This window comes from Arthrobacter sp. 2RAF6, assembly GCF_052115205.1.
Taxonomy (GTDB): domain Bacteria; phylum Actinomycetota; class Actinomycetes; order Actinomycetales; family Micrococcaceae; genus Arthrobacter.
Genome location: NZ_JBFRGF010000014.1, coordinates 1 through 57264, shown reverse-complemented (window position 1 = coordinate 57264; position 57264 = coordinate 1). Strand labels below are relative to the sequence as shown.

Genomic DNA, 57264 nt, shown 5'->3' with positions numbered 1-57264 from the left:
CAGCTGCTTCCCGGCATCCTTACGGCCCGGCAGCATGAACCGCCACATACCAAGCGACATGACAGCAAGCAAATCCTCATGCAGCGGCTCCCGAAGGTGCGTCGGTTGCAGGTGCGTTGACCTCCCCGCCCGTGACCTGGCATCGGGAATATCCCTGCCCACGATCCGCTCTATCAACACAGAGGGATCCAGAAGCCAGTCCGAAGAGTGGAGCTGTCCTGTTTTCGGGTTGGTCTGGGTGGCGCTCCAAAGACACAATTTCTCATCGAGGGCATTACGAAGCACGAGGGTTCTCCATCAAGCCTAGGGGTACTGTGGAGCAGTGTCTTAGATGTAGCTGCGAGGAGTTGAGCCGCTGATGCTTGCAGGGCTGCCAGCTCCTCAATCTGCCGGGTCCAGGTCAGCCCTGCCACAACCAGGAGGGCAACGGGACGAGGGGCGTCGGAGGAGACCTTCTTTCCTCCGACCCATCGCCATGAAGTACGCAAGTCCTGCCGTGAGGAGCGCGAGCACCTATCCGGAAGGGGTGCTCCTGCTCTGCGGGCTCGCCGCGGCTTCGAGGCAGCGGTCGGCATCGGCCTGGCTGCCGGCGCGGGTGTACTCCTGGGCCGCTTCGCGGAACATTGCCCGCGACTGTTCGTCCGCTCCCTCGGCCTGACGGAGGACGCCACGGGCTTCCCACACGGCGCCGCTCCACAGGCCTCCTTGCCACATGCCTGCGATTCCTTCTGCTCTGCTGACGAAGGAGCGTGCTCGATCAAGTTCGCCGGCTCGCGCGCAGGCCGCCGCAGCACTGGTCAGGTAGCCCATCGAGCAGGGCTCGCAGGAACGCATCCCGCTCAGCTCCCGCTCGGCGACCCGCACGACGGCGAGGGCCTTCTTCGAATCGGCAGCTGCCTGGATCATGGTGCCGAAGACACGCACCAAAAGGTGGGTAGCAAGTTCGGAGCGGACGGCGAATGAGCGCGCCCGGCTAAGCAGCCGGTTCGCGTCGAACTTCCGGCCGCCGATGAGTGCGACTTCTGCGAGCCTCTGTCGCGAAAGGGCAGATCCGGAAAGACAGCCTTCGCGGTCATTTGCCTCCGCCGCCTGTGCGAGGTTCTTCTGGGCCTCGATGAGGTGCCCGGCAAGTAGCTCAGCCTCGCCAAGCATGAGTTGGCCGAGGGCGGTGCCGGTCCCGGAGCCGGCCTCCTCGGCGATCCCCATCATCTGCCGTGCGAAGTCGGCAGCGATGGCATAGCCCTCAGGCCCTGTGAGGTGGTACTCGGCGAGGCAGAGGTGGGCGTCGTAGACGATGGGCTCCATGTTGGCCCGCATGCGCATGGACTCAGCGAGCTCTTCCGCGAACCGCTCGCGCCAGCGGCCTTGCGCCATGGCGACCTTGGCGAGGATGACAGCGGCTTCTCCGAGCTCTCGGCCCAATCTGGAGTCGAGGGCGATGGAGCGTGCCTCCTCCGCTGCGCGCTCCGCCTCCTTGAGGTCGTTGCGGTTCAGATGCACCAAGGCCCAGGCGAGCAGGGCGTGGGCACGTTCGGCCTGGGTGGGCTGGAGCGCACCTTCGACGGTCAGGACGTCTTCGTAGAGGGCGATAGTGGCCCGGTCCGGCCCGATGCCTAGGTGGTCATGGAGTGCCTCACGCAGCCGCTCGAACCGCCGGATCGCCTCTCTGCGTTCGCCGGCGCCCAGATGGGCCCGCATGAGTGCGCGTGCTGCCTGCTCGTCGGTGGGGTCTTCGTCGGAGAGCCGCTGCCACAGCTCCCCTGCGCGCAGAAGATCCAAATACAGCTGGCGCAGACGCTGGCGTGGCTCGGCCAGCCAGGACTCGTAGCGGTCGTCGGGAAGGAGTTCGCCGTGGTGAAGATTCGCGGCAGCTCGGCAGGCCGAAGGATCGCTCGCAGCCAGCGCTTGGCGCGCTGCACTCTCGAAGCGCTCGACGTCGGTGTGGACCTCGGCGGCGGGCCAGAGCACGAGCACCCCTTGGTGGTTCACGACGGTCTGCTCATCTGCTGTGGCGCGCCGGGCGAAATACAGGGCTTTGCGGAGGTTTGTGCCGGAGGCCTGAGGGTCGCTCTCGGGCCAGAGCGCCTCCATGACCTGCGACCTGTGCAGGCGATGGTCAGGGGAGAGCGCGAGCAGCTTGAGAACGTCTGCTGCTCGACGGCTTCGCCAAGCGTCACCGGGCGTCAGATTGCCATTGACTGAGACGGCAAACCGCCCGAGGAGTTGGAATTCCACTTCCTTCACTACTGGGATCGTAACCGACGCCCCCGGCTCCGTACAGCGTTTGCAGCGGAACGTTCGCGGAACGGTGTCCTCCGTAGCGTGAGTGGAAAGAAGCGGAATCGAGAACGAACCGAGTTGAGGAGGAGCCATGCTCTCCAAAGATACGCACAACAGCCTGCCGGGCGTCCCCGCTGCGGCTGGACCGCGCGACGTCGCGGCCGCTTTTCTGAACGCCCTGGCCGCCCGCGAGTTCACGAGAGCCCACTCGCTGCTGGCCCCGGAGATCCAGTTCAGGATGCTGGTCCCAGGCAGGCTCATGACAGATCAGGGCGCGAACGCCACCATCCGCCGGTTCGCTAGCTGGTTCGCGGGGGCCGACCAGTTCCAGGTGGAGGCCTCCAGCGCCCAGGAGATCGAAGGCCGTGCGGTGCTGACGTACCGCTTCCGGCTCCACGACGCGAGGGGATGGCAGCTGCTCGAGCAGCACCTGATGCTCGACGTCGGCAGCGACGGTCGCGTGGAAGCGATTGATCTGCTGTGCTCAGGCTTCCGCCCGAGCACAGTGGACGAGCCGGGTCACGTGCACCCCTACGACGCGGGAGACCTCGGGTGCGCCGACGGTCTCGCCCGAGACTTCCGCGAACAGATCCAGCGCATCCCGATCGGCGACGTGCTCCTGGTGAGCACCCGCGATCCGGCTGCCAAAGATGATCTGCCTTCCATGGCCCGTCTAATGGGCCATGTTGTTCATTCGATCAACGCACCGGGAGACGGACGTCTGCTGGTAAGCGTGGAAAGGGGACGATGAGATGAGCGAGAAGCTGATCTTCAACTGCACCCATGGAAAAGAAGAACCCGAGCGCGCCACGCTCCCGTTTGTCGCGGCGAACGTCGCCGCGGGATCGGGCCAGGATGCGATCGTGCTGTGCACGATCGAAGCCGTGTGGCTGGGGACCAAGGGTGGAACCGACGGAGTGGCCCAGCCGGGGCTGCCGGAGCTCGGCCACTTGTACACCGAGTTCATCGAGAACGGCGGCCAGGTGTGGCTGTGCGGCGCGTGCGCCAAGCCCCGAGGCATCATCGAGGAGCAACTCGAGAAGGGCTCCACCATCGTGGGAGCCGCCAAGGTCGTCGAGGAGGTTCTGGCCGGAGCCAAGACGGTCGCGTTCGCCTGACCCTTGCACCAGCTGTGAATGATGCCTGACACCGAGGGCATCACCGGCCCCACCTGTGTCGCGCCGCAGTTGCTGGATGCGGCGTTGTGTTGCTTGGTGACGTTCGACTTCGCGTTCGTGGAGCCGACCGCAATCCTGGACACCTGACGGGTTCTGAGCGACCTGGGTCAGACGCCCTCCAGCGAGAAGACGATGCGCCGCACGCTGAGCCGATGTGTCGGCCGTGGCTATCGAGGCCTCATCGCGCCCGCTTGCTTCAACCATGCGGTGACCCACGGGGATGTGTCGTTGTGTCTCTACGACGTCACGACCTCTGGCGGACCACAGACTTCAGCAATGGGGTGAGCCGCCGCAACATCGACGACAGGGTCGACGCCAGCAGAGGAACCCCGGAAGATTGCTTGATCTCGGCACTGACCTTGGCGGCCGGTCAGCCACCGCGTTCGCGGACGATGGTGACGATCTTCAGGCGGCGTATGGCGCGCAGGCCGGGCCATTGGGATAGCGCGGCGAGGGCGAGGATCGCGGCCGCGGACAGCAGCAGGGGTCCCGGGTTCACGACGAGGTCGAGGCGGAACAGGTAGTTCGAGTAGGTCGACAGGAACGCGCTGGGACCGATCACGCCGACGGGCAGGCCGGGTAGCACGCCGAGCAGGGCGACGAGCAGATTCTCGGCCGCGACCAACCGGGCGACCGTTCGGTGCCGGACCCCGCCGGCACGTAGGGTGGCCGGCTCGCGCGCGTTCGAGGATGTTGACCGACATGGTAGTGAACACGACAGTGAAGGCCATCAGCCCGCCTAAAACGAGCATGCCGCCGACGAATGCGTAGAACAGGCCGACGTACTGGTGGTAGAGGCCGGCCAAGGCCTTGCTGTCCTATAGGCGGCAACGCCGAGGAGCGCTGTCAGGGTGCGGCGCAGTGCGGAACGGTCGGCTTCGGGTGCGTACCGCAGCAGTGCGGACGTGGCCGTGACGGGCCCGACGGCGCGGTTGAGCCAGGTGAGCGAGCCGTAGGCGAAGGTGCCCAGCGGCTCGTCCCGGAACCCGGCGATTTGTGCCTGCACTGTGTGTCCGAGAAGCGGCAGAGTCAGTGTCACCTGATCACCCGCGTGCACAACACCCAAGGAATCCTGTACGCCCCGGTCGACCAGCACGCCGTCGTCCGGCAGGGTGGTCATCCCGCCGCCGGGCGGCCGAAAGCCGTGCAGGTCGGTGCTGGACGGCATTGCCTGCAGCGCGGTGGCGTACCCGCGTCCGGCGTCGGCGTGACGCGACAACAGAAGCGGAGTCTCACGGGAAAGAAAGCCCGGAACCGCGCCTCCGCTGATGTATTTGCGGCTGCTGCGGATCACCCGGTCCGGGTCACACGCCGCGACGGCGAATCCCTGGTGCTGATGTCGGAGAGCGCCGATGAGGCGCGTGCCGCGCTGCTGGAACTGGCGGCCCAGCTTGTGGCTGTCACAACGAGCACGGAGGGAACCCTCGCCGATCGCATGAGCGATCGCTTTCCCTGGATGCTCGCCCTGAGCCCGGCAGACCGGTCGACCTGTGCGCGCGAGATCGTCGCGGCGGCGCGTGCATCCTTCGCCACCAAGCAGCCCCACCTGGCCATTGCAGAACTCACCGCCTGGCGTGAGAAGGCAACGGCCATCGCCGCCGGCCTCGGCAACGAGCCCGTCGAATGGCTTGATGACCTCTCCGAAGCCATCGAGCGTCCCTGAGCGATGGCGAAAGGGGAAAAGGTAGAGCGTCCGACGAAGAAGGCTGAATACGAGCTTCGGTTCGCATCTGTCCAGGCGAAGCGAGGCTGGACGGACCTGAAAGCCACGATCAGGAATCCGCTGGTCGATGCGTGGGGTTTTCTGACCAGGACGCCTGAAATCGAAACACCCACCAACTACCGCCTGCGTGGCGAACTCGGTGTTGTGACACATGGAGGCTCCACCCATGACCGCTGGCAGGGTGTGCATAATGTGCACGCCCCTCTTTGAAGGAATTGACTGAGACGGCAAGTGAAACCCAGTCCGAGAAACCGGGGAATCGTCCCAGTCGTCCTGTCCTCCCCCTTGCGGCATCCAGTAATCGTTGATCGCCTGAACGGCCTGCTCTTTCGTCATCCGGGCAGCATCTCGTTCATTCATTCCAACGGTGTGGTGAGTTGCCAGACCAGCGCCAGGGGAATAGCCGAAGTGGGAGGGGCTGCCATTCCGCGGGCAGGCAAGGCTCCGTCATCAACGCATGCCCAAAACTCATCCTCACTGACCTCGAGCTGGTCTTGGAGAATATGGTTCCAGATCGAACTCGAATACGTGGTGCGATCCACCGGGCGGGAAATCCGGGTCCGCAAGATCCGTCCATCTTGCAGACTCAACCGGTAGGTCCCGTGATGGCGCACTGGTTTCCCTCGGGCATTCGTCACCAGGTCCCCGCGCTCGGTTAGACAGAACTTCTCATGGTCGTCCCGTCCGCCCATGCGTCGGACGCTCATGCCACCGAGCCGGTGAGCCAGTCGGTCAATTGCTGATCGGTGGACAGGTCAATGAGCTGAACCAAGGCCCAGTTCTCGCGGTGATTGGGCGCCGCGTGCAGATCGTCCTCCCAATCCTCCGCGTAGTCCCGCAAAGCATCGACGAAGTCCGCCAAGGCTTCAGCCAGTTCCGTGGCCTCAGCGGCAAAAGGATGCCCCGGCATGAAGACAGTCCATGCTCCGTCCTCATTCACGACCTGGACATTGGAGACGACCGTCAATTCCAGATACCGGCGCAAACTTTCTCCATTGACAACGGCGGCCGTGGCCCGGTCGGGCCGCCGTATCGTGGACAGCCCTCCCCGCTCGCTGAAATCCAGGATCGTCTTCAACGAATCCCGTGCTTGCGTGAACCCGTAGACGTGTCCACCGACCGTGTCCTGTATGGGGGTGCTCATCCATCAATCATGCGCACGTACGTCAAGTACGTCCGTCGTTTTCCGTTCCGTGGTGGTCACTAGACCATTTGGTGGCTAATGCCGTAGCAAAATCACCGAAGACTGTTCCCGCGGGGATGACGACGTCACGCGCTTGGCAGCTTCCGCGGATCGGGGAACCCGAGCGAGACGTACCCCGGCGCCCGCTTGTTCAGTGAAGCTGCCAGCACCGGAGTGGACTCGTCATGGTAGTCGTGAACGGTCGCCACCGTTTTCCCTAGGTACGGTCGGATGATTCGGCCAGCGTATTGGACCAACCTGCCCTTGAAGGAAATGGGTGCCGCAAGGAACAAGGTGTCCAGCTTCGGACAATCAAAGCCTTCGCCAATGTATGAGCCGGTTCCCAACACGAGCAGCGGCTCTGAGTCATCGGAGTTGGAAAGACGCTCGACGGCGGCCTGTCGTTCTTTCGCCCTCATTGCCCCGGTGAAGACCACCGGCTTCAGACCATCCGCCTCGAACCGGGACCTGAAGGAATTAAGATGGGTTTTCCAGGTCGTCAGCAAAAGAATTCGCGAGTTCTGTTCGTAAGCCGCCATAACGTCGTCGTATATTTGCTGCAGGCGAACCTCGTTGGTGATCAAGTCCTTGTAAATGGTGGAAATCCCGCCAGGCTCGCTGGGATCAGCACCGCCACCGTAACTGTAGGACGTCCGGTGCAGCTTCAAAGCCAGTGTCGGATCGGCAACCTCCTGTGCGTCGCGTGGCAGCTGCTCCGGAGCAGGGGGTGAAATGGTGTGCGTGATCTTGCCGAGCTGGTGGTAGATCAGCGAGTCCAGTTTGTCCCGCCGGTACGGTGTAGCCGTCAACCCCAACCAGTACCGTGCCGGGATCTGGTTCATGACGTGGCTGAATGCCGCGGCCGGGACATGGTGGCACTCATCCACGATGACAAATCCGTACCCGGCGGTCAGCTCGGCGACGTTGTCGCGCCGCGCGAGCGTGGGCAAAAGCGCGACGTCGATGCGTCCGGTTGTCTTTGCACGCCCTCTCGAAACTTTGAGCGGTGCCGGATGCGCGCTGATCATCAATGCGCAGTGTGCTGCCACTCGATTCGACGAGTTGATGCAATAGGGACAACAACCCGCGAGGCAAAATAAGGTCCCCCTCAAGGGTTTCGTCATAGTTGCGGAGAAAACGCGGGATGTCCCAGGTCGACCGGCGCTGGCGTTGACGATCGTAAAATTCGGGGTTAGGCATTGACGCGGCATGTTTGACTGCCGAAATCATGGCCGGCCCCAGATCCGCTGCTTTGATGGTTATGCGTGAATCGAAGGCAGCGCGAATGATGAGCGCCGGGCGAGGAACGATCTTGGACGACTGGGGCAGTTCGAGCCGGCGAACTTCTTGTCCCAACTTCACGGCAGGCAGCCTGCGGATGTGGGAGTTGACTTCTGCGTCTGATAGCCGGTCGAGGCTGGACAGGTACGCCCATTGGTCCTCATACGGTTCGAGAGTAGTGGTGTCGAGGAACAACGTTGTGCCGTGCTGGCGGCGCTTGCCGTTCAGCGGTGCGGCAATCAGATTGCCCATGCCCTTGCCCGAATGCACGTCTTGGGACGGAAAAAGCCTGTCATAACTCGCCAAGCTCATGCTTCCGCGCAATCCCATTGCTTCGTGAATTAGACCGGTGCCGAGCTGGCGCGCGGCCGACGCCGGTACGGCCGTGCCGAAAAAGATCCACGCATGAGCTCCGCGTCCAGATTGGGAGACTTCAAGCGCAACTGGGATCCCGCGAAAGCGCGCAGCCTTGACGTACGCCAACGCATCCAACATTGCCGCACCGCCGTCGAAATCTGCCGCTACCCACCAGCACGTTTCCTGCTCAGTCAGGGGATACAGGCCAATGTGCTGCCGCCCGCGCAGATGTTCAGCCACAACGGTCGGAGTAAGCGGCAAGAAACGATCATCAGCCATGTTCGCGCCTTTGCGCCAACCGCCGGCGACGGCGGGTATCCAGCCGGATCGACCGTCCCGTGAATTCTCCCATCGGAGTGCATAGACATCGCTGCGCGCTCGGAACAAGTCCTGGAACAGACGCACTTTTGCCTCAGACGGCGATTCCATGGTCACGAGGCCACGGTTCACAACTGCAGGAATTGCCGGCTGGTCTTGGCGGGGAGCTCGTGATTCGGACTCGGTGAGTTCCAACAGTTTCCGCAGCCGGGCGTTCTCAAGGCGCAGTTCCTCGAGTTCGCGGTTCACGGCGTTGCCTGCCGCATCGGGAAACCAGGGCAGGGCACTTTGCCCGACGACATCCGGCGTGTCTTCATTCACAATTTCCATTGTGACCGGAGAAACGCCTGAACTCCGAAATCTCTCGTGAAATCCTGGTCGGAAGCGCTGGCCAAGTCCTCCTGGCAATCATGCCTATGCGTCAGCCGTCATCCCATACAGATCAAGGGCTTACCGACCCGTTCGGGACCCGCCTGCCTTTGCCTGCCGGCGGTATTCGTCCAGCAGAAGAACCGGCACCGGAGTGATGCCGGGGAGGTCGGCGTCCCTGTAATATTCGGCCTTGTGCTGGCTGAGCAAGTCCTCGCAGTCGCGATGCCATTCGAAGTCTGGGATGGAGAGGGCTGCCCGGTAAACTTCATCGACCGTGTCCGGGAAACGGCCGGCGAGATCCTCCAGAACATAGGGCGGGATCGTGGAGTCCTCCAGATATTGCCGGATCAGGACCGAAGCCGGGTCGGCCGATGGGGTGCCGTGAGCGTCCTCGACCTCCCCATAGCGCACGAGGAAAGACACGGACTTCACCGGGTGGTGGTAGAGCGCCACGTCGTCGGATTCCGCGAGCTCCGGCGGGAAGGAACCGTCCGGCGCCAGCTGCTCGCCGGAGAGGACCAGCCCGGCCACGGCAGAATCGCCGGCGGCGAGCTCTGCGCTGCAGGCATCAAGGAAACCGCGGTATGCCGCGATGGCTCCAGGCCCGGTCCCGCGGATCACATGCGAGCCGAAACGCTTCACGAAGATGGCATGGTGCTTCTGCACCGTGTTTCGTGCGCTTTCGGCCTTCGCCGCGTTGCGGAACAAGAGCGACGGAAAGTGCTCCAGCAGGGAAACCGCCAGGGCCCTGACGGTGGGAAGGTCCTTCGGGCCAAAGATCCGGAGGTTGCCGCTGATGGTCCAGATGTCCCCAATCGGCACCAGGCGTGTGATTACGTATCCGCCGCTTTTGACCTTGCTGATCGCATCCGCGCCGACGGTTGCGTAGGTTCGGTAATCCATCTCGTCGATGAGGTTGTGCAGGGTGAGCCCGGCACCGCGGCGCGTATCGACGCGGAAGGCCCCGTACACATTGTGATCGCGCCAATCCTCGTATGCGGACCGGTCTTCCAGGGTGATGGTCTTGTTGGTGCGCAGGTACCGATCCAGCAGCGGTTCGCGGCCGTCCGGGCCCGGCTCATATAGCAGCGCCTCGACGGCCTCTGCCCAAGCATCCTGTCGCCCGGATTCGGAGCCGGAGGCTGATGTTACGGCCTGTGAGAGACGTCGGGCGAACCCCGGCGTTGTCGCATAGTCGACCAGGGCTGCCTTGAGCTCTGTCGCCCGATCCATGAGTGCTTCAATATCCATCCTCCCATTCTTGTCCATGAGTGGCCTGGCTGTTTGGTCCCGGGCAGTACTGCATACGTGCGTGGCCACGAGTGCCTCCGTCCGGAGCCCCGTGTTTGCACCTTCCGCCTTTTCGACTGACATGAGCACTGTTTTTGCCCTGTCACCGTTCAGCGTCCGGGTCCGCCTCGCGGCACCGTGGGACTAGGGGTAGGATTTAGCCCTGCCACGGCCCGGAGGTCAATCACCTCACGGCACAATACGCCGACAGCCGGCTGCTTTACCGCGCCGCAAAGAGGGTGGCGGGGGCCCGGGTTCACGAGGCGGTGACGGGAGAGAACGTGGCGCAATCAATCGAGCAGCGGGTCGCACAGGCGGCTGAAAAGGCGCTGAATGACCACGGTTACGTTGCGCCGGTCGACGTGCTCGTGGGAATGGGTTGGCTGCAGCCTTTGCAGCGAGATCATTGGCGCCAGGGACGCACGCCCTATCTTGAACAGGTGGTGCAGGTCGACTTGGGCAAGATCTCGACGGCGATGCGGGCATTGCATCGCTGGGCCCAGGAACAGGGGTTGCAGCCCAGCGAGACCAGCTACCTCGCCCGGACCCGCGACCGCAAGACGCTGCGGTTCTCCGCCAGCGGCAGCCCGTCCTTCGAACGCGAATACCGTACGCATTGGCTCTCCCCGACATTGTCACCGGCGAAACGCGCGCGCGTCCAGGACCAGGCCAGTCGGCCGCCGGACCTCGTCGTCGTCTCGCCCCTGAAAGACTGGACGTGCACAGGGTGCGGCGGGCACGGGGACTTGCTGCTGATGGAAGACGACGCGCCGCTGTGCATGAGCTGCGCCGATCTCGACCACCTCACTTATCTGCCGGCCGGCAATACTGCTTTGACGCACCGGGCGCGCAAGGCCAGCGGCCTTTCGGCGGTAGTCGTGCGCTTCAGCCGGTCCCGACGGCGCTACGAGCGACAAGGCGTCCTCGTCGAGGAGCAGGCGCTGGTGGATGCCGAGGCATCGTGCCTGGCGGACGCGGAGGCGCGCACCCGCCGTCGAGCCCGCGATGAGGAGCGGCTCCGCGAGGTTGACAGCGAGCTCGCGGACCGGATGACCGCGGAGATCAGCCGGCTGCTACCTGGATGTCCCCCTCAGCGCGCTGCCGGGATCGCCGCACACACAGCGGCACGGCGCAGCGGCCGGGTCGGCCGCACCGCCGAGGGACAGCGACTTGACCAACAGGCGGTGGAGCTGGCAGTTGTGGCCTCCATCCGCCACCAAGACACCGACTACGACGAACTGCTCATGACCGGCGTGCCGCGGAACAACGCCCGCGAGCAGGTCCGTGAAAAAGTTGACGGAGTGCTCGACCGCTGGCGTCGAGGCTCAGACCGTTAGGGGCCTCCGCGCAACCAGGCCGCTGCACCGCCCGACACTTGGCCCGAAGATCATTGGCCGCTGGGCCGGCCCCAATGGAGCCCGCAACCCGTTCACAGCCGGGCGACGCGGCCCGGGGTTTTAGATGCCAAAACAGCTTCTGGACCACGAATCCTGCCAACAAACAGTCACATGTCATGTAGCCCCTTGCCGAGCCCATCATGAAGAAGGGAGAAAGCCAGAACTGTTCCCCAATTCAGGAAACGAGGCACCCGGCCACAGCCCACGGCCACCGCAAAACGGCCAGGAACTTCGGCCCCATCATGGCAGCCGCCGCCAAGCACACCATCGTCCAGGTGTCGGAGATCGTCCCGACCGGCGCCCTCGACCCGGAGAACGTGGTAACTCCCGGAATCTACGTCAACAGCATCGTGAAGGTGGCCTGACATGAGCATCCAAACAACTCTGCAAACTTCGGCTACGCCGTTGGGCCGTGATGATCTCGCGCGGCTCGTGGCGCGGGACATCGCTCCAGGCTCGTTTGTGAACCTCGGCATCGGTCAGCCTACGCTCGTTTCCAACTACCTCACAGAAGAGCAGAACATCACTCTCCAAACGGAGAACGGAATGCTCGGGATGGGCCCGGAGGCCAAGGACGAGGAGATCGACGGCGACCTCATCAACGCCGGCAAGATCCCCGTCACCGAGCTCCCCGGCGCTTCGTATTTCCACCATGCCGACTCCTTCGCGATCATGCGCGGCGGCCACCTGGACATCTGCGTGCTCGGCGCGTTCCAGGTCTCCGCCACGGGCGACCTCGCCAACTGGCACACCGGAGCACCGGACGCCATCCCGGCCGTCGGCGGCGCGATGGACCTGGCCACCGGCGCGAAGGACGTTTTCGTCATGATGACTCTCCTGACCCGCGAGGGCGTGTCCAAGCTTGTGGAGCACTGCAGCTACCCGCTCACCGGCGTCGGCTCCGTCACCCGCACGCCCGGCGCGGGGACAAGTACGTCACCGTGATCATCGACCTCACCCCGGTCCGCGACAGGACCGGCCCGGCACGGTTGCTCGACATGATCGAGGGCCGCTCGAAACAGGTCTTCAAGGCCTGGCTTGCCGAGCGGCCGAAAGCGTGGCGGGACGGGATCGAGGTCGTTGCGATGGACGGGTTCACCGGGTTCAAGACCGCAGCCGCCGAAGAGCTCCCGGACGCGGTCGAGGTCATGGACCCGTTTCATGTCGTCCGGCTTGCCGGCGATGCCCTGGACAGGTGCCGCCAGCGTGTCCAGCAGCAGACCATTGGTCACCGTGGACGGTCCGGGGATCCGCTCTACGCAGCCCGCCGGACCCTGCACACCGGGCACGATCTGCTCACCGGGAAGCAGAAAGACAGGTTGGAGGCCCTGTTCGTGACGGACAACCATGCCGAAGTCGAAGCGACCTGGGGTATCTACCAGCGCGTCATCGCCGCCCACCGCGAATCTGACGGCACCCGAGGGAAAGAGCTCATGCGGGCAGTGATCGGCGCGATCAGCGCCGGCGTTCCCGCCGCGCTGACCGAGGTCATTACGCTTGGCCGGACGCTGAAACGCCGTGCAGGGGACGTGCTCGCGTACTTCGACCGGCCCGGCACCAGCAACGGGCCCACGGAAGCACTCAATGGCCGGCTCGAACACCTCCGCGGCTCCGCCCTCGGCTTCCGGAACCTTGCCAACTACATCGCCCGATCACTCCTCGAGACCGGCGGATTCAGACCCCGGCTACACCCTCAAATGCGATGAGCCATTAAACACGAAGGCGATGATAGAAATGAACGCCGGCGCCTGGGGGGAGTCATTTCCGCTGCAGTTTCACGCGTCAGGCTGCTGCGGTGGTCGGACAAGGAATCCAGGATTCCTCGCAGCCGGGCAAACCAATGAATACGTCAATATCCTGCTGATCCAGAATCTGCGCCACACTCGCTCCCATGTTCGCACGTCACTGTCTGTACTGGCTGGTCAACGGCGGCAGGTGTCGGCATCCACGTTACGAAGGACCGATCGTCGTGCCTGACCCATCGTCGTGCCGCTATCAGCGATCAACTGCCGCCAAGCCGGTACGGTTACAACACCCCCGGATCATGAACGACTGGGGGCAGAAAACCATGCCGGGACCGACCGGCCATCTATGGCGCCGGAGAGACAGTAGCCGGACTACTCACCCAAACAGGACCTTCAATTACCTACCGCTATGGGAGCCTGCACTGCATTGCCCCATTCGGTCCAGGAGCCGTCGTAGTTCCTCACCTTGTCCATGCCCAGCAGGAAAGTCAGGGCAAACCACGAATGGCTTGAACGCTCGCCAATGCGGCAGTAGGTGATGACTTCATCGTCGGCTTGAAGGCCTACTTCGTTGAAGTAGATCTCCTCGAGTTCCTTCCGCGGCCTGAACGTCCCGTCGTCGGAAACGGCCCGCGCCCACGGGACATTGCGCGCCCCGGGGATATGACCGCCGCGGAGGACCCCTTCCTGCGGGTAATCGGGAATTGACGTGCGCTCCCCCGTGTATTCCTCAGGGCTGCGGATGTCTATCAGGGGTAGGCCGATGTGTTCCTGGACGTCATCCTTAAACGCCCGGATGGAGGCATCGTCCCGTGTGACCACCGGATACGGTGGTGCGCTCCTGGCCCGCGCAGGCGCTGTTTCGAGAGGGCGCCCTTCGGAGATCCACTTTTCACGTCCGCCGTCGAGCAAGCGGACGTCAGGATGGCCAAAGAGACTGAACACCCAAAGGGTATAGGCCGCCCACCAGTTGTGCTTGTCACCATAAATGACAATGGTGCTGTCCCGTGAAATGCCGCGGGACGTCATCAGATCGGCAAATTCCTGGCCCGTCAAATAGTCGCGCATCACCTGGTCGTTCAGGTCTGTATGCCAGTCAATTTTCACGGCCGACGGAATGTGGCCCATTTCATACAGCAGCGGGTCCTCGTCAGACTCCACGATGACCAGCCTGTCATCAGCCATGTGCTGCACCAGCCATTCGGCGGTGACCAGCCTGTCGGAATGTGCGTACTCTGCGATTCGGTCAGAATTGTCTGGAGCTAAGGCTTGCATTAAGGTCCTTCCATGGGATTGATAGCCCCTCAGCGAAAAGACCTCCCCCTGCCAACTTGTTCATCCACGAACAGGGATGGGGTCAATTCACGAGCTTTGATTCATGTTTTCGCGCCCGGTGCGCCCGGAGATTCGCCGGGTTGCCGCAGATTTTCACGTCATGCCAAACGCCGCTGTTGTTGCGTGAACGGTCAAAGAACGCAACCCTGCATTTTTCGCTGCGGCATAGTTTGAGCCGGTGCCAGGTTCCAGCGAGTTGGGCCTGGAAAATCTCTGTCATCGCCAGGGATTCAATGTGCCCGGCTCCGGCTCCCTGCGGTTCTGCCTGGACCATGCCATTGGATTTGAGCTTCAAGGACGTGGCGGTCGTCCAGACGGTGGGCAGGGCGTCGACGTCGGAACGGACGACGGCGTCCGGGTCCCCTTCGGCGTTGAGCGTGCCTGCAAGTTCGTCCCGGAAGTATCGCAGGTGTTCCAGGTCGCGTTCCGTCAGTTTGACTTCGACGTAACGCCTGCCCGTGGCCAGGGCCCACTGGTTCAGCCCAGCATCCACCCAGGCCTGGGCGAGCCCGAGGTCAAGCAATAAGTCGGACCTTCGCGGCTTTCCGGCGGATTTCGTGTTGAGCAGGTCATGCACGAAACCGAGCCCGCCGGGGGCACTTTCCATGTCGTAGCGGTGCGTCGCGTTCCAGTCGCTCACTGTATCCTCTTTCGCCAACTTCCAGGGCACCCTTGGCCATCCATCATGTTAAGTGCGGTTAGCGGCCTTGAAATTCCAACACCGGGCGCGGCCTTCCCTCCTTAAGGGCTTCCACTGCCGATTTCAGCCCCGATTGGGTGTCTTCGCGATCAAACAAGGGCATGGCGATATCAAACATGGCCTGGTCCGCCGCGGCCACGCCGCCCAGCGACCAGGTCCGCAGCAGTGCCTTGTGCGCGGCGTGTGCCCGCGTGGGACCGGTAGCGATCCGCTGCGCAAACGCCAAGACTTCCTCCCGGAGTTTGTCGTCGGAAGCGACGCGGTTCACTACTCCGGCGCGGCTCATTTCGGACGCCGGTACTTTTTCCGAGGTCATCGCCCATTCTGCTGCCCGCGCCTTGCCTGCCCTCTCTGCCACCCGGTAGATGCCGCCCAGGAGAGTAACGATGCCAAGAGTCTGCTCCGGATGCCCGAACTCCGCTGACTCGGCCGCAAAGATGAGGTCGGCACGGAGAGCGAGTTCAAACCCTCCTCCGAAGCAAAGACCTTGGACTTCGGCAATCACCGGCATGGGCAGCAATTCGAGCTGGTTGAAGACGGACATGTAGCGCTCAAACAAGGCACGCAGTTCCCGGGTTTCGGCGCCCGGCCACGTCATGATGTCGCCTCCGAAGCTGAAGTCCGGGCCTTCGGACCGGATGATGACAACGCGGGCGTCACTGCTGCCGATGGCGGTGATGGCTTCGGAAAGCTCGTCTGCCATCTGAAGGTCGATTCGGTTCTGGGGCGGATTGTCAAGGACGATGGTGGCAATCTGGTCCTGGACAGTGAACGTCAGGTGGGTCATTGGCTTAGGCCCTTTCGTTGAAGAAGTAGTTGCGAACCGTCTGAGTGCCGCAGGATTCAGTCGGCGGAGTAGAAACGGGATTCACCCACTGCCTTCCCGATCCGCTTGCCGAGTTCAGCCGAAAAGCGGAGCGCTGCGTCAAGGGGGCGGTGGTGGATGGCGGCGGAGACGATCTGGCCGTTCTCGTCCTTGGTGAGGATGGTGATTCCGTAGAGCTTGAGTCCGCCGAACGCCGTCGCCTGCCATTCAAGGTAGGTGCGCGGACCATTGACGGTTTGGTGAGTGAACTCGAGGGATTCGTAAATAGAGCTGGCTGCGCTCATCACCGTTTTGACGTTCTCCCGGCCGGTGATCGGAGACCGGATGACGGAAGCCTCAAGGACGACGTCAGGGTGGAAGGCCTCGCCAAAGTCGTCCGCGGACTTGCTGGCAAAGGCGTTGATCCAGCCTTGAGCGTCGGCACCGCCAGATGCCGTGGCAGATCCTTCAGAAATTTCGTGGAGGAATCGGTCGATGAGTCCGGCCACGTTCTGGGGCTGCTGGATGTGAGGCCAGTGGCCCGCCCCGCTGAGTACTTCCTCCTTCACGTGCTGGAATCGTGGGGCGACCGCTGAAGACACCAGCTCAGCGGTGGCGAAACCGTCGGCTTCACCCCGGATTATTAATACAGGTGAGCCAAATTCGCTCTCCGCAGGGGCGTCCGGGATCCCCTCGTTCCAGCAGTCAACAAGGCGGGTCACCACTTCCGGGCGGATGCGGCTGCCTATAAAGGTGAGCTTGTCCAGCCCTGCTTGGTTCAGCCCGCCGCCCAGGTACATCCGAACCCCGCGCTGTGCTTCTACGTCCCCGCCGAGCCGCCGGAAGGAGCTGACAGCTTCCTCGGGAAGGTGCGTCCCTGCCAACGGAACGGGCGTAACGAATACTGCGCCCAGCACCTTGTCCGGGTGGCGGACACCCACGAGCTCGGCCACGAGCGTTCCCATGCTTTGCGCGACGAGTACTACGGGCTTGTCCAGCCCAGCCACGACCCTATCGACGTCGTCGGCGTATCGCTGCAGACTGTAGGGGCCCTCATCCCCGCTCCGGTCCCCCATCCCTGCCAGGTCCAGCCTCAGCAGCTGGGCGTTCGCGGTGGCGAGTTCGGAGACGACGTCGTCCCAAACAGTCTGATCGTCCAGGAAACCGTGGATGAAGAGCACGGCCACATCGCCGCTGCCGGTGGTTGTCAGCGAGGGATCCTGCTTCTGCAACTGCTCCATGACAGTGGTCATCTACTGCTCCTTGGTGAGGGTCGATCCGGACGGCGACCACGCTGCCGTATTGATGGGTGACCAGTCATCGGGCTGGCCGTCCAGGCGTGCCATGCGCTGCTTGTGCTTGGACTTGAGGAGGTCCTCCTCAAGGGGAGTAGTGAACACGTTTTCAACCAGGGTGTACTCAGCCGCCAACCGGCCGACGGCGGTGAGCGCCGCAGTGTCAATCCGGCCCCGTTCCAGGTAAAGCTCGTCTTTGACGTGGAAGCGGACCACTTCGCCCCACACGACGTGATCGTTCATGTCGCCCACGGGAATGATGCGGTTAACGATGCATTCCATCGCAATGGGCGCGTCTTTGATCCTCGGTGCCGTCACGGCCTGCGAAGCCTCTTTTTCGAGCCCCACCGCCTCAAACTCGTCAACGCCAGACGGGAACTCGAAGGCTGAGGAGTGCAGGGCGTGAGCCTGTGGAAGCGTGGCCACGTTGACCACGAAGTTCCCCGTTTCGCGGATGTTGACGAACGTGTCCTTGAGGGTCTTTTCGTCCGAACGTGGCTGGAGCGAGATGGACACCATCGGCGGCTTTCGTCCCACCGCCGTGAAGAAGGAAATGGGTGCAAGGTTGGCCACTCCCTCATCAGAGATGGTGCTCACCCAAGCAATCGCTCGGGGAATGATGCTTCCGATGAGGAGTTTGTAGGAGTGGACGGCGTCGAGATCCGCGCTATTAATGATCATGGAGGGCCTGTATCTTTCCCTGTCAGTGTGTGGGGGCGTTCCAGGAGGAACGTGACCTTAGGCTGCATCGGCGCGGCCTGCGGTGGTGGAAGTTTTGGAGCCTTGTGAAAATCAGCTGAAGTAAGCGTATCCGCTTTACCTATTTCAAACAAGAGTGTTGATTCAGACTTCGAAAACGCCTCAAAGTGGCGCAATCGCGCGGGAGCGGGGACGCCAACTACCGCTCCAGCACGACAGCAAGGCCCTGCCCCACGCCGATGCAAATGGCGGCAACGCCAACTCCTCCTCCGCGGCGTTTCAGCTCGCGCGCCAGGTGTATAAGAATGCGGGAGCCGGACGCGCCCAGCGGGTGTCCCACGGCCAGCGCGCCACCATGGATATTTACTTTCTCCGGATCCAGATCAGGCCACAGCCGCAGGCACGCCAGGCTTTGGGCCGCGAAGGCCTCATTGAGCTCCACGACATCCACGTCTGCCCAGGTCTTCCCTGCACGGGCCAAAGCCTGGTTGGCGGCCTCCACGGGCGCAATGCCGAAGATGTCTGGATCGTTGCCGGCCACCCCGCGTGAAACGATGCGTGCCAGAGGTTCCGTTTCCAGGGCGCCCTCACGGCCGATGAGCATGGCCGCCGCCCCATCGTTGAGCGGAGAGGAATTGCCTGCAGTGACTGAACCGCCGTCTCGGAATGCCGGATCCAGGCCAGCCAAAGCCTCCTCCGAGGTGGTGGGCCGGACACCCTCGTCGGTGAGGAGCAGTGAATCCGGATGGGGCACCACTTCGTCGTCGTAGACGCCCTCGGACCACGCTTTAGCGGCCAGCCGGTGGCTGCGAACGGCAAACTGGTCTTGCTCTGTCCTTGAGATGTCGAATTTGTCGGCGAGGTTTTCCGCCGTTTCGCCATTGGAGATGGTCCAGGCCTGGTTCATTCTGGGGTTGACCATGCGCCAGCCCAGCGTCGAACTATGGAGAGTTTCCGGGCCGACAGGAAAGGCCCGCTCGGGTTTTGCGAGGATCCAGGGCGCCCTGCTCATGGATTCGACCCCGCCGGCAACAATCAGATCGGCATCGCCGATTTCCACCGCTCGGCTGGCCTGGATGGCAGCCTCGAGTCCGGAACCGCACAGCCGGTTGACCGTAACGCCAGGCACCGACGTCGGAAGCCCGGCGAGCAGCGCAGCCATGCGCGCCACATTGCGGTTATCCTCTCCAGCACCGTTCGCGTTGCCCAGAATCACCTCATCAATCCTGTGCGCCTCCAGCCCCGGTTGCCTGTCCACCACCTCGCGGACCACATGGGAGGCCAAATCGTCGGGACGGATGCCAGCCAATGACTTCCCGAATTTTCCGAAGGGGGTACGGATCCCGTCGTAAATGAAGCTGCCTGCCATCGTTCTGCCTTTCGTGGTGCATGCGTGAAGAAGATCTGGAATGGGGGCTGGCCCGCGGCCGTGAAATGAGCATACGCCAAAAAGTCATTGCAGGACATAGTCTAAACATGTACGCTTATTTCACATCTTTACCGTAAAGAGTGGGCTTCCCGGTGGAAGCGAGGACTCGGGCCCCTTCACCACGCAACTGATTCAAGATTCCCCGCGGCGCGCGGCGTGGCTCCCGCGGTTGTCATACCTACCCGGCACGAGCGCCGGAGAGAAAAGAGAGACGCATGGCAGAACGACTGGATGTTGAATTCACGGCCGAGGGGGGCATCAAGCTTCGGGCTTGGCTCTACCTTCCCGAGGGCCCGGGACCCCATCCCGCCATCACCATGGCCCACGGCTATGCGGGCACGCGCGCCCACGGCCTCGATGCGTATGCCTCCCGCTTTGCCGACAACGGATTCGTGGTCCTGGTCCACGACCACCGGAATTTCGGCGCCAGCGAGGGGGAACTCCGCCACGACATCAATCCCTGGCAGCAGATCAAGGACTGGCGCCGTGCGGTGACCTTTCTTGAGAGCAGGCCCGAGGTAGACGCCTCCCGCATAGGCCTGTGGGGCTCCAGCTACTCCGGCGGACACGCCCTGGTTCTGGGAGCCACGGAACCACGGCTCAGGGCAGTGGTCTCCCAGGTGCCCGCCATCAACGGCCATGTGGCTGGCTCCCGGCGCGCGGTAGGCGACGCCAAGACGGCGCTGGAACAATCCTTCGTCGACGACGAACGGGACCAGGCCGCCGGTAAGGCACCCAGGATGATCGCGGTGGTGAGCAGTGACCCAAGCCAGCCTGCCGCGTACCGGCTACCCTCCGCCCTGCGCTTCTACACGCAACCCGGCCCGGAACAATACGGCTGGGACAACACCGTCACCTTGCAGTCCACCCGCGCAGCCCGCCTCTACGAACCCGGGGTCTGGGCCTCAAGGGTGTCCCCCAAACCCCTGCTTTTCATTGTTGCCGCTGACGATGAACTGACCGGCACGGACCTGGCCCTGGAAGCCTACGAACAGGCCCAGGAGCCCAAATCCCTGGTGATGCTTCCCGGCGGCCACTTCGAGCCCTACGTCGAGAACTTTGAAGACTCAAGTTCCGCCGCCCTCGACTGGTTCTTGCAGCACCTCTAAGCCACCACCAACTTCAGGGAAAGTGACACATACTATGGCACCCGCAACCGAGCTGACATACGACGTCTTCGTCTCCGGCACCCTGCCTCAAACAGGACGAGGAACACTTCCGAACGGGGACCCCCGCATCTGGTCCCCGCTGTCCTCCACGCTGATCTCCGGACAGGAGAACGCAGTACTGGTTGACCCGCCCATGACCGTAGACCAGACACAGAAGGTCGGGGACTGGGTCGAGGCATCGGGGAAGAAACTCAGCCACATCTACATCACCCACGGCCACGGTGACCACTGGTTCGGGGCAGGTCCCCTTGCAGAGCGTTTCCCGGGCGTCACAGTACTGGCCACCCCGGGCACGCTCCAGGAAATGGAAATGCACGGCTCCCCCGGGTTCCGCTCCTCCTTCTGGGACTCGATCTTCCCGGACCAGATTCCGCCCACAACCACAGTTACCCAGCAAATCGACAGTGGGACGTTTGAACTGGAGGGTCATGAACTGCAGATCATTGAAGTCGGCCATACCGACACTGACAACACCACCATGCTGTTCGTTCCATCCATCGGGCTCCTGGTAGCCGGGGACGCCGTCTACAACGGAGTCCACCCCTACCTGACTGAGTCGCAGGACGGGGGCCTCGAAGCCTGGCTGCGGGCGCTTGATATCGCGGAGAGCCTCGAGCCAAAGTCCGTGGTTGCCGGGCACAAGAACCCCGCATTGCCCGACCTGCCCGGACAGATCCAAGAGACCCGCGGGTACCTTTTCGACGCATCAAAGGTCCTGGCAGAGGAACCAACGCCGGAGGAGTTCTTCTCGGCAATGCTCGCGCTTCATCCTGATCGGATAAACCCCGGTGCGTTGTGGGGTGCGGCCCTGAAGCTGCTCAGTTGACCAGCTTCCCGACGTCGAAGATTTAACCGTTGGGACGGCTTCGGACGCACGGGAGCCCGATCTCCTCACTGAACCTCCGTCAAAGCGTCCGATGCACCCCTTAACCCTTTTGCCATTCCGCTGGGCATCACGGCGTTGGACGTGCCGGGCAGGTAGCCGGCGTGGCGTGGCTAGTCATCAGCGTTACCCATTCTCGTTGGACGGGTTGTGAGACGCCTCTCCGTTATATCGAGCTTTGAAAAAGGAAGGGATTCGGTATGACTGTCATTGAAGATATTCCGCAGCGATTGCTACCTGCCGCTGGTGCAGATGGCTACTGGGATCTCACCGAGGTTGCTGCATCCAAGAGGGAGGCCACCTTTGAAGAGTTCTTATCGACCGCACTTGTAGACATGGCGGTGCGTATCGACCCAACGTGGACGGCATCGTCGTTTCAGGCTCGGGCGCGTCGCCGCTGGATTCAGGATCTTGCCCTTGTGGAGGCTGCCTGTGATCCCTGTCAAGGCATGCGAGGAAAACGCCGGGCTGCCCAGACAAAGCTCGCTTACCTCGGTGTTACGGTCCTCCGCGAAGGGAGCGAAACACTGGTTGTGGGGGACGCCACGTTCCACATGCGCCCAGGGGATGCTGTTGTGTGGCGCAGCGACCAGCCGATCAGGTTTCAGGTCCACTCACCTCAAGTCAAACAGACACTTATTATCCCGTTGATCGCACTGGAGGAAACGAGCGGCGGGAAACGCCTGTTCGGACCGCTGCTCCTTGACCGCACAGCACCAGCCACTGAGTTGTTTACCGGGTACCTCGCGTTGCTGGCGCGGACGATAGACCGGCTGAGTGCCTCCGAAGTGCGAGCCGCACGCAGCGCGGCCCTGGAGCTGTTAATTCCGGCTACCCGCCACCAGGTCTCTGCGGAAAAAGAGGGAACAAATGGGCCCCCAATTGTCCTGCTGCAGGACTGGATCGAACAGCGCCTTCTGTCGGGGGATATCACAGCCCTTTCGATCGCTGCCGCCCATGGGATGTCGGTTCGCGGAGTCTATAGGGTCTTTGAGGAGGCCGGCGAGACTGTAGGAGCGTTCGTGCGTGCACGACGGTTGGCTAGGGCGCGTCGCGATCTCGCCGCTGGAGCCAGCTCAATCGCGGATATCGCGGTACGTTGGGGCTTTTCCGATCCCAGTCACTTCGCTCGTGCCTTCCGCGCAGAGTACGGCTGCGCTCCCCGGGATTACCGGACCTCCGCCGCGACAGCATCCTGACGTTCTGATTCTTGATCTACGGTTTTTGGCAAGGATAGGCCAGAACCTGGCAGGCAGATGCAGGAAGTCGACTTCCCTCGCCTGTGAAGATGTATTCACCAAGCCGTAACAAATCAAGGAGGAATTTCTGTGGCCCGTGAAGACATCGAGTTCACCGCACAAGGTGCGACAATGCGTGGCTGGTTCTACCCCGCCGACGACTCCAGCGGTGAGGCGCCGTGCGTGGTCCTGTCGCACGGATTCTCAGCAGTCAAAGAGATGTGGCTCGACCACTACGCCGAGGTGTTCCAGGCGGCCGGGTTGAGCTGCCTGGTCTACGACCACCCCGGATTCGGGGCCAGTGACCCGTTGCCGGGTACGCCACGTCAGGAGATCGACCCGTGGCAGCAGATCCGCTGCACCCAGCACGCGATCACTTACGCCCAATCCCGTCCCGATGTCAATGCCGACCGCATCGGCCTCTGGGGAACCAGCTACAGCGCTTCGCACGCCTTCGTCGTCGCCGCGACCGATCACCGGGTCAAAGCCGTCGTCACCCAGGTCCCAGCCATCTCAGGCACCGCATCGTTCACCAGCCAGATCCGCATCGACCACTGGGCACCGACCGACGCCGCGTTCGCCGGCGAACGACTCGCCCGGATGAGCGGCGCCGCACCGACCATGATGCCCGTCGTCACTGAAGACCCCGCCGGGCACGCCGCGCTGGGACATCGCGACTCCTACGAATGGTTCACCACCCACGCCGACCGGGCCCCGACCTGGCGCAACGAACTCACCGTGCAGTCCGTCGAGTTCGTGCGCGGCTACGACATCCAGCACTGGATCCCCCTCATTTCACCCACCCCGCTCCTGATGATCGTCGCGCCCCACGACCGGGTCACCGACGGCCAGATCGCTCTCGCGGCCTACGAAACAGCCCTGCAGCCCAAGAAGCTGGTCCCGATCCCGGGAGGCCACTTCGACTCCTACACCGGACCCAACTTCGACACCACTTCCCAAGCCGCCCGGGACTGGTTCCTCGAACACCTCCCCACCGGGCACTGAAAGGCCACGAACCATGTCCCAGACAACGACGTCACCCGGACCCGCCGCCCTCGAGTTCGTCCACCTCGAGATCGTCCACCCCGACCCGGTCGCCGCCTACGAATTCCTCCGCGACAGCCTCGGTGCCCAACGAGTCGAGAAAGAGATCGCCGACTACATCTCCAATACCTTCGGAGTCGTCGGCGAGCACGTCAAGGTCGGAAACATCGTGTTCCAGATCCTGACCCCCGGACCCAGCCTCCCGACCTGGCACACCCAACTCCGCGAACACGGCCCCGGCGTCCACAACGTCACCTTCTTCGTTAACGACATCGAGACCGTCAAACAACGGATGCTCGGCAAGGGTGCCACCGAGATCATCGACACTCACGTGCCCTTCCACGAGATCGGCCTCGGCGACGAACCCTCCCGCCTCCTCGTCATGGACGCACGAGAACAAACCGGCCTCCGATTCGAACTGTGCCCACCCGTCCTCGGCTGGAACCCCTATCCAGGACGAACCGACACCGCACCACCAACCAACACCGACCAACCCACCGCCCAGGCCCTCCTCCATCTCGAGATCGTTCATCCCGACCCGGAAGCAGTCTTTGAGTTCCTCAGCGATTGCCTCGGGGCCGAGCGGGTGGAAAAGGAGATCTCAGAGAATCTGGAGAAGGCATTCGGATTCGGTCCCATCCTTCATGCAAAGGTCGGAAACATTGTGTTTCAGATCCTGAAACCTCCGCCAACTATCTTGGGCCAGCCCACCTCGTGGTACGAGGAGCTCGAGGAGCGCGGCCCTGGCGTTCATAACGTGACGTTCTATGTGGACGATGTAGAGGGGGTCAAACAGCGAATGGTCGGCATGGGAGCTATCGCGCTCATCGATATGGACGTGCCGTTCCACGAATTCGGCATGGGAGAGGCGCCCACCCGCTTGTTGGTGATGGACGCCCGAGCGCAGACAGGCTTGCGGTTCGAGATGGTCCAACCGATTGATGGTTGGACTCCCTATCCGGCCAAGTCCCGGTCCACAAAGAATTGTCTCAGCGAAATACAGGTTGGATAGAAACCGCTGCGGGCCATTGCGACCTCGTGCGGGGACAGGGAAGAACCAGGCACTTCCCTGTCTCCGCGGGGAGTAGCGGCCTTGGACTCGTCGGCGTCGCAACTGCGGTGCCGCCGGGGACCTGAGACATCGAGGCGACAGCCAGCCTCGGTTCTTCCCGGGCAGACAGAAGGGACCAAGCACATGTTCGAGACCGGAAGCTACACGACAACTCTCAAGATCGACAGCCGGACCGCGCTAGAGGGCGAGCTCGACCGCATTGTCAACGAGGCCGTTCAGCATGCTGTCGCCGGGCCAGGACACGGGATTCTCGTGACGCGCCATGCGTTCGGGACATTCACCGTCGAGCTGAGCAATGAGGTGCCTCAAGGCACCATCGCCGAGCTCGATATGACCAGCCGGCTGAGGAACGACTTCGTCAAGAGCGGACAAACCTGAAGCCGCGGCAGCCTTTCGCGACAGTCCAGCAGCAAAAGGGAGAAAAATGATCACCCAGCAACCTCAAAGCAATGATGAGAGCCTGAAGTACGCCGTCCTCGTCGACCGTCGCCCCTCTCTTTCCCGAGACCTCCCGTATGGGCCTGCCGATCTTCAGTGGGACTCGAACCGCATTCCGGGCCTTGGAAACATTGAGAACTCCATAAAACATGCCCAGTACGGGCCAGTCCGGCACCGGTACAGCCGAGTCCGACGGCAACAGTGTGCACATTGTGCACACCACTTCTTTCACGGAGACGATGTCCCGCTTTGGCAAATGCGCCCCGTCCGACCAGCCGGGCAACCGTCTCAGTCGTCCTGTCCGCACCCTTGCGAAATCCAGTGCTGCGAAGCTGGTCTGGCTGGGAGACCGGATCGTTGCTAGCGTGGCGGCATGTACCCGTCGAAGCACCCGGCAGAGGTCCTCAACATTGCCGGCGCCGAGGTTCGCATCTCGAGTCCGGACAAAGTGGTGTTCCCCGGCCCCGGGCTGACGAAGCGCGAGCTGATTCGCTACTACCTCACCGTCGCGGACGGTGCGCTGCGCGGCGCCGGCGGCCGGCCCATGGTGCTCAAGCGCTTCCCGAAGGGCATCGACGCTGAGCCGTTCTTTCAGAAGCGCGTGCCCGAAAACCACCCCGACTTCATCGACACAGCCACGCTGCACTACTCGTCGGGGACATCGGCTGAAGAGGCCGTGATCCGGGATGCTGCGGGCTTGGCGTGGGTCGTGAATCTTGGATGCCTGGACCTCAACCCGCACCCCGTGCGCGCCGAGGACCTCGACCACCCCGACGAGCTCCGGGTCGACCTCGACCCGATGCCAGGGGTCGACTGGTCTCAGATCGTCGACGTCGCGTATGTCGCGCGGGACGTGCTCGACGACGTAGGACTCGTGGGGTGGCCAAAGACGAGCGGGTCGCGCGGACTCCACATCCTGGTGCGCATCTCGCCGCAGTGGTCGTACCGCGACCTGCGGCTCGCCGCCGAGACGCTCGCCCGCGAGGTCGAAAACCGCGCTCCGGGTCTCGCGACCGCACGATGGTGGAAGGAAGAGCGCGGCGAAAGTGTGTTCGTCGACTTTAACCAGAACGCCAAGGACCGCACTGTGGCGTCGGCATACTCGATCAGGCCCCTGCCCGACGCCCGCGTCTCGACGCCGCTTACATGGGACGAGGTCACCTCCACCCGGCCGGAACAATTCACGGTGCCCACGGTGCTCGAACGCTTCGCAGAGGTGGGCGACCCTCACGCCGGCATCGATGATGCGGTCGGCACCCTCGACAGACTCCTCGATTTGGCGGCCGAGCTTGGCCCCGCCGAGAAGCCGCCACGGGGCGGTGACCGCTCCGGCCGCCGGCAGTCCGTGATGCCGCTCATAGAGGTGGCCCGCACCAAGACCAGGTCCGAGGCGCTCGCGGCGCTCGACGAGTGGAAGACTCGGCATGCGGACCTCGTCCCGGCCCTGCACCCGGCCGATGTGCTTGTCGACGGAATGCGCGGATCAAGCTCGCTCTGGTACAGGGTGCGGGTGAACCTGCAGCACGTCCCCGAAGCGGAGCGTCCACCGTTCGAAGAGCTCATCGCTGACTACGACCCATGGGCCGGCAAGGAGTGGCCTGGGCGGCCGGGGTCCTGACACCGTCCTTGTCGTGCTCGAGCATGTGGTGCGGTCAACCCACCCCACCACGCGTGGTCCTTGAGCTCGAGCATGGCGCTGTCCGCGTCGTCGCCAACTGACGCGGAACACGTGGCGCGCTGGTCCCCCGTGACTGAAAGGCGATGATCGAAAATCTGAGCGCCAGTGCCCGGAGCCTGGGCGAAGCGGAGCTCGGCGTCGAAGACCGCGCGAACGCCACCCTCGTTGTCCGCAACCTCCGCGCCATGGAAACGGCCCTCGCCGCGGCAGACAACCCCACGCCCGACAACATTCTGGACATGCAGAGGGCCGTCATCAACGCCGAGGCCGTGGAGACAAAACTAGGCCTGGACCACAGACGCAAGAAACGTGCACTGGATGCACTCGAGGAAGCCAGCACCATCGTGGGCGTCAACAAATTCACGCTGCCTGATGAGAGTGTCGTTTGTCGAAGTGCTTCTTCCCTCGTCCTTCGCTGGTTTGGCAGGCCATCTTCATCGGTCCAAGAGGCGATGCTAGGGTGTGGACTATGGATTAATCCGCGTGTAGCACTGTCTGCATTGGAAGGAAATCTCATGACCGCCGAACGGGGCAATACCAAGCACAGCCCGCATCTGGACGAGAAGATGAAGCAAGAAACCCGAGGAATGGTCAAAGGCAATCAGCCCGCACGCGCCGAGGAAGGGCGTGAGACCGAGCCGTTCCCCGATGAAACAGATCCTGCCCAGGTTCGGAACGCCCTGGGTATCGGCGAGGGTGACATTGATGACGCGGACAGCGGACCTGGCGGCGAAGAAGACCAGGGCACAGGCGAGACACCACTGCCATAGTCGCCGCTAGCATGAACAAGGACGTACAAAAACCAACGGCGTGGGCGCGGGTCACTGGCTGGATTCACCACCATCGCGTCGCAGCGTTCCTTGCCGCGGGCTTCCTCGTCGCGATTGCCGGTACCGTCGCGTTTACGCTCCTCCAACAAAAACCGGTGCCGGAAAGCAGCGGCAAGTATTATTCACCACTCACGGGTGAACAAGTCGCTGATGAAGCGGAAACGAAACAGGCCGTCACGGCGATCATGATCGAAAATAGTCCGGATGCGCGTCCGCAATCAGGGATCAAAGATGCCGGCGTGGTCTACGAGGCGATCGCCGAGGGCGGCATCACTCGATTTCTGACGATGCATCAACAGGATAAGCCACTGATAGCTGGGCCAGTGCGAAGCCTCCGCATCTACTTCCTTGATTGGCTCGCACCATACAACGCCAGCGTGGCGCACGTTGGCGGCAGCGCAGACGCTCTCGCTGAGGTGCGAAACGGCAGCTACCGCGACATCGATCAGTTCTTCAACGCCGACAGCTACTGGCGCGCGGCAGATCGCGACGCCCCGCACAACGTCTACACGAGTTTCGAAAAGCTCGATGCCCTTAATCACGCAAAAGGGTACAACGAGTCGCATTTCACGGGCTTTACCCGCGTCGACGGCAAACCAAGCGAAGCACCAACGGCGACAGCAATCACCATCGACTTCGGCGGACAGCTATATAACACCAGCTATGCCTATAACAAGACGACAAATACCTATGCCCGATCGCTGGCCGGAGCACCCCACCTCGACCGTGAAAAAGGGCAACTGACACCAAGTGTCGTTATCGCCATGCAGGTCGAAATGAAATTGATCCAGCCAGATAGCGGCCACGAGGATATAACGACAACAGGCACCGGCAAGGCGACCATTTTTCAAAACGGGACCGCCCAAGTCGTCGCCTGGCACAAAGCCGACCGGGCAGCCCAGATCAGCTTCACAGACGCCACCGGACGCGACGTACCTCTGGTGCGTGGCCAAACCTGGATAGCGGCCATCCCCAACACCGGCGGGAGTGTCTCATGGCGGTAACGGCCACCGTTTCGCAGCCAATCAGCCGCTGACCGACGGGACATGCCAACCGACCCAGCCCACGTTGCGCCATGCCAACCGCGTCCGGGCAAAGAACCCAATGCCACCCATTCACGCGGAAGTCATGCAGTCCGGTCCTCACCCTGCCCATGAAGAAGCAAGACCACAGAACACTCCCCCATCCAGGGAAGGCGAGGCAGCGGACCACAACAAGCCCCCGAAGGGGCCCGAAAAACCTGATTTGTGCACAGTCAGGGACCAAATAGGCCCCCTGACCTGCGGAAACACGTGCCCGAGGTGGGACTCGAACCGCATTCCACCCCTTGAAATCACAGGGAACTCCAGAAAACATACCGAGTACGGCCCAGTCCGGCCTCGGTACGGCCCTGGTACAAAGTTCCAAGGCAAGAGGCCATCCCCGCGCCCTCACAGTCACCCCAACAGTCCGCCGCCCCGGACCAGGCCAGCCAAATTATGTACTAAATCGAACTTAAATCGGCATCTTGTTTGCCGAAATGAAAGATTTAGACTCCTTAATTGACGGCGTTCTGGACGTTGCCGATATGGCGACCCCCGAGTCGATGAAAGAAGTTCGGTCGGAAGGACCACAGCAAATGACCTGCGCAGCTAGACGTTTCGAGCACGCCCTCCTGATCGACGGAACCGGAATGGCACCGTTGCCGGACGCCACTGTGACTGTTGACGGCGACGGGAGGATCACTTACGCCGGACCGGCGGAACTCGCCCCGGAGTCTCCGGGTGCTGCCGTATTGGACCTGCAGGGCATGGCGCTTTTGCCGGGCTTCATCGACGCGCATGTCCATTTTCTGTTCGGGCCCAAGACTAATAGTCCCGCGGCTGACCAAGCGCTGACGGCCTTTCAGGTGGCCGAGCGGATGCGCCGGACCCTGCACGCCGGCATCACTGCCGTACGGGATCTCGGCGGGCTTTCGGCAGGCTACGCCAGAGCACAGGAGTTGGGCCTGATCGAAGCTCCCCGACTTCTTACGGCCGGTCGCATCATTGGACACACGGGCGGACACTGTGATGCCACGGGACCCGACGGCCACAACGCAACCAGTCACTTCACGATTCTGGCAGACGATGAACTCTCAGCGCGCGTCGCCGTTCGGACCATCCTGCGGGAAGGCGCCGACGTCGTGAAGATCTGTGCAACAGGTGGCATGGGCAGCCCTCATGACGACCCCGACGACGAGGACCTCAGCGAAGCGGAAATCCGGGCCGTGGTGGATGAAGCCCGCAGGCACCGCGGAAAGAAAGTCGCAGCTCACGCTCAAGGCACCACTGGAATCCTCAACGCACTTCGGGGCGGCGTCGACAGCGTGGAACACGGCTACGGCATGACGGACGAAGCTTGCGATCTCGCACTCGCCAACGGGACGTTCCTGGTTCCCACACTGGCCACGGCATTCCATCCGCTGGACCCGGCCAAAATGACGGCTGCTCACTTCAAGAAGAAGTCCCGGTGGGCCGACAACACCCGCGAAAACATCGCCCAGGCGATCAGCCGCGGTGTGCCGATAGCCATGGGCACCGATGCAGGGGTTAGCCCCCACGCCCTCAACCTCATGGAACTGTCATACCTCGTGCAGCTAGGAATGAGTGAACTCCAGGCGATCACAGCCGGAACCCTGAACGGGGCCCGGCTGCTGGGCATCGACAACGCCGTGGGAACAGTGGAAGCCGGAAAACTAGCTGACCTCGTGGTCACGGACGTCAATCCGCTGGACGACATTGCCGCACTGGCCAGGCCGGAACACATTCGGATGGTTCTGCAGGCCGGGTCCATACGAAAGGACACGTTGTCAGCAGCATCCCGTTCGCTTATCCCGTCCTAGTGGACCGCATCCGCGTGGCGGACGAGATGGGCGACGGTTCGGGGAAAGGCTTCGAGCAGCTCATCCGCTCCCAGACGCGCAGCCCCTACCAGGGCCGCCTTGTTACCCAGGCGCGACGGACTGATCACCAACCGGCGGGTAGCGATGGACATCGCCTCTTGGTACACGACGCCCCTAATGGTTGAGAGCACATCGTCGCTGAGTTCAACCATCGCCCCGCCAAGGACGATCGTCCTGGGGTTGAACATGTCCACCAGAATTGCCGTCAAGTGTCCCAAATGCATGGCGGCATCGCGCAGCGCCGCCGTAGCAGTGGGATCGGCGCGTCGAACAAGCTGCATCAGCGCTATTCGGTCAGCCCGCGGGTCAGCGTCAGTGCCCCGTTCTATGCCGAGCTGGGACATCACGGCATGGAGACTTGCATATGCACCAATGCAGCCAACCTTGCCGCATTGGCAGCGCGCCTCAGACCGACTGTCAATGCGCAGGTGACCGATGTCGCCCGCGGACCCATCGGCGCCGCGGTGGATCTTCGCGTCGGAAGTGATGAGTCCTGCACCGATCCCCGTTGAAAGCTGCAAATGCAGCAGAGGCAGCTCATCCGCATGCAGGGTTGTGGCAGCCCCCAGCGCCATGAGGTTCGCGTCGTTGTCCATGAGTGCCGGACAATCGAAATGCTCACTGAGGATTCCGGCAATCTGGATCCTCTCCCAGCCGGCCATGATGGTTCGATGCGCGGTGACTCCTTTGTGGAAGTCGACGGGCGCGGGGACGCTGGCGATGACCTGGCGGATGTCGGCGAGTTCCAGGCCTTGGCCGGCCAAGAGCTCGTCCGCGGCGTCAAAGACTCTTTGCAGCACAGCTTCGGGGTCAGGATTCAGGAGGATCTCGATGACGCGCGACTCGACGATGGCGGCGCTGGCGTCGGATATTGCCACGCATGTATTGGTGCGATCAAAGATCACATCCACCACGTAGCCTGCCCCCTTTCCGACTGTTAGTTCCTTTGCCGGTCGGCCTCTGGCGCCTTGGGGCTCCTCAGTCTCAGCCAGAACTCCGTGGCGGAGCATTTGGTCCACATGCAGGCCGACAGTCGACCTTGCCATCCCAGTCACCCGCGCGGCCTGGGCACGACTGGACACGACGCCTGCTGCCACGAGGCGCAGGATCGTATTGGCCGGCGATCGATCCGTGGGTAGTCCATTCATGAACCCATTATGAACCAGATCAGCAGTTTAAGTCCGGTGATCGGACTTAAATCGGCATCTTGTGGCGCAAAGATCACCACGGATAGCCTGCCGATAGTGGCTTTCCAGCCTATTGAAAGGAAGATCAGTTGACTCTTAACATCGGCATCCTGGGCGCCGGGAATATCTCCGCGCGATACATGCAAGGCCTGCAAAAGTACGCCGAACTAAAGGTCGGATACATCGCCGACATCGACCATGCGCGGGCAGCCTCGCTTGCCGCGGAATTCGCCGTGCCGCGATCTGGCAGCGCAGATGCGCTCCTTGCCGACGGCAGCATCGACGTCGTCATCAACCTGACACCGCCGAATCTGCACGCCAGGACTGTCATCCAGGCGCTGGAGGCCGGGAAGAGCGTCTACGTGGAGAAGCCCCTGGCGACGACCCGCGAGGATGGGCTGCTCATGCTGAAGGCCGAACGCGCGAATCCCGGCATTCTCGGTTCCGCACCGGACACGTTCCTCGGCAGCGCAGGGCAAACGGCCCGGCACGCCATAGACTCCGGCTACATCGGCACACCGATCGGAGCAAGCGCCTTCGTCCGCTCTTCTCGGGCAGAAACCTGGCACCCCAGCCCCGGCTTCCTCTTCGAACAGGGAGGCGGACCGGTCATGGACATGGGACCGTACTACATCGCAGCCCTCGTGAACTGCCTCGGTCCGATCCGCCGAGTAAGCGCAGACGCACGCATCGGGTCCGAAACGAGAATTGTCACGGCACCAGACCGGGCCGTCGACGAAATCCCGGTCACCGTTAACACACACGCATCCGCTGTCTTCTCATTCGCCTCCGGCGCCATCGGGACGATCCTCATGAGCTTCGATGTCTGGGACACGACCCTGCCCAGGATCGAAATCTACGGAACCGAAGGAACACTGAGCCTCAACGACCCGAATACCTTCGACGGCGATGTACGGCTTAAGCGGCGCGAGCACAGCGAGTGGCAGGTTCTTGAACCTGTGACACCCCTGTTCGGGGCCGTCGGCACGCCAGAGCAGCACCGCCGTGGACTCGGGGTGAATGACCTTGCTGGAGCACTTGCCGGCGGACCGCATCGGGCCAGTTCAGGCTTCGCCTTCCACGTCCTGGACGCCATGCTCGCGATCGACGAGGCAGCAGCCGCCCAGCAAACCATCATCCTTGAGAGCTGGACCGAGCGTCCGGCACCGCTTTTCAATTCCTGACCCAGGCTTCGGCCCCACACCATCGAAAAGAGTTTTCATTTTGCCTATCTCCCCCAGCCAGTTCGCCATCAATCCGCTCCAGTGGGTCGCCACGGATGACGGATGGATCAACCCCGGCCTAGCACCCGCGCTCCCCGATCGCCTTGCCAGGATTGCTGCCGCCGGCTTCACCGCGATCCAATCCGAGGTTCCGTCCGGCTCCAGCGTGGCCGAATATGCGCAGGCCCTTAAAGCCGCCGGTATTCGGCCGGGTCCGGGATACATCGGAATACCCTGGGAGGAGCAATCCGCCGACCGGGCCCAATACCTCGAACGCGCCAAGATACTGGCCGCAAACAATGTCGAGCTTGGCAATGAGTTGCTCTTCTTGGCAATGGGTATGCAACGTGACGCGCCGCGAGTGGCACATCCCGCCGTCGGGCACGACCATAACCCATCACGGCTGGAACAGGTCCGGGACTACCTCGCCGAAGCGGCACAGATCATCACCGCCGAAGGCGCCGTCGCTGCCCTGCACCCGCACATCGGAACCTGGGTGGAAACCGCGGACGACGCCCGCTTCATCCTGGATACTGTCGACGAGAAAATCCTTAAATTCGGCCCCGACGCCGGACACTTTGCTTGGACAGGCATCGATCCCACCCTGATCATCGCCGAATACCGCACCCGAGTCGCCGGGATCCACATCAAGGACTACCGACTGGATCTCGCGCTGAAGAGCCGCACCGAAGACATCGACTACAGGTCCACCGTGTGTGCAGGAATCTGGACTGAACCGGGAACCGGCGACGCGGACATCCCTGGAATCCTGGCCGCCGCCGGTGATGATTTCGCAGGATGGGTGGTCGTAGAAGTGGACCGCGGCACAACCGAAGCCCCGGAAGAGAGCATCGACCTTTGCGGCCGATGGTTTACGGTAAATTTCGGCCTGGAAACCGCGTCACGCTAAGAGGGCTAAGAGGGATGCCCATGGACATTTCCCAGAGCCAATTCGCTCTCAATCCCATCCAATGGCTTGCAACCGACGACGGCTGGATCGACCCAGGGCAGGCACCACCCCTTGACCGGAGACTACCGGTCATCGCGGCCAGCAGCTTTACCGCCATCAAGACTGAGGTTCCGGCCGGAACAGCACCGCGTGAGTATCGGGAACAGCTCGCTCGTGCAGGGATCAGGCCAGGCCCGGGCTATGTCCCCATGCCGTGGTTCGAAGACGCGGCCGCCAGGCAGCCGTTTATGGAACGTGCACGGGTAACAGCCGCAAACAACGTCGGGGTGGGCGAACCCCTCGTGTTCCTGGCGATGGGCATGGACAAGGAAGCTCCGCGGGTCGCTCATCCGGGAGTTGGATTCGACTTCAACGCCGCCCGCCTTGAGGCTGTTCGTGACTATCTCGCGGAAGCCGCAACTATTATGGCCGGCGAGGGTGCGGTGCCCGCGCTCCACCCCCACATTGGTACTTGGATCGAGACTGTTGACGAGGCGCGCTTCGTCCTCGACACCGTCGATGACCGCTTGCTCAGCTTCGGCCCCGACGCCGGCCACTTGGCATGGACCGGGGTAAATCCGGCGCACATCGTAGCCGAGTACGCAAGCCGCGTGGCCGGAATCCACATCAAGGACTACCACAGTCACCTAGCAAAACGGAGTCGCACAGAAGATGTCGACTATCGTTCGACAGTGCTCGAAGGATTCTGGACCGAACCCGGCTCGGGAGACGCCAACATCGAGGAAGTACTCGCGGCTGCGGGACCGAATTTCGCAGGATGGGTGGTCGTGGAAGTGGACCGCGGCACAACCACACCCGAGGACAGCATCATGCGCTGTGGCGCCTGGTTGTCGAACAAATTTTGTCAGAATAACGCCGATTAGAAAACTAATTCCGGCATCTTGCGAACAGATGAATGCTAAATGATGCTTAAACAAGTAAGTGATATGGGACACAGCAAGACGCCAGAGAAAGGCCGGAATGCGAATCCACGCCGACTCCGAATCGCGAAAAATCCGCGCACGCGGGCGTGACGAACTGCAAGCTCCCCAGCACCCCGGCTGCTGACAAGCCCAGATCATTCGAGCACCCAATACGGACAGAACCCATTGTTTTTCCAGTCATCCAGAGAATCCCCCAACGAGGAGTAAGACCATGAAACGAAAGCTCATACTCGCCGGCGCCCTGTCGCTGGCGCTGTCGCTGTCAGCGTGCGGGGGTAGCGGGGGCGCGGCATCAGGTGGCGCCAAAGCCGGTGGCACGCTGAATCTCGCTTCGTCCCAGGCCCTGAAGTCCTGGGATTTGGCCGAAGCAGGGATGGGGAATGCGGAGCAGTACTACGAACCGGTCTTCGATGCGCTGCTGCACATGGACTCCAAGGGTGCTCCCACCGCGAACCTCGCCACTTCGTGGCAATACGACGCAACCCTGACAACACTTACGCTCAAACTGCGGACCGACGTGAAGTTCAGCGACGGAACGCCGCTGGATGCGGAAGCGGTCAAGGCGAACCTGCTTCACACCAAAGCCGGAAAAGGTGAAGCTGCAGCCCTTATCAAAGCAATTTCCGACGTTCAAGTTACCGATCCGGCAACCGTCCTGGTTAAGTTGTCCACCCCGACTCCGTCGCTTCTGAGGAGCCTGGCGAATGTTCCCGGCATGATCGCCAGCACGAAGTCACTCACGAGTCCCCAGGTTCCCGTCGGTTCGGGACCCTACACCCTCGACCCGGCGGCCACTACGGCCGGCACCGAGTACGGGTTCGTAGCGAACCCGAACTATTGGGATAAGAGTTCCTACCCGTTTGCGAAAGTGGACATCAAGACGATGTCTGACCCGACGGCGCGGACCAATGCTCTTCTGTCCGGTCAGCTCGACAGCGCCAGCATTTCCCCGGACCGAGTTGACGCTGTCAAGGCCGGCGGCCTCAAGGTTGACACGGTTACTCCCGGGGTCGTTGAAGGACTTTACATCTGGGACAAGAAGGGCACGATCGTACCGGCTCTTGCCGATGTCCGGGTACGTCAAGCTCTCAACTACGCGTTCGACAGCGCATCCATTGTAAAAATCGCCAAGAAGGGTCTGGGGACGCCGACGGCACAGCATTTCACTTCTGACAGCGAAGCCTTTGTGCCCGAACTGGATCAGACTTACAAATATGACCCTGCGAAAGCCAAAGCGCTGCTCGCTGAGGCCGGTTACCCGAATGGTTTCGACGTAGTCATGCCCGACATTTCGTCGCTCTTCCCGGAGATGCAAGCAGCCATGGTTGAGCAGCTGGGGAACATCGGCGTGAGGGTCAAACTGGACAAAATTCCATTCGATCAATTCATGCCCTCAATTCTTGCCGGCAAGTACGCCATGTCCTACTTCAAGACCGGAGGCGTCGATCCCTGGATCGCCATCCAGCTCATCGTTTCCAAGCAGGCCACGTGGAACCCATTGCATTACGAAGACAAGCATGTAACTGACTTGTTGTCCCGGATCAGTGCCTCCACCGGATCTGCGCAGGTCGCCCTGTATAAGGAACTGAACACGTACCTGGTCCAGCAGGCTTGGGATGCACCCTGGGACGTGGTGAAGGACGTCTACGCGTCCTCGAAGAACGTCCAGGTCACTATGCACCCGTTCTACCAGACCCCGCCCCTGTTCAACTTCAAGCCGGCCAGCTAGCAAACCCCGGCACTAGACCACCAGTAACTAGAAGGAGGACGGGATGGCCGTGTTTTTGATTCGGCGCCTGTTGGCAGGGATCCTGCTCGTGATCCTGGTCGCCAGCGCGACATACATCTTGCTGAATTACACAGGATCTGACGTGGCTCGCAACATTGTGGGGGAAACGGCGACGCCGGAGCAGGCTTTGGCCAAGGCCGCGGAACTAGGGCTCAACCGACCGCTGGGAGTCCGCTACTTTGACTGGTTCGTTACGACCCTCAGCGGCGACCTAGGCAAGTCCTGGTTCAACAACGTGCCTGTCTCGACCACGCTGCTGAATGGCCTGCCGGTAACCCTGTCGATCATTTTCGGTGCTTTGGTCCTGTCAGCCTTGGTCAGTGTCATCCTGGGCTCGCTGGCAGCGGTCCGAGCTGGCTGGTTCGATAAAACCGTCCAGGCTTCGGCGGTACTGGCCGATTCGATCCCCGGCTTCCTCGTTGCGCTCGTTCTGGCCATGGTTATCGCGGTAAACCTCGGTTGGCTCCCGGCGACAGGTTTCGTGCCGTTCCAGCGCTCTGCGGTTGAATGGCTGCGATCCATTACGTTGCCGTCGATTGCACTGGCATTCGGAGCCACCGCAGCGACCACGCTGCAACTTCGCGGCTCCATGCTTGACATTCTCAAACTGGACTACGTTCGCACACTCCGCAGCCGCGGCTTGAGCGACCGGCGGATTGTATTCAAGCACGTCCTCCGCAACGCTGCACCTCCGGCTGTTACCGTGCTCTCCCTCCAATTCATCGGACTGGTCGGAGGAGCAGTCATCGTCGAAAAAGTCTTTGGGCTTCGCGGCATCGGCAGCATCGCCACTTCGGCGGCGGTCCAGGGCGACGCGCCTGTGGTGCTGGGCGTTGTGATCGTGATGGTTCTGATCGTTGTCGTTGTAAATCTCATTGCTGACCTGGCCTACGGCTGGCTCAACCCCAAGGTGCGTGCAGAATGACCATTCCTCCCATTGACGGCACAGTGGCCGCCGCTGCTGCGAGCGGGGAGACTGCTAAGCGACGTCACATCGTTGTCAGGTTGATCCAGGACCCCGTTGCCATCTGCTGCATCGTCGTCTTGTTACTGCTCACGGCTGCGAGCGTTCTGGCTCCTTTCCTCACGAACCAGGATCCGATCAAGTCATCCCTTGCCGAGACCCTGGCGCCAATGAGCCAGCAACACCCCCTCGGTGCCGATGGCGTGGGGCGCGACGTTGTGGCCCGATTGCTATACGGCGGCCAGACCAGTCTGGCTGCAGCCTGCGTGGCCGTTTTGGTCGCGTTTGCCGTGGGCGTACCCGCCGGTCTCTTTGGCGGCTACTATCGCGGGCGTGCCGACGCCATCCTGGCGTGGGCCAGCAATTTCATCATGGCAGTCCCGGCCATCATCGTCCTCCTTGTGGTCATGGCCGCGGTTTCCCAGAGTACTTACGTCGCCATGGCGGTCCTGGGACTCATCGTTTCGCCGTCCGTCTACCGCTTGGTTCGGGCATCCGTAGTATCAGTACGCGAGGAACTGTTCGTTGACGCGGCGAGGGTTTCGGGTCTGTCTGATGGGCGGATCATGCGCCGGCACATCCTTCCTGTTGTCCAAGCTCCTTCCATCATCCAGGCTGCCCAGATCTTCGGCGTTTCCATCGGCATCCAGGCCGGCATCGCTTTCCTGGGTCTGGGTTCGCCTACCGAAGCCAGCTGGGGCGCAATGTTGAACGACGCGTTCGCCAACATCTACTCCGCGCCGCTGTTGCTCCTATGGCCTGCACTGATCATCTGTATGACCACGGCCTCGCTCGCCCTGCTGGCCAACTCCCTGCGCGACAGCCTCTCCGGCTCCAGGAAGCGGCCCACACGACACTCAGATCGCGTCCGTGATGGGGCATCGTCGAGCGAAGGATCGACGGCTGCGGACTTCGCAGATGTGGCGGACGATGTCCTGCTCGCGGTAGACAATCTGAAGGTGGACTACCCGGTCGACGGCGGTCGGCGAACTGTGGTGGACGGGGTATCCCTGACTGTCTGCCGCGGCCAGGTCCTGGGACTGGTGGGAGAATCCGGTTCCGGCAAGAGCCAGACAGCCTTTTCCCTTCTGGGCCTGTTGCCGCCAGAGGCGCGGGTTTCGGCTGGCCGGCTGCTGTTTGACGGCGTGGAGCTCAAAGGGCTGGGGCGTAACGCGATGAATCGACTACGTGGAAAGCGCATCGCCTATGTGCCACAGGAGCCTATGTCCAACCTGGACCCATCGTTCACCATCGGCTCCCAATTGGCGGAGCCGGTGCGCCAGCACATGAAGGTCTCAGCCAAGGAGGCAAAGGCACTCCTGCTCGATCTCCTTGAACGCGTCGGCATCAACGACCCTGCCCGGGTTTACTCCTCGTACCCGCATCAAATATCCGGAGGTATGGCACAGCGCGTACTCATCGCCGGCGCGATTTCCTGTGATCCGGATCTGCTGATCGCGGACGAGCCGACTACCGCTTTGGACGTCACGGTCCAGGCCGAAATACTCGACCTGATCCGGTCCCTGCAGGCGGAACGCAACATGGGCGTCATCCTCGTGACCCACGATTTCGGCGTGGTTGCCGACATCTGTGATCGCGTGGCCGTCATGCATACCGGGAAAATCGTTGAAACTGCCTCCGTCCAGGACCTCTTCTCGGACCCGCAGGACACGTACACCCGGATGCTGCTGTCATCCACTTTGGAGGACGCCAAGCCGAGGTCCCCTTTGAAAAGCACGCCGAAGTTGCCTAAAAGGGCACAAACCGCCTGATGGGAAGTGACATGATCGCCGCTGTTGAAGCCCCGGAAGAATCACATAATGGATCCGACGGTCCGTTGCTGAGCATTGAGAATGTAACAGTCCAATACCCATCCAAAAAATGGCGCAGCCCCGATTTCCTGGCCCTCAAGGGGGTCTCGCTCGACATACAGGCGGGCGAAACCGTGGGATTGGTGGGTGAATCAGGCTCGGGAAAGACCACCCTCGGACGGGCAGTCCTCGGACTTGCACCGGTTACCAGCGGACTCATCCGCTACGACGGCCAAGTCATCTCGGCCATGAACCGCAAGCAGCGGCGAACCCTCAGCGACGAAATCCAGGTCGTGTTCCAAGACCCTTACACGTCGCTCAATCCGGCGCTCACCGTGCTTGACATCCTCACCGAGCCCTTGCTTACCGCAGGCACCGGGCGGGCTCAGGCCGAACAACGGGTGAAGGACCTGCTTGAACAGGTCCATCTTCCACGGGACGCATCAAACCGGCTGCCCCGGGAATTCTCCGGCGGACAACGTCAGCGTATCGCCATCGCCCGCGCACTGTGCCGGGATCCGCGCCTGATCGTCTGCGACGAGCCCGTCAGCGCACTCGACCTTTCGAACCAGTCACGTGTCCTGGACCTGTTTATCGAAATCCAGGAGCGCACGGGGGTTTCGTACCTCTTTGTGACCCATGACCTCTCAGTGGTGCGATACATCAGCCATCGTGTTGCGGTCATGTACAAGGGAGAAATCATCGAAACCGGAGACGCAGCCAGGGTCACCACTCAGCCGAAGGAGGCCTACACGCAGAAGCTGCTGCTGGCCGCGCCTGTTCCCGACCCTGCCCGCCAGGCAAGCCGCCGTGCCGCCCGCCAAAAGTTCAGCGCCAAGCTGCACGTGGCCGGTCCATTCGAAAACCCCGCCTCATGAATGGCACGGAACATGGTTCCAACCGTCAGTCGCCCTCGCCGCTGAGAGTAGCCGCCATCGGATACGCCTTCATGGGCAAGGCACACTCGAACGCGTGGCGAAACGCTGCCAGCTTCTTCGACGTCCCGGCCTTCGAACAAAAAGTACTCGTAGGCAGGGATCCGGGACAGGTTACCCAGGCCGCGGCCAGGTACGGCTGGGCCGAGGCTGCCACGGACTGGCGCGAAGTGATCGCCCGGGACGACGTCGACATCGTCGACATCTGCACGCCGGGCTGGATGCACGCCGAAATCGCCATCGCCGCCCTCGAAGCCGGCAAGCACGTCCTCGTCGAAAAACCCCTGGCAAACACCCTGGCCGAAGCCGAAGCCATGGCCGCGGCCGCGCGCACGGCCCGCGACCGCGGCCTGCGCTCCATGATCGGCTTCAACTACCGCCGCGTCCCCGCACTGGCCCTCGCGAAAGAACTGATCGCCGAAGGCAGGCTCGGCACGGTCTGGCATGTTCGCGCTGCCTACCTGCAGGACTGGCTTGGCGATGAGCGATCCCCCATGACCTGGCGCCTCAGCAAGGAAACCGCCGGATCCGGAGCCCTGGGCGACATCGCCTCCCACGCCATCGATCAAGTTCTGTTCCTGCTCGGCGATTCCGTCACCGAAGTGTCCGGGCGACTGCACACCTTCGTGGACAGTCGCCCGGGAATGAACGGTCCCGAAGATGTAACAGTCGACGACGCCGCATGGGCCTCCCTGACCCTCGCCTCTGGAGTAATCGCTTCTGTGGAAGCCTCACGTATGGCGACCGGGCGGAAGAACTCCCTCAAGCTCGAAATCTATGGGGACAAGGGTGCCCTGCTTTTCGACCTCGAAAAACTCAACGAACTCAATTTCCTCGATGCCACCGTTCCCGTCAGGGAACAAGGTTTCAGCCGCATCCTCGTCACCGAACCCGAACACCCCTATATGCACGCCTGGTGGCCGCAAGGTCACATCATCGGCTGGGAACACACCTTTACCCACCAAATCCGCGACTTCCTCATTGCGATTGGAAACGGCACCGAGCCCTCGCCGTCATTCGACGACGGCCTGTCCGTCCAACGCATCCTGGCCGCGGTCGAGGAAAGTTCTGCCGCCAAAAACTCCCTCATCCAAGTAGCGGGTCCGTAGGCATCAGGACCCAACGAGCATCTCAAACGTAAACCCGACGTCATGGACCCTTGAGCGCCCCACTGCTCAAGGGTCCATGCCGTTGAATCCCAAAAATCGGCCGACTGGCTGTCACCTCATGCGCCAAAGTCTCTGGCCAAAGGCAATTCGAACGTGAACGAGGCACCCCTGGACTCATTTTCCACGGCGTAGATTCTGCCGTGCTGACGCGTGATAATGCGGTGGCTGAGAGCTAGGCCAATGCCGCTTCCCGTGGACTTCGAGGTGAAAGCTCCGTCGAAAATGCGGCCATCCGGGATGTGGGACAGGCCTTTGCCGCGATCAGCCACTCGGAAAACACCGGCATTCTCGGTAGCGTACGTCGTGATGACGACGTGCCGCTCGCGCTGCGGCCACCCAGACATCTCGTCGATGGCATTGTGGCAAAGGTTCAGGATCACCTGCCCCGTGAGGACTTTCTCGCAGCGGATCCAGATCGGGTTCTCGCTCATGACCAGCTGCAATTCCACCTCGTGTTGATCAGCCCGCAACCGAATGAAGTACAGGCAATCCCTGACGATTTCATTCAGGTCCACCACTTGTTCGGAATGCTCCAGCTGCACGACGAAATCGCGCAGGCTCTTCACGATCTGGTTTGCCCGGTCGATTTGCAGCCGAGCATTATCCAGCCCATAAATAAGATCATTGATGCTACTCTCGGGGTCCCTTACTCGACGGGATACTCCTTCCACGAAGTTCGTTGCTGCCGCAAGTGGTTGGCCGAGCTCGTGGGCGATCGCCATGGCCATGTCACCCATCGCGTTGTACCGTCCCAGGTAATTCAAGTGCTCAAGGTCCCGCCGATGCTCTTCTTCGGCCGCAACCTGCTCCGTGATGTCCTGGAGCAGCAACATGGCACCAGTGAGGTCCTTTTCAAGTGCTAGGTACTGGCAGCTGACTCCGAACCATTTGTTGGCACCGTCGGGATGCGCAACTTCGACGCGCAGACTCGAGGAGGATCCGTCAGCAGGATCCCTGGCCAGGGCTTTCTCCAGGGCAGGCCTGGAGGAGACGGCGCAGAGTTCAACGAAATTCTCCCCCAGCAATTCGTCCACTACGTGCCCCAGCTGACCCGCTGCTGCTGCACTGGCGAAAGTGATCCGGCCATCCCTGTCCAGCACGAGAATACCCTCGGCCATGCGCCGCAGGAATGCCTGCAAACGCCCCTCTGTCCTCTGTAGCTCCGATTTCAGGGACTCTTCTTTTTCGATGTCCCGGAACTGAACCATGATGGCCTCGCCGGCTGTCAGGCCGACCCGGACTGCAATGGCTTCGGTCAGGAATTCCCGCCCCGTCTTGGACCGGTACATCCACTCGGTTCTGCTGATTCCGTGGTCGGCCGCATCCTGAAGCCATTGCACGCCCACCGAGCGGCGGAATCGGGAATCCGCGCTGCTCATGTCCGGTGCCTTGAGCGGTTTCAATTCCTCCAAGGTGAAGCCCAGCATGTCGCAGGCAGCCTGGTTGGCCCAGAGGATGTCCTTGGTGACCGCGTCATGGATCAGGATGCAGTAACTCAGCGACTGGACAAGACGTTCATAATCCTCGGCGGCGGGGCCCGCAGGTTCGCCCGGCAGGGAAATAGGCACACACGATTTTAGCGCGCGGACGGCATTTCCCGCATAGGTATTTCCCTTACTCTTCACTGGCATTTCCTTGGTTTACGGCTACGAATCACCGATTGAAGGCAACTGCCCCCGCAAATAGCTTTAATCCAGAAACAATTTGTCAGTAGTACCGATTGGAGAAATTCGATGACCGACGTTCTGGCTAGGGCTCCGCAATCCACGCTCGACGACGTGCTCAAGCTCATTGCCCGGCGCCGGGAGGAATTCGGGGAGAATAGATTTGTCCCCAGGGACATCATCTCGGAATTCAAGAAGCTGGGCATCCACCGTGCAGCAACTCCGCGACGCTTCGGGGGCGATGCTCTTCCGCCGAGCCAGTTCCTCCGGATCATCGAGCAAATTTCGGCCGTGGATGCTTCGGCCGGCTGGGTAGCAAGCTTTGGCTCCTCCGTCTACCTGGCTGCCCTCCCCTTGGACACCCAGGCCGAGCTGTACGCCGACGGTCCCGATGTGGCGTTTGCCGGGGGCTTGTTTCCTCTCCAGAAAGCCGAACGCGTCGACGGTGGCTGGAATGTAGCGGGTGAATGGAAGTTCTCCAGTGGCTGCAAAGGCGCCGACATCCTCGGCGTTGGCCTGGTGGGCAATGAACGCACGGACGGCAAGCCCCTGACGGCCCTCCTGCGTCCTGAGCAAGTCGAGATAGTTGAGAACTGGGATGTCATCGGCCTCAATGGCACTGGCAGCCATGACCTGCGGGTCAACGCCCAGGTGGTGAGGGACGAATGGACCTTTGTCCGTGGCGGCGAGCCCACCGTTGACGAGCCGTTGTACCGCTACCCCGCGATTGCCTACGCGGCCCAGGTACTCGCCGTCGTCAATCTCGGCGCAGGCCGCGCAGCCCTGGACTATGCAATCAGCACCGGGAGCGGGCGCACCGGCATTACCGGTGCCCCCAAGCTTGCCGACAGGGCCTACTACCGCATGGATGTTGCCAAGGCCGAAGCCGAGCTCCGCTCTGCACGCGCGTTCTTCTACGAGATTTCGGACGAGGTGTATGCCACGGTGGAGGCCGGCGACCCGGCGACGGACAAGCAAAAAGCGCTGTTGCGCCTGGCGTCCACCCACGTGGCCCGGGTCGGTGCCAAGGCAGTGCACACTGCCTACACGCTCTCCGGAACAGCGGCCATCTACGACTCCAACCCGATGCAGCGTTACCTGCGGGACGCCTCGGTGGTCACCCAGCATGCGTTCCTCGGCGACGGGATCTACGACGGCGCCGGGGCCGTCCTGATGGACGTCCCGCCGTCGATCCCAGCGTTCATCTGACACAGGACTCAAGGAGCTGACATGAGCGAAACCGCCACCGCGACGCCACTGCGCGTACTGTTCTGCATCGGTATAAACCAGAACTTCTTCGATCTACCCAAGAGCGAAATCGGCGTTGTCTGGACTGCCTTCTCAGGGATGATGGCCGACATGGCGCGCATGCCCGGCGTCGACGTTATCGGCAACATGGATGACGATTCCCACCTGGTGGGACCATCGGACGGCTGGCCGTGGACGTGCTACATCCTGGCCGACGTCGATACCCAGGAGACTGTCAAGGCTGCGTGCAACCTCTTCCGCACGACGATGGTGGGCGAGTACGCCCTCTGGCGGTACGCCAAGATCGAGGCACGCATCGGACGAGCCCTGACCATCCGCGACGACGTCGAAACGGCTGGCTAGCCACATGGAACACGACACCGCAGCCACCTTGGCCGAACGCTTGGCCGTGCTCGAGATCCAGGAAGCGGCACGCGCCACGCTCTCCCGCTACCTGGACCTGTGCGACGTCCCGCGCCCGTCCTTCCCGTGGGACGACATGGCTTCGCTGTTCACCGAGCATGCGGTCTGGGAAGGCATCGGCCCCGAATACACGGGGAAATTCGGACGTCTGGAGGGCCGTTCCGCGGTCCTCGCGATGCTGGCGGACTTTCTTCCGCCGTCGTCGCACTTCAACCGCAATGTCCATCTGCTCGGCAACGGCCGCGTCGCTGCCGCCGGCGCCGGCGCCGGCGACACCGCCAGCGGCCAGTGGATCATGCAGCAGATTTCGGAGTACGACGGCGGCGGGACGGAACTGATCTCGGCCCGCCTCACGGTCGATTTCGAGCTCGGCGACGGAACGGCCCGGATCTGTCATTTCCGCACCGAGAAGCTGTTTACCGCCGGTCTCGTCCACCCACTCCATGCATAGCACCGAGAAAACCACCAAGGAGCACCCCATGACTTCACCAACTTCAGAAAGGGCCGGCGGGTTCGCCAGCCTGGCTGCAGACGACCGGGTCGCCGCGCAGCTCTACACCGATCCGGAGATCTTCGACTGGGAGATGGAAAAGATCTTCTACAACACCTGGGTCTGGGTAGCCCACGAAAGTGAGATCCCGGAGGCAGGCAGCTTCAAGATGTCACACATCGGCCTTCAGCCGGTCATCGTCAACCGTGACCGCAAGGGCAACTTCAACGTCCTGCTTAACCGCTGCCGCCACCGTGGCGCGAGTGTCTGCGAGGTCCCCAAGGGCAAGGCGAACGGCTTCACCTGCCCCTATCACTCCTGGTCCTACTCCCTCGAAGGCAACCTGCGCGGCATCCCCTACCCGGACGGCTACGAGGGCGTCACCGAGAAGCGCGACCTGCCCCTGCAGCGCCTGCGCGTGGAAAGCTACAACGGACTCATTTTCGCCAGCTTCAAGTCCGACATCGAGCCCCTCACGGACTTCCTAGGCGATGCGAAAATCTGGATCGACCGCTTCATGAAGCAGGGCGCCGGCTTCCCCGTCAAGGTCCAGGGCGAGCACAAATTCCGCTTCAACGGCAACTGGAAGATCCAGCTCGAAAACACCACCGACGGCTACCACTTCCCCATCGTCCACCGCTCCTGGATGGCCTCCGTGGACGCCGAAACCGCGGACATGCTGTCCTTCATGACCGACGAGAAGGCAGTGACCCACTCCCTCGGCAACGGGCACAGCGTCGCCATCATGGTCCCCGAACACGTGGACTTGGAAGAGGACGACGGCACCGAGGAACTGCAGGAGCGCTTCCGCCACATCATCGATGAGCTTTCCGAAACCATGCCGACGGACCAGGTCCGCCGCATCGTTCGCTCCATGCACGGCGCGGGCTACAACCTGAACCTGTTCCCCAACCTCTCGCTCTCCATGTCCTTCTTCCGGGTCCTGCGCCCCATCTCCGTCAACGAGACGGAAATCCAGCACATGGCGCTCGGCCTGGACGGCGGCCCGGAGAGCGTGAACCGCGAGCGCCTGCGGATCCACGAGCACTTCCAGGGGCCGTTCGGCTTCGGTACCTCGGACGACTCCGAGGCCTGGGACCGGGTTCAGCGCGGCGCCGTGGCAAACCCAGACATGCCGATCCTGGTCAACCGTGGCTTGGGACGTGAGGTGACCGTGGATGAAGGCTGGAAGACCTCGCATGTGACGGACGAAACCGGCATGCGCGAATCGTACGAAATGTGGAAAAGGATGATGAGCGATGAAAACTGATACCGCCGAAGAAGTTGTGGCGATCGACAACCGCCCGGCGCCCGAGCGCTACGAGTTGGGACTCGCTCGGCTCGCCGATCCCCTCGTGGGCCGTGCCATCGAGCTGATCTGGCGTGAGGCCCAGCTGCTGGACGACAAGGACTACGAATCCTGGCAGACTCTCTACACGGACGACGCCAAGTACGTCATCCCTGTCGACCCGGACACCGAGGACTTCGAATCGTCCCTGAACATGGTGTACGACGACGCGCGGATGCGCCACATGCGCGTCACCCGCCTCGTGCAGGGCTACTCGATGTCCGCCGTCGCCGCCGCCCGCACCTCACGAACCGTCTCCCGCTTCACCGTGGAAGAGATCACCGCGGACACCGTCACCCTGCGCTCTGCGCAGGTCCTGGTGGGCTTCAAGCGCGACAAGTTCCAGATGCTCGGGGCCGACCTCACACACCGCATCCGCTTCACCGGCGACGATGCCCGGATCGAGCTCAAACTCATCCGGCTGGTCAACTCCGATTCCGCCGTCAACGCCTCCGGCTTCCTCCTCTAGGACCCACCATGAACGCAGGATCCACAGTGAACCATGTCGCACTGGTCACCGGCGCCGCTCGCGGTCTCGGTGAAGTCATCGCCCGCAAGCTGCACAAGGAAGGTTTCAGGGTGGCCATCACCGGCACCAGCGCTGCCTCCGTACAACCCATCGCGGACAGCCTGGACCCCGCCGGGGAAACCGTTTGGGCCGGCGCCCTGGATGTCCGGAAAAAGGCCGACTTCGAGGCCGTTAGGGACCTCCTTGTTGAAAAGTGGGGCGGCACGGATGTGCTGGTGAACAATGCCGGACGTTCCCAAGTCGCGCCTTTGCTGGAGATCACTCCGGAGGAGTTCTCCGCGAATGTTGAGATCAACCTCAACGGCACTTTCCTCGGCTGTCAGGTGTTCGGTCCGCATTTCCGGGACCGCGGCTTCGGTCGGATCATCAACATCCACTCCCTGGCGGGCCACAACGGCGGCACCGCCACGGGAGCCCACTACGCAGCCTCCAAGGGCGGTGTCTCCACCCTGACCAAGGTGTTCGCCCGGGAGTTCGCATCCTCGGGCGTCACCGTCAACGCCGTATCCCCCGGGCCGCTAGACCTGCCGGTGGTCTATGAAACTGTCGACCCGGACAAGTTGGACACCATCAAGGCCAACATTCCGGTAGGCCGCTTCGGAGACGCCGAGTTCATCGCAGACACCGTGGCCCTCCTGGCCTCCCCCGGCGCATCCTCCGTCACGGGAGCCTGCTGGGACATCAACGGCGGCCTCTACATGCGCTAGCGCCGGCTGGCCCATTTACAAGCTGAGAGAAGAAAGGAGCGTTGCCCCATGGGCATGTTCAAGGTACGCGTGGCTGAAGTACTGGAGGAGACAAGCAACATCAAGTCCTTCCGCCTCCAACGTGCGGACGGGGCACCGTTCGATCCCTATCCTGCGGGGGCGCATATCGACGTCGTCGGCCCGACCGCCGTTGTCAGGCAGTACTCGCTGTGCAGTCCACCGGACGATCTTGACGACTGCGTGGTTGCAGTCAAGCTGGAGCCGGAGTCACGGGGTGGTTCCCAGGCCCTCCACGACCACGTCGAGGTCGGTCACGAGCTCGAGATCAGCGCACCGCGCAACCTCCTATCCGTCGCCGGGGGCGCCGACCGGCACATCCTGGTGGCGGCCGGCATCGGCGTCACCCCGATGATCAGCATCGCCTACCACCTGCACCGGAGAGGAGAAGATTTCGAGCTGCACTACTTTGCCCGGTCCCGCGAAGAAGCCGCGTTCTGCGAACTCCTTGAGAAGCGAAGCGGTTTCGGCGAACGCGTCCACTTCCACTTCGGGCTGCAGCGTGACCAGCACCCGGCCATGCTGGACGGCGCATTCGCGGGCCTCAGCGCCGCCTCGCACGTGTATACCTGCGGGCCCCAGGGCTTCATGGAGCGTGTACGGGACAGCGCGACTGCGATGATTCCCGAGGACAATGTCCATATCGAGCACTTCCAGGCCGGCGAGCCCTTCGATACCGATTCTGATGCTCCCTTCGAAATTGAGCTGGACGACGAGGTTTACGAGGTCCCCGTTGGTCAGTCCATCGTGCAAGTCCTCGCCAACAACGGGGTCGAAGTGGACACGTCCTGCCAGGAAGGGATCTGCGGCACGTGCATCATGGGGGTACTCAAGGGCGAACCGGACCACCGGGACCAGTGCATGTCAAGCAGCGAAAAGAAGGCCAACGACCAAATCGCCGCTTGCGTCTCACGGTCAAAGTCCCCCAGGCTGCTCCTGGAGCTCCTCTGAAAGCAGGAGTGCCGACTTTCGCAGAAGAGCCCCGTGGTCGATCCATCCAGATCGGCCACGGGGCTCCTTCGTTCGTCCAGACCCCACGAGGCCCGGCTTCGACCTCAGGCGACCCTGACGTTGTTTTGCAGAATGTCCCGGACCAGTGTGGCGATACTGTCAGCTCCGGTCTTCGCCTTGATTCTCGTGCGGTGGACGTCAATGGTCTTCACGCTAGTCCCCAACTTCCTGGCGATGTTCTGGCTCGGCAGACCGTCGATAACGAGGGCTAGAATCTCCCGTTCGCGGGGCGTCAGCCCTGCGATCCGTTGCTCAATTTCCCGCCGTCCGCGGTCGGATTCAAAGCGCGCGCGTGCGAGTTCGAGCGTTTCCTGCACCACATCTAGCATGTGCTGTGGGTCGTACGGCTTCTCCAGGAAATTGACTGCCCCTTGGCGCAGCGCTTTCACTGACATGCGGATGTCTCCGTGAGCGGACACAAAAATAATGGGGATAGGCGAAGCGATCTGGTTCAAGGTCTCCTGCAATTGAAACCCGCCGGTCCTCGGCATCCGGACATCCAGAACCAGGCACGACGGGATGTCGGGGTCATACTGAGCCAGGAACGACGCTACGTCATAGAAGCTACGGGACTGGATGCTGACGGAATCAAGCAGCCAGGCCAAAGAGGCACACAGCTCCTGGTCGTCGTCGACGATGTAAACGAGGGCTTCTGGTGAATCCATGTGGGGGACCTTGCACTGCCTGGGGTGTAGTAGGGGGAAACTCGACGGTATCGAGTCCACGGCATGGCCGTCAATCAATAACACGCTAAGGAAACTACCTACAACGCTAAAGCGAGTTCTGAAATTGTGTGGAACAAATCGCAATACCCATTAAGTCCAGTCCGCCATAGATTCTTATCACAAGGGTTAATGGATTGATCAGAATTAATGGTCACGACAGTTGGAGAAGAGAAATGCCTGAACTCACGCAAATCCAGAAAGATTTCCGGTCTGCCATGGCGTATCTGCCTGCGGCTGTGAACGTAGTGACCACCGCTGGTCCTCACGGGCGCGTGGGAATTACAGTCAGCGCCGTCTGCTCCGTCACGGACTCCCCGCCCACGGTCTTGGTTTGCGTCAACCAGAACAGCGCCACACACGATATCTTCAACAGCAATGGCGAGGTGTGCATCAACGTCCTCAGCGGCGAACACGAGGAGCTCGCCCGGCACTTCTCCGGAGCAACACGCGTTCCCATGGAGGAACGCTTCGGCTGGGATATCTGGGAAGAGGGCGCCGAAGCCGTTCCCGTGCTGCGTGACGCGCTGGTCAAGATCGTGGGCCGGATCAGCGGCCGCTCTGTCCAGGGATCGCACTCAGTAATCTTCGTCCAGGTGGACCGTGTTGAGGTCCAGGAGGAGCGTGACAGCCTCATCTACTTCAAGAGGCAGTTTCATCGCCTTTCCGTAACACAGGAGCTCGTCGCTTGAGGTCGGGCGGCTCGCTCCTTGAGCTCTCAGAGGCCCTGTCTTCCGGCGCAGTGACGCCAAGCGCCGCCGTCGAGCAGGCCTTGCAGCGTACGCAGGCCGCGGAACCCGAGATCCGGGCTTGGGTGGAAATCGACACGGCCGGTGCCCGCACCGCTGCCCGAGACCTGGGACGGGCGGCAGGCGCACGCGGTCCGCTTTGGGGAATACCGGTCGGCATCAAGGACCTCATCGACGTCCAAGGGCTGGCGACCCGCTGCGGCAGCGTACTACGCGGTGGCGAACCGGCTGTCGCGGATGCCGACTGCGTGAAGCTTCTCCGGCAGGCAGATGCCGTGGTCATGGGCAAGACCGTCACCACCGAGTTCGGCTACTTCGCTCCCGGCCCCACGCGCAACCCTGCCAATCCGGCCCACACCCCCGGCGGCTCATCCAGCGGATCAGCGGCCGCCGTGGCCGCTGGGATGATCCCGTTGGCCATTGGAACGCAGACAGCAGGATCCCTCACGCGACCCGCTTCTTTCTGCGGGGTCGCAGGGTTCGTCGCCGCCAAGGGACAGTTCTCCATGAGCGGCGTCACCGGACTGAGCCCCTCTCTGGACTCCCTCGGGTTCCTGGCGCGGACTGTGGCTGATCTTCATCTAGTCTGGAGCGCCCTGACCCCCATGGCACCGCCATCGGCGAACACAATCGACGGCGATTCCCCGCGCCTCCTGCTGTGGAACGGCAGCAGCCTGGGCGAGATCTCCACGGACATGGCAGCCGCCGTCGAGCTGGCCGCCGTCGCCTTGGACCGCGAAGGCGCCCACTGCAGACAGTGGACCGATCATGATGTCGTCCGACAGTTGGCCCGCGACCACGCCACCGTCATGGCCTTCGAAGCAGCCCGCGAGCGCGCCTGGGAGCTGCAAAGGTCAGACCTTCTAAGCATCCCGCTGGCCGAATTGTTGTCCAGCGGCGCCGACACATCGGAGGCGGACTATGCGGCAGCGCTTCTCCGGATTGCCGGCGCCCGCAGATCGGTGGCGTCAGCCCTCGAAAATTTCGACGCGATCCTCGGCCCGGCCGCGCTGGGCGCCGCCCCGGTCGGCACCGAAGCTACCGGCACTCCAGTTCTCAGCCGGCCCTGGCAGGCATTGGGCCTACCGGTCATCACCGTCCCCGGTCTTAAGGACTCCGCGGGAATGCCTCTCGGCATTCAGCTCATCGGAGCCCCTGACCGCGAACACCGCCTTTTCTCCATCGCGGAGCAGCTTGAAGCTTCGCTGGCCGACCGATAGCCCAACAGATCCGTGAGGAAGGTCCCGTTTGGATTTCCAAACGGGACCTTCCTCATAGCTCGGTCACACCCTGGTTGCGCCTCGGAATCAAGCCCACGCAGCGTCGGCAGTCCAGTACTCGGTACCGTTCGCGCTGATTCCATGCCTCCATTCGGACACCCGTTTGAGCTGAGGCTCAACCCGGGCGGTTACCGCGTCGGCTGCCTCCGGTCCGTCCAGGTCCACTTGCCAGTGAACCCAGTTCACTTCCAGGTCGTTCTCGTCGTGGACGAACAGATCGACGTGGTGCCAGCCGTAACCGAAGGTGTCCGCATAGCAGGTCAGAAACATCCGGTCATGTTTTGTGGGATGGGCCATCGGGCGTTCTCCTTTCACGTTGTTTATCAGCAGGCTATGGGGGATTTCCTTACCTCGGAAGGGCATAAAGCTTTACGCCGGGCTGTGTTTCCTCGCATTTTCAGGCACGGAATTCGACGTAAGGATATTGAGGGAAGGCATCGCCTTCGTGACCGACCATTCCAATTTCCGAAGGCACCCCGTGAAGATTGAGCGCATAGAGGCGATCCCTTATTCGATCCCCTACTCCAAGCCTTTGGAGTTCGCCAGCGGGCGGGTGTCCGACGCCGAGCACGTCCTCATCCGGGTCCACACCGACGACGGATTGGTAGGCACGGCGGACGCACCACCCCGCCCGTTCACCTACGGTGAGACGCAGGATTCCATCGTCTCGGTGGTCACCAAGATCTTCGCTCCCGCCGTTACCGGGCTCGACCCGATGGACCGCGGGAAGATCCACCAGATCCTCGCCCGGACAGTCCATAACCAGGTGGCCAAAGGCAGTCTGGACATCGCCCTCTGGGACATCATCGGCAAAGCCACGGGAACTCCGGTCAGCAGGCTGCTGGGCGGCTTCACGGACTCCATGGCAGTCAGCCACATGCTCGGCTTCCAACCGGCGCAGAAACTGCTGGACGAGGCCCTACGATTCCAGCGCGAGTTCGGCATCAACACCTTCAAGCTCAAAGTCGGGCGCCGCCCCCTGTCGCTGGACATCGAAGCATGCCGCGTACTGCGCGCCGGGCTGGACCCGGACACCGAACTGTACCTCGACGCCAATCGGGGCTGGACCGCCAACGAAGCCCTCGAAGTCCTGCGCCGCACGGACGGCCTGGGACTGTCCCTCCTGGAAGAACCATGCGACGTCAAGGAAGGTCTGAGCCGCCGCCGGCTCGTGGAGAAATCTCCCATACCCGTGGTCGGCGATGAAAGCGTCCCCACCGCCGGAGACGCCTCCCGTGAGCTGCTCTCCGGGGGATGCAACGCCATCAGCATCAAAACCGCGCGCAGCGGCTTCACCGAAGCACAGCAAATCCTTGGCCTATGCACCGGACTGGGCGTCGACGTCGTGATGGGAAACCAGATCGACACGCAGCTGGGAACGATCGCCACCGTAACCTTCGGCGCCGCGCACGAGGCCACCTCGCGGCGTGCCGGTGAACTCTCCAATTTCCTTGACATGTTCGATGATCTCCTTGCCGAGCCGATAGTCATCCAGGACGGCCGAATCCGTGTCCGGGACGTCCCCGGCGTCGGAGCTGACATCGACGAGCACAAGCTCGCACGCTACCGGCAAGACAAATAGCCGGCTGGGGCTGCCCACCCATCCCCCGAATGCAAAGGAGCATCGTGCTGTACCTGGTCCGAATGGACGTCAACCTCCCCGCCAATATGCCCGAAGATCAGGCCACAGCCATCAAGGCAGAAGAAAAGGCCTACTCACAAGGCCTCCAACGCGACGGCCGATGGCCACACCTATGGCGGGTCGTGGGGCAATACGCCAATTACTCGATCTTCGACGTCGAAAGCAACGACGAGCTACACGAGCTTCTACAGAGCCTTCCGCTGTTCCCCTATATGGACGTCCAGGTCACTGCACTCGCGAAACACCCGTCGTCGATCTCCTGACGACCTCGATTGACCCACCCCTGCTACTACCGCCTCACTGCAGAGTCGGAATGACAATGAAAGGACAAACCCATGTCTGTCGAAATCACCGCAACAGCCGCCGCGTCCGGCGCCAACGCCACCGAACGCTTCCGCTCGGACAAGTCCGTGGCCGCCGAAGTTAGCCCCGAACGCATCAACGTGCTCGCCTCACGCGCCATCAAAGCCTTGGTAAACACCGTGACGGAAGAAAAGGTCACCTACGACGAATACAACGCCCTGAAATCCTGGCTCATCAGGGTAGGAGAAGACGGCGAATGGCCGCTCTTCCTGGACGTCTGGATTGAACACGCCGTCGAAGAAGTCGCCAACGCGGACCGGGAAGGCAGCAAAGGAACAATCGAAGGCCCCTACTATGTTCCGGGTTCGCCTGTTCTAGAGACCCCGGCAATGCTTCCAATGCGCGACGACGAGTCCGGCACCCCGTTGCTGTTCCAAGGCCGCGTCACAGGCGTCAACGGTGAACCCCTCGCGGGCGCCAGCGTCGAAATCTGGCACGCGGACGACCTCGGCTTCTACTCGCAATTCGCCCCGGGCCTTCCCGAATGGAACCTTCGCGGCACAGTCCTCGCCAACTCCGAAGGCGTCTACCAAATCAACACCGTGCAACCCGCGCCCTACCAAATCCCCACAGACGGCGCCTGCGGCCAGCTCATCGCCTCCGCCGGCTGGCATGCCTGGCGTCCCGCGCACCTCCACCTCAAAGTCAGCGCGCCCGGATACCAGCTCATCACCACCCAGCTGTACTTCACAGCGGACGAGCACCTCTCGGACGACATAGCCTCAGCCGTCAAACCAGAGCTCGTTCTCGAACCGAAGGACAAAGCGGACGGCACTGGCCGCGAGGTCTCCTACGACTTCGTCCTCGCTTCAGCGGAGTAGTCGGCGGAATTTACGATGGAGGCGTGCAGTCCGGCTAAGTCCGAACTGCACGCCTCCATGGTCTGCAGCACTTTCTTCCTGGCTGAACATGCAGCATTCGTGGAATAGCGGTTCGGGTCCGTCAACAAATAGCGCCGGCGGTCTGCCGTCTGCGATGACACAGTCTCGAGTCCAATGAAGAAATCCGTCGCTCGCCAGGAGGAGCCGGTCCCTTCAACGCCCCTCGAACTTTCGGAACTGCCGAGCAAGGGGATGCCGTGCCGCCTCCGCCTGGTGGGAGGGTCCCGGGTTTCCGTGCCGGCCGGTGGGACGAGCCCTGCCGCACCAATCAAGAACGGCATTTTCGGATACCTCCAAGGCCTCGAATGTAGGCCATGACACGCAGGAGTGACGCGTGACTGAGACACGCAATACAGCGGCAGAGGCGATCGCCGCAATTCCAGGACTTGTCCGCGGATGGAAAGCGCGGACCATCCGAAAGGTCATGCTGCGGCTGCTGCCCATCCTGGCAATGGCCTATTTCCCCAACTCATTGGAAAAGACCAACATCGGCTTGGCTGCGTTGCAGATGAAACAAGCTCTCGGCGTGGCAACAGCGGCTTCAGGCTCGCGTCGGGGCTGCTTTTCGTTGGCTATGCAGTGTTTGAGGTCTCTAGCCTCGATCTTTCACGAGGCAGGATTTCGGCGGGGTCAGGGCTTACTGGCTGCCTGACGTGGTCGATTCTGGCATGAAGGTGTGACAGGGCGGCCGCTGACCGGTGGCGGCTGGTCGCGGGCGGTTCCACTGCCGCCCGTTTTGGTGTTCTTGCGTCCTTTTGATTCGCTGTCGTCCGGCCGGTTTCCGGCTATGGCGGGGTAAGGGCCCGCAGCCTGGCGAGGCCCTTGATCAGCAGGGACGTTTCGGGGGCCGTGGAGGCCAGATGCACGATGACCTGGCGGGCGTGGCGGCTGATTTTCCCGGCGATCTCGAAGACTCTCGCGCGGAGCTTTTTGGGTTCCCACCGCCGGACCTTCGTTCCGGTGGAGGCGAGCAATTGTGTCCATGCGGTGAGTTCGGCCGCGAGCATGACCAGATGGCACCAGAGCGTGTTCGCGGCGAAGGAATGCAGGGGAAGGTTTTGAAGGCCGGTGTCCTTGGCGCCCCGGATCCGGTCCTCGCAGCGGGCCCGCAGCCGGTGCCTGACTTCAAGGTCGGCGAGTTGGCCGCGGGCCTGGTTGGTCGCGAACGCCGTGTATCTCATCCGTCGAGGTCCGTGATGCGCAGTTGGGCGCCCGGGTGCGGGATTTCCTTGCGGACGATGACCCGCAGGCCTTTGGGCCAGGTGGAGAGCTCGAGCATGCCGGTGACCTCTGCCACCCAGGCGCCGTCGCGTTCGAAATGGGACTCTTCGCAACTCGACTCAAGTGCTGTTAGGCGAAGCCCGGCCGATTCGAAGCATCGGGCTCATGCCTGCGCTGAGGCCGCGGCCCACGGCCGGCGAACCGGTCGGCCGTACGTCGTCGATCCTGCGCAACTGGTACGCGCCGGCCTTCTGCGAGCTGATGGTTCCACTATCCGTGAAATAGCGGCCAAGATCGGCCTGAAGCGCGCGAGGCTGTATCAACGTCTGCAGCTGCCGCCCGCCGCTCCCGGTCCCAGCGGCGACCAAAGCTCGGCAGGCACCAATTTGCGTCCTGCCTACTAGAGGTAGGCTGGACGGTCGGCCTTTCTCTGAGTCTGAGTCCCCACGTGACAAAGGCACTGAAGATAACTGCCACAGATCCAGAAATGAAGCACCTCCTGGATAGAGATCTCTCTCTAACGACAGGGCTTGCAGACGTGGGATGCGATGCCCGGATTAGCGATTGAGATGAACTCCAACAACAACGACGCCCGTGATCGTAAGATCAAGCAAGACACGCGCGCCCACTACCGCGCTGTTCAGCAGCCTCCTAGGCGCCCAGCTCCAAGTTCACGGACAGCGGTAGCTCGTTGACTGAGGTGCCGATGCGCAGGCGGTAGTCCCCGGGTTCGTAGCTCCAGCCGTTGTCCCAGTAGGCCAGCAGCCGGGTAGGCACATTCAGGGTTGCGGTGACGGTTTCGCCGGGTCCGGCCCACACGGGGGTGGAGGCGACGAGCCAGCGCACGGGGCGGTCCACGACGGAGCCGGGCCGTTCGGCGTAGACCTGCACCACTTGCTTGCCGGCGCGGGTGCCGGTGTTGGACAGGGTCACGGTGAGGGGCACGACGGCGCCGGGTACCGCGGTGCCGGGGGCCTCGGCTGTGTCGAGGGTCCAGTGGGTGTAGCCGAGCCCGTGCCCGAACTCATACGCCGGCGTGACACCGGTCTTCAGCCAGGCGCGGTAGCCGATGTGGATGCCTTCGGTGTATTCCAGTTTTCCGTCGGCGTCCGGGGTGGTGTTGATGACCGGAACGCTGCTTTGGGTGGCGGGCCAGGTGGTCGGAAGCCGGCCGCCGGGCTCGGCCTCGCCAACCAGGATGTCGGCGAGGGCGGTGCCGAATTCCTGCCCGCCGAAGTACCCGATCAGGATGCCCGCTACTTCGTGGCGCCAGGGCAGCAGCACCGGGGACCCGGA

General features: G+C 62.4%; 56 protein-coding genes and 4 pseudogenes (1 of these 60 only partly in view). 40 read left to right on the top strand and 20 right to left on the bottom strand.

What is annotated here, in order from left to right:
- Window positions 1-120, top strand: partial view of a hypothetical protein gene (locus AB4Z38_RS12115; protein ID WP_441429941.1) — the 3' end only. The gene continues 249 nt to the left of window position 1, outside the view; only the last 120 of its 369 coding nucleotides appear in the window; its start codon lies beyond the left edge, outside the window; it ends in the stop codon at window positions 118-120.
- A 393-nt stretch (window positions 121-513) separates the two neighbouring features.
- On the opposite strand, the gene AB4Z38_RS12110 is transcribed toward AB4Z38_RS12115, so the two are convergent.
- Window positions 514-2244: an AfsR/SARP family transcriptional regulator gene (locus AB4Z38_RS12110; protein ID WP_441429940.1), complete on the bottom strand. Its 1731-nt coding sequence runs from the start codon at window positions 2242-2244 to the stop codon at window positions 514-516.
- 127 nt (window positions 2245-2371) lie between these two features.
- On the opposite strand from AB4Z38_RS12110, the gene AB4Z38_RS12105 reads away from it, so the two are divergent.
- From AB4Z38_RS12105 to AB4Z38_RS12095, 3 genes and pseudogenes are all read left to right on the top strand, one after another.
- Entirely contained in the window at window positions 2372-3031 is a 660-nt protein-coding gene (locus AB4Z38_RS12105; protein ID WP_441429939.1) for a sulfurtransferase TusA family protein, read from the top strand.
- Between the two features lies 1 nt (window position 3032).
- Complete coding sequence (locus AB4Z38_RS12100; protein ID WP_441429938.1) at window positions 3033-3398, top strand: DsrE family protein; 366 nt, start codon at window positions 3033-3035, stop codon at window positions 3396-3398.
- Window positions 3399-3515: 117 nt separating this feature from the next.
- A pseudogene (locus AB4Z38_RS12095) lies at window positions 3516-3710 on the top strand (IS1634 family transposase); the annotation flags it as partial.
- Between the two features lie 118 nt (window positions 3711-3828).
- Here the strand turns inward: AB4Z38_RS12095 and AB4Z38_RS12090 are convergent.
- Entirely contained in the window at window positions 3829-4179 is a 351-nt protein-coding gene (locus AB4Z38_RS12090) for an FtsX-like permease family protein (protein ID WP_441429998.1), read from the bottom strand.
- Window positions 4180-4197: 18 nt separating this feature from the next.
- Entirely contained in the window at window positions 4198-4677 is a 480-nt protein-coding gene (locus tag AB4Z38_RS12085) for a hypothetical protein (protein ID WP_441429937.1), read from the bottom strand.
- On the opposite strand from AB4Z38_RS12085, the gene AB4Z38_RS12080 reads away from it, so the two are divergent.
- Window positions 4666-5121, top strand: coding sequence for a prevent-host-death protein (locus tag AB4Z38_RS12080; RefSeq protein WP_441429936.1), 456 nt, complete (start codon window positions 4666-4668; stop codon window positions 5119-5121). The genes AB4Z38_RS12085 and AB4Z38_RS12080 overlap by 12 nt on opposite strands.
- 763 nt (window positions 5122-5884) lie before the next feature.
- Here AB4Z38_RS12080 and AB4Z38_RS12075 read toward each other — a convergent pair.
- The 4 genes from AB4Z38_RS12075 to AB4Z38_RS12060 all read right to left on the bottom strand — a co-directional run bounded on the left by AB4Z38_RS12075 (window position 5885) and on the right by AB4Z38_RS12060 (window position 9943).
- On the bottom strand, window positions 5885-6325 hold the full coding sequence (locus tag AB4Z38_RS12075; RefSeq protein WP_441429935.1) for a hypothetical protein: 441 nt from the start codon (window positions 6323-6325) through the stop codon (window positions 5885-5887).
- A gap of 125 nt (window positions 6326-6450) precedes the next feature.
- Window positions 6451-7314, bottom strand: a complete 864-nt coding sequence (locus tag AB4Z38_RS12070; protein ID WP_441429934.1) for a DEAD/DEAH box helicase — start codon at window positions 7312-7314, stop codon at window positions 6451-6453.
- Window positions 7244-8641: a TOTE conflict system archaeo-eukaryotic primase domain-containing protein gene (locus AB4Z38_RS12065; protein ID WP_441429933.1), complete on the bottom strand. Its 1398-nt coding sequence runs from the start codon at window positions 8639-8641 to the stop codon at window positions 7244-7246. The genes AB4Z38_RS12070 and AB4Z38_RS12065 overlap by 71 nt, the downstream gene beginning before the upstream one ends.
- A 129-nt stretch (window positions 8642-8770) precedes the next feature.
- Entirely contained in the window at window positions 8771-9943 is a 1173-nt protein-coding gene (locus AB4Z38_RS12060) for a hypothetical protein (protein ID WP_441429932.1), read from the bottom strand.
- Between the two features lie 320 nt (window positions 9944-10263).
- On the opposite strand from AB4Z38_RS12060, the gene AB4Z38_RS12055 reads away from it, so the two are divergent.
- The 4 genes and pseudogenes from AB4Z38_RS12055 to AB4Z38_RS12040 form a co-directional block, all read left to right on the top strand.
- Window positions 10264-11319: a DUF2293 domain-containing protein gene (locus tag AB4Z38_RS12055; protein WP_441429931.1), complete on the top strand. Its 1056-nt coding sequence runs from the start codon at window positions 10264-10266 to the stop codon at window positions 11317-11319.
- 269 nt (window positions 11320-11588) lie between these two features.
- Window positions 11589-11744 (top strand): annotated as a pseudogene (locus AB4Z38_RS12050) (CoA-transferase); the annotation flags it as partial.
- Between the two features lies 1 nt (window position 11745).
- On the top strand, window positions 11746-12324 hold the full coding sequence (locus AB4Z38_RS12045; protein WP_441429930.1) for a CoA-transferase: 579 nt from the start codon (window positions 11746-11748) through the stop codon (window positions 12322-12324).
- A pseudogene (locus AB4Z38_RS12040) lies at window positions 12291-13085 on the top strand (ISL3 family transposase); the annotation flags it as partial. The gene AB4Z38_RS12045 and the pseudogene AB4Z38_RS12040, both read left to right, overlap by 34 nt.
- Before the next feature lie 432 nt (window positions 13086-13517).
- Here the strand turns inward: AB4Z38_RS12040 and AB4Z38_RS12035 are convergent.
- From AB4Z38_RS12035 to AB4Z38_RS12010, 6 genes are all read right to left on the bottom strand, one after another.
- Window positions 13518-14399, bottom strand: coding sequence for a sulfurtransferase (locus AB4Z38_RS12035; protein WP_441429929.1), 882 nt, complete (start codon window positions 14397-14399; stop codon window positions 13518-13520).
- Window positions 14400-14481: 82 nt separating this feature from the next.
- Window positions 14482-15099 carry a CGNR zinc finger domain-containing protein gene (locus AB4Z38_RS12030; RefSeq protein WP_441429928.1) on the bottom strand — a complete coding sequence of 206 codons (618 nt, stop codon included), beginning with the start codon at window positions 15097-15099 and terminating at the stop codon, window positions 14482-14484.
- 58 nt (window positions 15100-15157) lie between these two features.
- A complete protein-coding gene (locus AB4Z38_RS12025) occupies window positions 15158-15946 on the bottom strand; it encodes an enoyl-CoA hydratase/isomerase family protein (RefSeq protein ID WP_441429927.1) in 789 nt (262 codons plus the stop codon).
- A 56-nt stretch (window positions 15947-16002) separates the two neighbouring features.
- Complete coding sequence (locus AB4Z38_RS12020) at window positions 16003-17217, bottom strand: alpha/beta fold hydrolase (RefSeq protein WP_441429926.1); 1215 nt, start codon at window positions 17215-17217, stop codon at window positions 16003-16005.
- A complete protein-coding gene (locus AB4Z38_RS12015) occupies window positions 17218-17940 on the bottom strand; it encodes a flavin reductase family protein (RefSeq protein ID WP_441429925.1) in 723 nt (240 codons plus the stop codon).
- A 217-nt stretch (window positions 17941-18157) separates the two neighbouring features.
- Entirely contained in the window at window positions 18158-19327 is a 1170-nt protein-coding gene (locus AB4Z38_RS12010) for a thiolase family protein (RefSeq protein ID WP_441429924.1), read from the bottom strand.
- A 275-nt stretch (window positions 19328-19602) separates the two neighbouring features.
- On the opposite strand from AB4Z38_RS12010, the gene AB4Z38_RS12005 reads away from it, so the two are divergent.
- The 10 genes from AB4Z38_RS12005 (at window position 19603) to AB4Z38_RS11960 (ending at window position 30602) form a co-directional block, all read left to right on the top strand.
- The gene (locus tag AB4Z38_RS12005) at window positions 19603-20496 is read left to right on the top strand and encodes an alpha/beta hydrolase (protein ID WP_441429923.1); all 894 of its coding nucleotides are present in this window, start codon (window positions 19603-19605) and stop codon (window positions 20494-20496) included.
- Window positions 20497-20530: 34 nt separating this feature from the next.
- On the top strand, window positions 20531-21382 hold the full coding sequence (locus AB4Z38_RS12000) for an MBL fold metallo-hydrolase (protein WP_441429922.1): 852 nt from the start codon (window positions 20531-20533) through the stop codon (window positions 21380-21382).
- Window positions 21383-21639: 257 nt separating this feature from the next.
- Window positions 21640-22638 (top strand): helix-turn-helix domain-containing protein, encoded by a 999-nt coding sequence (locus tag AB4Z38_RS11995; RefSeq protein ID WP_441429921.1) that lies wholly within the window; start codon window positions 21640-21642, stop codon window positions 22636-22638.
- Between the two features lie 129 nt (window positions 22639-22767).
- Entirely contained in the window at window positions 22768-23682 is a 915-nt protein-coding gene (locus tag AB4Z38_RS11990) for an alpha/beta hydrolase (RefSeq protein ID WP_441429920.1), read from the top strand.
- A 13-nt stretch (window positions 23683-23695) separates the two neighbouring features.
- Window positions 23696-24733: a hypothetical protein gene (locus AB4Z38_RS11985; RefSeq protein WP_441429919.1), complete on the top strand. Its 1038-nt coding sequence runs from the start codon at window positions 23696-23698 to the stop codon at window positions 24731-24733.
- Window positions 24734-24916: 183 nt separating this feature from the next.
- On the top strand, window positions 24917-25171 hold the full coding sequence (locus tag AB4Z38_RS11980; protein WP_441429918.1) for a hypothetical protein: 255 nt from the start codon (window positions 24917-24919) through the stop codon (window positions 25169-25171).
- A gap of 433 nt (window positions 25172-25604) precedes the next feature.
- On the top strand, window positions 25605-26849 hold the full coding sequence (gene ligD, locus AB4Z38_RS11975; RefSeq protein ID WP_441429917.1) for a non-homologous end-joining DNA ligase: 1245 nt from the start codon (window positions 25605-25607) through the stop codon (window positions 26847-26849).
- Window positions 26850-26992: 143 nt separating this feature from the next.
- Window positions 26993-27679 carry a hypothetical protein gene (locus AB4Z38_RS11970; protein WP_441429916.1) on the top strand — a complete coding sequence of 229 codons (687 nt, stop codon included), beginning with the start codon at window positions 26993-26995 and terminating at the stop codon, window positions 27677-27679.
- A gap of 11 nt (window positions 27680-27690) precedes the next feature.
- Window positions 27691-28743 (top strand): DUF3048 domain-containing protein, encoded by a 1053-nt coding sequence (locus AB4Z38_RS11965; protein ID WP_441429915.1) that lies wholly within the window; start codon window positions 27691-27693, stop codon window positions 28741-28743.
- A gap of 614 nt (window positions 28744-29357) precedes the next feature.
- Window positions 29358-30602 carry an amidohydrolase family protein gene (locus AB4Z38_RS11960; RefSeq protein WP_441429914.1) on the top strand — a complete coding sequence of 415 codons (1245 nt, stop codon included), beginning with the start codon at window positions 29358-29360 and terminating at the stop codon, window positions 30600-30602.
- Here AB4Z38_RS11960 and AB4Z38_RS11955 read toward each other — a convergent pair.
- Window positions 30599-31810: an ROK family protein gene (locus AB4Z38_RS11955; RefSeq protein WP_441429913.1), complete on the bottom strand. Its 1212-nt coding sequence runs from the start codon at window positions 31808-31810 to the stop codon at window positions 30599-30601. The genes AB4Z38_RS11960 and AB4Z38_RS11955 overlap by 4 nt on opposite strands.
- Window positions 31811-31938: 128 nt before the next feature.
- On the opposite strand from AB4Z38_RS11955, the gene AB4Z38_RS11950 reads away from it, so the two are divergent.
- From AB4Z38_RS11950 to AB4Z38_RS11915, 8 genes are all read left to right on the top strand, one after another.
- Window positions 31939-33033, top strand: a complete 1095-nt coding sequence (locus AB4Z38_RS11950) for a Gfo/Idh/MocA family protein (RefSeq protein WP_441429912.1) — start codon at window positions 31939-31941, stop codon at window positions 33031-33033.
- 40 nt (window positions 33034-33073) lie between these two features.
- Complete coding sequence (locus AB4Z38_RS11945; RefSeq protein ID WP_441429911.1) at window positions 33074-33982, top strand: sugar phosphate isomerase/epimerase family protein; 909 nt, start codon at window positions 33074-33076, stop codon at window positions 33980-33982.
- Between the two features lie 20 nt (window positions 33983-34002).
- Window positions 34003-34905, top strand: a complete 903-nt coding sequence (locus AB4Z38_RS11940) for a sugar phosphate isomerase/epimerase family protein (protein WP_441429910.1) — start codon at window positions 34003-34005, stop codon at window positions 34903-34905.
- A gap of 271 nt (window positions 34906-35176) precedes the next feature.
- Window positions 35177-36694: an ABC transporter substrate-binding protein gene (locus AB4Z38_RS11935; RefSeq protein WP_441429909.1), complete on the top strand. Its 1518-nt coding sequence runs from the start codon at window positions 35177-35179 to the stop codon at window positions 36692-36694.
- A 43-nt stretch (window positions 36695-36737) separates the two neighbouring features.
- A complete protein-coding gene (locus tag AB4Z38_RS11930) occupies window positions 36738-37679 on the top strand; it encodes an ABC transporter permease (RefSeq protein ID WP_441429908.1) in 942 nt (313 codons plus the stop codon).
- Window positions 37676-39490 carry a dipeptide/oligopeptide/nickel ABC transporter permease/ATP-binding protein gene (locus AB4Z38_RS11925; protein WP_441429907.1) on the top strand — a complete coding sequence of 605 codons (1815 nt, stop codon included), beginning with the start codon at window positions 37676-37678 and terminating at the stop codon, window positions 39488-39490. Before AB4Z38_RS11930 ends, AB4Z38_RS11925 begins: the two co-directional genes overlap by 4 nt.
- 11 nt (window positions 39491-39501) lie before the next feature.
- A complete protein-coding gene (locus AB4Z38_RS11920) occupies window positions 39502-40407 on the top strand; it encodes an ABC transporter ATP-binding protein (RefSeq protein ID WP_441429906.1) in 906 nt (301 codons plus the stop codon).
- Window positions 40404-41573, top strand: a complete 1170-nt coding sequence (locus tag AB4Z38_RS11915; protein ID WP_441429905.1) for a Gfo/Idh/MocA family protein — start codon at window positions 40404-40406, stop codon at window positions 41571-41573. Before AB4Z38_RS11920 ends, AB4Z38_RS11915 begins: the two co-directional genes overlap by 4 nt.
- Before the next feature lie 116 nt (window positions 41574-41689).
- On the opposite strand, the gene AB4Z38_RS11910 is transcribed toward AB4Z38_RS11915, so the two are convergent.
- Window positions 41690-43258: a PAS domain S-box protein gene (locus AB4Z38_RS11910; RefSeq protein WP_441429904.1), complete on the bottom strand. Its 1569-nt coding sequence runs from the start codon at window positions 43256-43258 to the stop codon at window positions 41690-41692.
- 108 nt (window positions 43259-43366) lie between these two features.
- On the opposite strand from AB4Z38_RS11910, the gene AB4Z38_RS11905 reads away from it, so the two are divergent.
- From AB4Z38_RS11905 to AB4Z38_RS11875, 7 genes are read left to right on the top strand one after another with little or no spacing between them, the layout of a single operon-like run.
- Window positions 43367-44506 carry an acyl-CoA dehydrogenase family protein gene (locus tag AB4Z38_RS11905; protein WP_441429903.1) on the top strand — a complete coding sequence of 380 codons (1140 nt, stop codon included), beginning with the start codon at window positions 43367-43369 and terminating at the stop codon, window positions 44504-44506.
- A gap of 21 nt (window positions 44507-44527) precedes the next feature.
- Window positions 44528-44908, top strand: a complete 381-nt coding sequence (locus AB4Z38_RS11900; protein WP_441429902.1) for a hypothetical protein — start codon at window positions 44528-44530, stop codon at window positions 44906-44908.
- Window positions 44909-44912: 4 nt separating this feature from the next.
- Window positions 44913-45419, top strand: coding sequence for a nuclear transport factor 2 family protein (locus AB4Z38_RS11895; RefSeq protein WP_441429901.1), 507 nt, complete (start codon window positions 44913-44915; stop codon window positions 45417-45419).
- Window positions 45420-45447: 28 nt separating this feature from the next.
- Window positions 45448-46728 carry an aromatic ring-hydroxylating oxygenase subunit alpha gene (locus AB4Z38_RS11890; RefSeq protein ID WP_441429900.1) on the top strand — a complete coding sequence of 427 codons (1281 nt, stop codon included), beginning with the start codon at window positions 45448-45450 and terminating at the stop codon, window positions 46726-46728.
- A complete protein-coding gene (locus tag AB4Z38_RS11885) occupies window positions 46718-47275 on the top strand; it encodes an aromatic-ring-hydroxylating dioxygenase subunit beta (RefSeq protein ID WP_441429899.1) in 558 nt (185 codons plus the stop codon). The genes AB4Z38_RS11890 and AB4Z38_RS11885 overlap by 11 nt, the downstream gene beginning before the upstream one ends.
- 8 nt (window positions 47276-47283) lie before the next feature.
- On the top strand, window positions 47284-48042 hold the full coding sequence (locus tag AB4Z38_RS11880) for an SDR family NAD(P)-dependent oxidoreductase (protein WP_441429898.1): 759 nt from the start codon (window positions 47284-47286) through the stop codon (window positions 48040-48042).
- Window positions 48043-48090: 48 nt separating this feature from the next.
- Window positions 48091-49050, top strand: a complete 960-nt coding sequence (locus AB4Z38_RS11875) for a PDR/VanB family oxidoreductase (protein WP_441429897.1) — start codon at window positions 48091-48093, stop codon at window positions 49048-49050.
- A 104-nt stretch (window positions 49051-49154) separates the two neighbouring features.
- On the opposite strand, the gene AB4Z38_RS11870 is transcribed toward AB4Z38_RS11875, so the two are convergent.
- Complete coding sequence (locus AB4Z38_RS11870) at window positions 49155-49775, bottom strand: response regulator transcription factor (RefSeq protein WP_441429896.1); 621 nt, start codon at window positions 49773-49775, stop codon at window positions 49155-49157.
- A 233-nt stretch (window positions 49776-50008) separates the two neighbouring features.
- On the opposite strand from AB4Z38_RS11870, the gene hpaC reads away from it, so the two are divergent.
- On the top strand, window positions 50009-50524 hold the full coding sequence (gene hpaC, locus AB4Z38_RS11865; RefSeq protein WP_441429895.1) for a 4-hydroxyphenylacetate 3-monooxygenase, reductase component: 516 nt from the start codon (window positions 50009-50011) through the stop codon (window positions 50522-50524).
- On the top strand, window positions 50521-51801 hold the full coding sequence (locus AB4Z38_RS11860) for an amidase (protein WP_441429894.1): 1281 nt from the start codon (window positions 50521-50523) through the stop codon (window positions 51799-51801). Before hpaC ends, AB4Z38_RS11860 begins: the two co-directional genes overlap by 4 nt.
- A gap of 87 nt (window positions 51802-51888) precedes the next feature.
- Here the strand turns inward: AB4Z38_RS11860 and AB4Z38_RS11855 are convergent, their stop codons facing one another.
- On the bottom strand, window positions 51889-52158 hold the full coding sequence (locus AB4Z38_RS11855; protein ID WP_441415684.1) for a hypothetical protein: 270 nt from the start codon (window positions 52156-52158) through the stop codon (window positions 51889-51891).
- Between the two features lie 181 nt (window positions 52159-52339).
- On the opposite strand from AB4Z38_RS11855, the gene AB4Z38_RS11850 reads away from it, so the two are divergent.
- From AB4Z38_RS11850 to AB4Z38_RS11835, 4 genes are all read left to right on the top strand, one after another.
- The gene (locus AB4Z38_RS11850; protein ID WP_441429893.1) at window positions 52340-53443 is read left to right on the top strand and encodes an enolase C-terminal domain-like protein; all 1104 of its coding nucleotides are present in this window, start codon (window positions 52340-52342) and stop codon (window positions 53441-53443) included.
- 44 nt (window positions 53444-53487) lie between these two features.
- The gene (gene catC, locus AB4Z38_RS11845; protein WP_441429892.1) at window positions 53488-53766 is read left to right on the top strand and encodes a muconolactone Delta-isomerase; all 279 of its coding nucleotides are present in this window, start codon (window positions 53488-53490) and stop codon (window positions 53764-53766) included.
- 72 nt (window positions 53767-53838) lie between these two features.
- Window positions 53839-54687: a catechol 1,2-dioxygenase gene (catA, locus tag AB4Z38_RS11840; protein ID WP_441429891.1), complete on the top strand. Its 849-nt coding sequence runs from the start codon at window positions 53839-53841 to the stop codon at window positions 54685-54687.
- 394 nt (window positions 54688-55081) lie between these two features.
- Window positions 55082-55399 (top strand): hypothetical protein, encoded by a 318-nt coding sequence (locus tag AB4Z38_RS11835; RefSeq protein ID WP_441429890.1) that lies wholly within the window; start codon window positions 55082-55084, stop codon window positions 55397-55399.
- A gap of 133 nt (window positions 55400-55532) precedes the next feature.
- Here AB4Z38_RS11835 and AB4Z38_RS11830 read toward each other — a convergent pair.
- The 3 genes and pseudogenes from AB4Z38_RS11830 to AB4Z38_RS11820 all read right to left on the bottom strand — a co-directional run.
- Window positions 55533-56059, bottom strand: a pseudogene (locus AB4Z38_RS11830) (transposase); the annotation flags it as partial.
- Between the two features lie 28 nt (window positions 56060-56087).
- Window positions 56088-56291: a hypothetical protein gene (locus AB4Z38_RS11825; RefSeq protein WP_441429889.1), complete on the bottom strand. Its 204-nt coding sequence runs from the start codon at window positions 56289-56291 to the stop codon at window positions 56088-56090.
- A gap of 328 nt (window positions 56292-56619) precedes the next feature.
- On the bottom strand, window positions 56620-57264 hold a 645-nt coding region (locus AB4Z38_RS11820; RefSeq protein ID WP_441429888.1), incomplete at its 5' end, for a glycoside hydrolase family 3 C-terminal domain-containing protein.

Bases quoted from the DNA above. Each gene is read 5' to 3' on its own strand.
- ligD (WP_441429917.1), top strand. From the start codon at position 25,605: ATGTACCCGTCGAAGCACCCGGCAGAGGTCCTCAACATTGCCGGCGCC.
- AB4Z38_RS12075 (WP_441429935.1), bottom strand. From the start codon at position 6,325: ATGAGCACCCCCATACAGGACACGGTCGGTGGACACGTCTACGGGTTC.
- AB4Z38_RS11920 (WP_441429906.1), top strand. From the start codon at position 39,502: ATGATCGCCGCTGTTGAAGCCCCGGAAGAATCACATAATGGATCCGAC.
- AB4Z38_RS11890 (WP_441429900.1), top strand. From the start codon at position 45,448: ATGACTTCACCAACTTCAGAAAGGGCCGGCGGGTTCGCCAGCCTGGCT.
- AB4Z38_RS11995 (WP_441429921.1), top strand. From the start codon at position 21,640: ATGACTGTCATTGAAGATATTCCGCAGCGATTGCTACCTGCCGCTGGT.
- hpaC (WP_441429895.1), top strand. From the start codon at position 50,009: ATGCCTGAACTCACGCAAATCCAGAAAGATTTCCGGTCTGCCATGGCG.
- AB4Z38_RS12035 (WP_441429929.1), bottom strand. From the start codon at position 14,399: ATGCAAGCCTTAGCTCCAGACAATTCTGACCGAATCGCAGAGTACGCA.
- AB4Z38_RS11960 (WP_441429914.1), top strand. From the start codon at position 29,358: ATGACCTGCGCAGCTAGACGTTTCGAGCACGCCCTCCTGATCGACGGA.
- AB4Z38_RS11925 (WP_441429907.1), top strand. From the start codon at position 37,676: ATGACCATTCCTCCCATTGACGGCACAGTGGCCGCCGCTGCTGCGAGC.
- AB4Z38_RS12045 (WP_441429930.1), top strand. From the start codon at position 11,746: ATGAGCATCCAAACAACTCTGCAAACTTCGGCTACGCCGTTGGGCCGT.
- AB4Z38_RS12010 (WP_441429924.1), bottom strand. From the start codon at position 19,327: ATGGCAGGCAGCTTCATTTACGACGGGATCCGTACCCCCTTCGGAAAA.
- AB4Z38_RS11970 (WP_441429916.1), top strand. From the start codon at position 26,993: ATGATCGAAAATCTGAGCGCCAGTGCCCGGAGCCTGGGCGAAGCGGAG.
- AB4Z38_RS12000 (WP_441429922.1), top strand. From the start codon at position 20,531: ATGGCACCCGCAACCGAGCTGACATACGACGTCTTCGTCTCCGGCACC.
- AB4Z38_RS11870 (WP_441429896.1), bottom strand. From the start codon at position 49,775: ATGGATTCACCAGAAGCCCTCGTTTACATCGTCGACGACGACCAGGAG.
- catA (WP_441429891.1), top strand. From the start codon at position 53,839: ATGTCTGTCGAAATCACCGCAACAGCCGCCGCGTCCGGCGCCAACGCC.
- AB4Z38_RS12100 (WP_441429938.1), top strand. From the start codon at position 3,033: ATGAGCGAGAAGCTGATCTTCAACTGCACCCATGGAAAAGAAGAACCC.
- AB4Z38_RS11880 (WP_441429898.1), top strand. From the start codon at position 47,284: ATGAACGCAGGATCCACAGTGAACCATGTCGCACTGGTCACCGGCGCC.
- AB4Z38_RS11955 (WP_441429913.1), bottom strand. From the start codon at position 31,810: ATGAATGGACTACCCACGGATCGATCGCCGGCCAATACGATCCTGCGC.
- AB4Z38_RS11855 (WP_441415684.1), bottom strand. From the start codon at position 52,158: ATGGCCCATCCCACAAAACATGACCGGATGTTTCTGACCTGCTATGCG.
- AB4Z38_RS12105 (WP_441429939.1), top strand. From the start codon at position 2,372: ATGCTCTCCAAAGATACGCACAACAGCCTGCCGGGCGTCCCCGCTGCG.
- AB4Z38_RS11900 (WP_441429902.1), top strand. From the start codon at position 44,528: ATGAGCGAAACCGCCACCGCGACGCCACTGCGCGTACTGTTCTGCATC.
- AB4Z38_RS11915 (WP_441429905.1), top strand. From the start codon at position 40,404: ATGAATGGCACGGAACATGGTTCCAACCGTCAGTCGCCCTCGCCGCTG.
- AB4Z38_RS12005 (WP_441429923.1), top strand. From the start codon at position 19,603: ATGGCAGAACGACTGGATGTTGAATTCACGGCCGAGGGGGGCATCAAG.
- AB4Z38_RS11905 (WP_441429903.1), top strand. From the start codon at position 43,367: ATGACCGACGTTCTGGCTAGGGCTCCGCAATCCACGCTCGACGACGTG.
- AB4Z38_RS11885 (WP_441429899.1), top strand. From the start codon at position 46,718: ATGAAAACTGATACCGCCGAAGAAGTTGTGGCGATCGACAACCGCCCG.
- AB4Z38_RS11875 (WP_441429897.1), top strand. From the start codon at position 48,091: ATGGGCATGTTCAAGGTACGCGTGGCTGAAGTACTGGAGGAGACAAGC.
- AB4Z38_RS11940 (WP_441429910.1), top strand. From the start codon at position 34,003: ATGGACATTTCCCAGAGCCAATTCGCTCTCAATCCCATCCAATGGCTT.
- AB4Z38_RS11930 (WP_441429908.1), top strand. From the start codon at position 36,738: ATGGCCGTGTTTTTGATTCGGCGCCTGTTGGCAGGGATCCTGCTCGTG.
- AB4Z38_RS11980 (WP_441429918.1), top strand. From the start codon at position 24,917: ATGTTCGAGACCGGAAGCTACACGACAACTCTCAAGATCGACAGCCGG.
- AB4Z38_RS11965 (WP_441429915.1), top strand. From the start codon at position 27,691: ATGAACAAGGACGTACAAAAACCAACGGCGTGGGCGCGGGTCACTGGC.
- AB4Z38_RS12015 (WP_441429925.1), bottom strand. From the start codon at position 17,940: ATGATCATTAATAGCGCGGATCTCGACGCCGTCCACTCCTACAAACTC.
- AB4Z38_RS12060 (WP_441429932.1), bottom strand. From the start codon at position 9,943: ATGGATATTGAAGCACTCATGGATCGGGCGACAGAGCTCAAGGCAGCC.
- AB4Z38_RS12020 (WP_441429926.1), bottom strand. From the start codon at position 17,217: ATGACCACTGTCATGGAGCAGTTGCAGAAGCAGGATCCCTCGCTGACA.
- AB4Z38_RS12025 (WP_441429927.1), bottom strand. From the start codon at position 15,946: ATGACCCACCTGACGTTCACTGTCCAGGACCAGATTGCCACCATCGTC.
- AB4Z38_RS11935 (WP_441429909.1), top strand. From the start codon at position 35,177: ATGAAACGAAAGCTCATACTCGCCGGCGCCCTGTCGCTGGCGCTGTCG.
- AB4Z38_RS11985 (WP_441429919.1), top strand. From the start codon at position 23,696: ATGTCCCAGACAACGACGTCACCCGGACCCGCCGCCCTCGAGTTCGTC.
- AB4Z38_RS11895 (WP_441429901.1), top strand. From the start codon at position 44,913: ATGGAACACGACACCGCAGCCACCTTGGCCGAACGCTTGGCCGTGCTC.